45 protein-coding genes (1 of these 45 running past the window's edge) are annotated in these 57,671 nt (G+C 69.1%); 19 read left to right on the top strand and 26 right to left on the bottom strand.

The window, feature by feature from the left end; translation table 11 throughout:
- The first annotated feature begins 778 nt into the window (after window positions 1-778).
- A complete protein-coding gene (locus MKK84_RS14180; RefSeq protein WP_243920654.1) occupies window positions 779-1,717 on the top strand; it encodes a LysR family transcriptional regulator in 939 nt (312 codons plus the stop codon).
- 72 nt (window positions 1,718-1,789) lie between these two features.
- Here the strand turns inward: MKK84_RS14180 and MKK84_RS14185 are convergent, their stop codons facing one another.
- Window positions 1,790-3,280, bottom strand: coding sequence for a DUF2252 domain-containing protein (locus tag MKK84_RS14185; protein ID WP_243920656.1), 1,491 nt, complete (start codon window positions 3,278-3,280; stop codon window positions 1,790-1,792).
- 218 nt (window positions 3,281-3,498) lie between these two features.
- On the opposite strand from MKK84_RS14185, the gene MKK84_RS14190 reads away from it, so the two are divergent.
- The 6 genes from MKK84_RS14190 (at window position 3,499) to MKK84_RS14215 (ending at window position 12,359) form a co-directional block, all read left to right on the top strand.
- The gene (locus MKK84_RS14190) at window positions 3,499-5,151 is read left to right on the top strand and encodes an acetolactate synthase large subunit (RefSeq protein ID WP_243920658.1); all 1,653 of its coding nucleotides are present in this window, start codon (window positions 3,499-3,501) and stop codon (window positions 5,149-5,151) included.
- A gap of 43 nt (window positions 5,152-5,194) precedes the next feature.
- On the top strand, window positions 5,195-6,370 hold the full coding sequence (locus tag MKK84_RS14195; RefSeq protein ID WP_243920660.1) for an iron-containing alcohol dehydrogenase: 1,176 nt from the start codon (window positions 5,195-5,197) through the stop codon (window positions 6,368-6,370).
- A 245-nt stretch (window positions 6,371-6,615) separates the two neighbouring features.
- Window positions 6,616-7,446: a poly(R)-hydroxyalkanoic acid synthase subunit PhaE gene (locus MKK84_RS14200; RefSeq protein WP_243920662.1), complete on the top strand. Its 831-nt coding sequence runs from the start codon at window positions 6,616-6,618 to the stop codon at window positions 7,444-7,446.
- On the top strand, window positions 7,439-8,569 hold the full coding sequence (gene phaC / locus MKK84_RS14205) for a class III poly(R)-hydroxyalkanoic acid synthase subunit PhaC (RefSeq protein ID WP_243920664.1): 1,131 nt from the start codon (window positions 7,439-7,441) through the stop codon (window positions 8,567-8,569). Before MKK84_RS14200 ends, phaC begins: the two co-directional genes overlap by 8 nt.
- Before the next feature lie 312 nt (window positions 8,570-8,881).
- Window positions 8,882-10,894, top strand: a complete 2,013-nt coding sequence (locus MKK84_RS14210) for an acyl CoA:acetate/3-ketoacid CoA transferase (RefSeq protein ID WP_243920666.1) — start codon at window positions 8,882-8,884, stop codon at window positions 10,892-10,894.
- Window positions 10,887-12,359, top strand: coding sequence for an NAD-dependent succinate-semialdehyde dehydrogenase (locus MKK84_RS14215; RefSeq protein WP_243920668.1), 1,473 nt, complete (start codon window positions 10,887-10,889; stop codon window positions 12,357-12,359). The genes MKK84_RS14210 and MKK84_RS14215 overlap by 8 nt, the downstream gene beginning before the upstream one ends.
- Window positions 12,360-12,558: 199 nt before the next feature.
- Here the strand turns inward: MKK84_RS14215 and MKK84_RS14220 are convergent, their stop codons facing one another.
- The 4 genes from MKK84_RS14220 to MKK84_RS14235 all read right to left on the bottom strand — a co-directional run bounded on the left by MKK84_RS14220 (window position 12,559) and on the right by MKK84_RS14235 (window position 15,585).
- Complete coding sequence (locus MKK84_RS14220; protein ID WP_243920670.1) at window positions 12,559-12,849, bottom strand: hypothetical protein; 291 nt, start codon at window positions 12,847-12,849, stop codon at window positions 12,559-12,561.
- Between the two features lie 184 nt (window positions 12,850-13,033).
- Window positions 13,034-13,693, bottom strand: a complete 660-nt coding sequence (locus MKK84_RS14225) for a response regulator (RefSeq protein ID WP_243920672.1) — start codon at window positions 13,691-13,693, stop codon at window positions 13,034-13,036.
- Between the two features lie 213 nt (window positions 13,694-13,906).
- Window positions 13,907-15,373, bottom strand: coding sequence for a methyl-accepting chemotaxis protein (locus tag MKK84_RS14230; protein ID WP_243920673.1), 1,467 nt, complete (start codon window positions 15,371-15,373; stop codon window positions 13,907-13,909).
- Window positions 15,370-15,585, bottom strand: coding sequence for a hypothetical protein (locus MKK84_RS14235; protein ID WP_243920675.1), 216 nt, complete (start codon window positions 15,583-15,585; stop codon window positions 15,370-15,372). Before MKK84_RS14235 ends, MKK84_RS14230 begins: the two co-directional genes overlap by 4 nt.
- Window positions 15,586-16,250: 665 nt before the next feature.
- Between MKK84_RS14235 and MKK84_RS14240 the strand changes: the two genes are divergently transcribed.
- Entirely contained in the window at window positions 16,251-17,381 is a 1,131-nt protein-coding gene (locus MKK84_RS14240; protein ID WP_243920677.1) for a serine hydrolase domain-containing protein, read from the top strand.
- Here the strand turns inward: MKK84_RS14240 and MKK84_RS14245 are convergent.
- The 10 genes from MKK84_RS14245 to MKK84_RS14290 form a co-directional block, all read right to left on the bottom strand.
- Window positions 17,378-18,535: a M20 family metallopeptidase gene (locus MKK84_RS14245; protein ID WP_243920679.1), complete on the bottom strand. Its 1,158-nt coding sequence runs from the start codon at window positions 18,533-18,535 to the stop codon at window positions 17,378-17,380. The two genes, MKK84_RS14240 and MKK84_RS14245, sit on opposite strands and share 4 nt — an antisense overlap.
- Window positions 18,536-18,612: 77 nt before the next feature.
- Window positions 18,613-20,439, bottom strand: coding sequence for a glutamine--fructose-6-phosphate transaminase (isomerizing) (gene glmS, locus MKK84_RS14250; RefSeq protein ID WP_243920681.1), 1,827 nt, complete (start codon window positions 20,437-20,439; stop codon window positions 18,613-18,615).
- Window positions 20,440-20,597: 158 nt separating this feature from the next.
- Entirely contained in the window at window positions 20,598-21,530 is a 933-nt protein-coding gene (locus MKK84_RS14255; protein WP_243920683.1) for a bile acid:sodium symporter family protein, read from the bottom strand.
- 304 nt (window positions 21,531-21,834) lie between these two features.
- Complete coding sequence (locus MKK84_RS14260; protein ID WP_243920685.1) at window positions 21,835-22,215, bottom strand: nuclear transport factor 2 family protein; 381 nt, start codon at window positions 22,213-22,215, stop codon at window positions 21,835-21,837.
- Between the two features lie 201 nt (window positions 22,216-22,416).
- On the bottom strand, window positions 22,417-23,793 hold the full coding sequence (gene glmU / locus MKK84_RS14265; protein WP_243920687.1) for a bifunctional UDP-N-acetylglucosamine diphosphorylase/glucosamine-1-phosphate N-acetyltransferase GlmU: 1,377 nt from the start codon (window positions 23,791-23,793) through the stop codon (window positions 22,417-22,419).
- A gap of 73 nt (window positions 23,794-23,866) precedes the next feature.
- Window positions 23,867-25,438 (bottom strand): RNA polymerase factor sigma-54, encoded by a 1,572-nt coding sequence (rpoN, locus tag MKK84_RS14270; protein ID WP_243920690.1) that lies wholly within the window; start codon window positions 25,436-25,438, stop codon window positions 23,867-23,869.
- A 637-nt stretch (window positions 25,439-26,075) separates the two neighbouring features.
- Window positions 26,076-26,438, bottom strand: a complete 363-nt coding sequence (locus MKK84_RS14275; RefSeq protein ID WP_243920692.1) for a hypothetical protein — start codon at window positions 26,436-26,438, stop codon at window positions 26,076-26,078.
- Between the two features lie 4 nt (window positions 26,439-26,442).
- Window positions 26,443-26,673, bottom strand: coding sequence for a hypothetical protein (locus MKK84_RS14280; RefSeq protein WP_243920693.1), 231 nt, complete (start codon window positions 26,671-26,673; stop codon window positions 26,443-26,445).
- A 103-nt stretch (window positions 26,674-26,776) separates the two neighbouring features.
- The gene (locus tag MKK84_RS14285; protein ID WP_243920695.1) at window positions 26,777-28,363 is read right to left on the bottom strand and encodes a glucan biosynthesis protein; all 1,587 of its coding nucleotides are present in this window, start codon (window positions 28,361-28,363) and stop codon (window positions 26,777-26,779) included.
- 87 nt (window positions 28,364-28,450) lie between these two features.
- Window positions 28,451-29,116 carry an SCO family protein gene (locus MKK84_RS14290; protein WP_243920697.1) on the bottom strand — a complete coding sequence of 222 codons (666 nt, stop codon included), beginning with the start codon at window positions 29,114-29,116 and terminating at the stop codon, window positions 28,451-28,453.
- Between the two features lie 202 nt (window positions 29,117-29,318).
- Here MKK84_RS14290 and MKK84_RS14295 point away from each other — a divergent pair, with 202 nt between their 5' ends.
- Window positions 29,319-30,221: an MBL fold metallo-hydrolase gene (locus MKK84_RS14295; protein ID WP_243920699.1), complete on the top strand. Its 903-nt coding sequence runs from the start codon at window positions 29,319-29,321 to the stop codon at window positions 30,219-30,221.
- Window positions 30,222-30,252: 31 nt separating this feature from the next.
- Here MKK84_RS14295 and MKK84_RS14300 read toward each other — a convergent pair whose 3' ends face one another.
- The 11 genes from MKK84_RS14300 to MKK84_RS14350 all read right to left on the bottom strand — a co-directional run bounded on the left by MKK84_RS14300 (window position 30,253) and on the right by MKK84_RS14350 (window position 45,865).
- Entirely contained in the window at window positions 30,253-31,842 is a 1,590-nt protein-coding gene (locus MKK84_RS14300; RefSeq protein WP_243920700.1) for a putative bifunctional diguanylate cyclase/phosphodiesterase, read from the bottom strand.
- 204 nt (window positions 31,843-32,046) lie between these two features.
- Window positions 32,047-33,009, bottom strand: coding sequence for an NAD(P)/FAD-dependent oxidoreductase (locus MKK84_RS14305; RefSeq protein ID WP_243920702.1), 963 nt, complete (start codon window positions 33,007-33,009; stop codon window positions 32,047-32,049).
- 71 nt (window positions 33,010-33,080) lie between these two features.
- Complete coding sequence (locus MKK84_RS14310; RefSeq protein WP_243920704.1) at window positions 33,081-34,295, bottom strand: O-antigen ligase family protein; 1,215 nt, start codon at window positions 34,293-34,295, stop codon at window positions 33,081-33,083.
- 94 nt (window positions 34,296-34,389) lie between these two features.
- The gene (locus MKK84_RS14315; protein WP_243920706.1) at window positions 34,390-35,910 is read right to left on the bottom strand and encodes a lipopolysaccharide biosynthesis protein; all 1,521 of its coding nucleotides are present in this window, start codon (window positions 35,908-35,910) and stop codon (window positions 34,390-34,392) included.
- Window positions 35,907-37,130: a glycosyltransferase family 4 protein gene (locus MKK84_RS14320; protein WP_313899340.1), complete on the bottom strand. Its 1,224-nt coding sequence runs from the start codon at window positions 37,128-37,130 to the stop codon at window positions 35,907-35,909. The genes MKK84_RS14315 and MKK84_RS14320 overlap by 4 nt, the downstream gene beginning before the upstream one ends.
- A 110-nt stretch (window positions 37,131-37,240) precedes the next feature.
- Complete coding sequence (locus MKK84_RS14325) at window positions 37,241-38,623, bottom strand: glycosyltransferase family 4 protein (protein ID WP_243920710.1); 1,383 nt, start codon at window positions 38,621-38,623, stop codon at window positions 37,241-37,243.
- Complete coding sequence (locus tag MKK84_RS14330) at window positions 38,604-39,740, bottom strand: glycosyltransferase family 4 protein (RefSeq protein WP_243920712.1); 1,137 nt, start codon at window positions 39,738-39,740, stop codon at window positions 38,604-38,606. The genes MKK84_RS14325 and MKK84_RS14330 overlap by 20 nt, the downstream gene beginning before the upstream one ends.
- Before the next feature lie 40 nt (window positions 39,741-39,780).
- Complete coding sequence (locus MKK84_RS14335) at window positions 39,781-40,986, bottom strand: glycosyltransferase (RefSeq protein ID WP_243920714.1); 1,206 nt, start codon at window positions 40,984-40,986, stop codon at window positions 39,781-39,783.
- The gene (locus tag MKK84_RS14340; protein ID WP_243920716.1) at window positions 40,986-43,184 is read right to left on the bottom strand and encodes a GumC family protein; all 2,199 of its coding nucleotides are present in this window, start codon (window positions 43,182-43,184) and stop codon (window positions 40,986-40,988) included. Before MKK84_RS14340 ends, MKK84_RS14335 begins: the two co-directional genes overlap by 1 nt.
- A gap of 5 nt (window positions 43,185-43,189) precedes the next feature.
- On the bottom strand, window positions 43,190-44,359 hold the full coding sequence (locus MKK84_RS14345; protein ID WP_243920718.1) for a glycosyltransferase: 1,170 nt from the start codon (window positions 44,357-44,359) through the stop codon (window positions 43,190-43,192).
- 417 nt (window positions 44,360-44,776) lie between these two features.
- Window positions 44,777-45,865, bottom strand: a complete 1,089-nt coding sequence (locus MKK84_RS14350) for an acyltransferase family protein (protein ID WP_243920720.1) — start codon at window positions 45,863-45,865, stop codon at window positions 44,777-44,779.
- 375 nt (window positions 45,866-46,240) lie between these two features.
- Between MKK84_RS14350 and MKK84_RS14355 the strand changes: the two genes are divergently transcribed.
- The 10 genes from MKK84_RS14355 to MKK84_RS14400 all read left to right on the top strand — a co-directional run.
- Window positions 46,241-46,495 (top strand): acyl carrier protein, encoded by a 255-nt coding sequence (locus MKK84_RS14355; protein ID WP_243920722.1) that lies wholly within the window; start codon window positions 46,241-46,243, stop codon window positions 46,493-46,495.
- The gene (locus MKK84_RS14360) at window positions 46,492-47,655 is read left to right on the top strand and encodes an acyl-CoA dehydrogenase family protein (RefSeq protein ID WP_243920724.1); all 1,164 of its coding nucleotides are present in this window, start codon (window positions 46,492-46,494) and stop codon (window positions 47,653-47,655) included. Before MKK84_RS14355 ends, MKK84_RS14360 begins: the two co-directional genes overlap by 4 nt.
- On the top strand, window positions 47,655-48,611 hold the full coding sequence (locus tag MKK84_RS14365; protein ID WP_243920726.1) for an amino acid--[acyl-carrier-protein] ligase: 957 nt from the start codon (window positions 47,655-47,657) through the stop codon (window positions 48,609-48,611). The genes MKK84_RS14360 and MKK84_RS14365 overlap by 1 nt, the downstream gene beginning before the upstream one ends.
- A 3-nt stretch (window positions 48,612-48,614) precedes the next feature.
- Complete coding sequence (locus MKK84_RS14370) at window positions 48,615-49,586, top strand: DUF1839 family protein (protein ID WP_243920728.1); 972 nt, start codon at window positions 48,615-48,617, stop codon at window positions 49,584-49,586.
- 9 nt (window positions 49,587-49,595) lie between these two features.
- The gene (locus tag MKK84_RS14375; RefSeq protein WP_243920729.1) at window positions 49,596-52,031 is read left to right on the top strand and encodes a glycoside hydrolase family 2 protein; all 2,436 of its coding nucleotides are present in this window, start codon (window positions 49,596-49,598) and stop codon (window positions 52,029-52,031) included.
- Window positions 52,021-53,808, top strand: a complete 1,788-nt coding sequence (locus MKK84_RS14380) for an alpha/beta fold hydrolase (RefSeq protein ID WP_243920730.1) — start codon at window positions 52,021-52,023, stop codon at window positions 53,806-53,808. Before MKK84_RS14375 ends, MKK84_RS14380 begins: the two co-directional genes overlap by 11 nt.
- Window positions 53,805-55,088 carry a hypothetical protein gene (locus tag MKK84_RS14385; protein ID WP_243920732.1) on the top strand — a complete coding sequence of 428 codons (1,284 nt, stop codon included), beginning with the start codon at window positions 53,805-53,807 and terminating at the stop codon, window positions 55,086-55,088. The genes MKK84_RS14380 and MKK84_RS14385 overlap by 4 nt, the downstream gene beginning before the upstream one ends.
- Window positions 55,089-55,264: 176 nt before the next feature.
- Window positions 55,265-56,092 (top strand): alpha/beta hydrolase, encoded by an 828-nt coding sequence (locus MKK84_RS14390; RefSeq protein ID WP_243920734.1) that lies wholly within the window; start codon window positions 55,265-55,267, stop codon window positions 56,090-56,092.
- Window positions 56,093-56,257: 165 nt separating this feature from the next.
- Complete coding sequence (locus MKK84_RS14395; protein ID WP_243920737.1) at window positions 56,258-56,431, top strand: hypothetical protein; 174 nt, start codon at window positions 56,258-56,260, stop codon at window positions 56,429-56,431.
- 476 nt (window positions 56,432-56,907) lie between these two features.
- On the top strand, window positions 56,908-57,671 hold the 5' portion of the coding sequence (locus tag MKK84_RS14400) for a tyrosine-type recombinase/integrase (RefSeq protein ID WP_243920739.1). 490 nt of this gene lie beyond the right edge of the window; only the first 764 of its 1,254 coding nucleotides appear in the window; its start codon is at window positions 56,908-56,910; its stop codon lies beyond the right edge, outside the window.

Here is a 57,671-nt window from a genome sequence, read left to right on the forward strand (position 1 = left end):
GAGCCACCGACGCGGGCACCGCCCCGTCCCCGGACCCGCCCAGTCAGCCACCGGGCGGGCCCCCGAAGGACGCCCCGGGATCGCTCCCAGGCCGCCGCGGACAGGTGGCGGCTAATGAGCACAAAATAGGAACATTGTCAAGGATGGCGCGGGACCGGCCGCCGGCCCCCCCTACCCTGCAGAGGGGCTACAATGTTTGCATATCGCGGTTCGACGCGTTCGACAGCTGCAGAACAATCCGGGTCGAAGGCCAACGCGCTGCCCTCCCCCCTCTGCGGGGGAGGGTGGCCCCAAAGGGGGTTGGGAGAGGGGAGCGACGGTGCGAGACAAAGCTCAGTGCTGCGTGTGGGTCGCGCCTAATCCTGACGCCGGGCTCCCCTCTCCCGACCCCTGCTGAGGCAGGGGCCACCCTCCCTGGCAGAGACTACGATATTCACACATCGGCTGGGGGAGACGCGCTCTCCTCCCCCTTGTGGGGAGGAGCTGGAGGTGGGGGTGGCGCAGAAGGCACCGTCACGCGTGATCCTGAACCACCCCCACCCCTGACCCCTCCCCACAAGGGGGAGGGGAAACGCGCTCGTTTTTCAAGGGCTCGCTGTTCGGCAGAGAAAAGTGAATCCGTTAGCCCGCAGAGCGGGGAGGGAGACGCGCGGTGTCAGCTCTCTCCTTGATAAGAATGCGCATGCAACGCAACGCGCGCGGAAGAGAAGGACCGCAAAAGTCCAACCCGCCCTGATATTGCTATAGCTCAGCCCAACGCCGACAGACCGAATCGCCCGTGGCCATCGACCATATCGACCTCAGCCGGATCGACCTGAATCTCCTTGTCGCCCTCGACGCGCTCCTCGATGAGCGCAGCGTCACCCGGGCGGCGGCCCGGATCGGGGTCGGCCAATCGGCGATGAGTTCGAGCCTCGCCCGCCTGCGCCGCCTGTTCGACGACGAGCTTCTGACCCGCGCACCGGACGGGATGCGGCCGACGCCTCGGGCGCTCAAGATCGCCGAACCCCTGCGCGCCACTCTTCGGCAGGTTCAGGCGCTGGTCCATCGTGAGGAACGCTTCGAGCCGGCCACCGTGGATCGATCCTTCACGATCAGCCTGCCCGACAGCGTCGAGGTGCTGCTCGGGCCGCGCCTGATCGCGCAGCTCCGCCGGGAGGCGCCGGGTATCCGGCTGCTGCTGCGCTCCGTCGAGCGGTCGCGAATCCTCGACGAGCTCGATGCCGACCGGGTCGATATCGCCATCGGGTTGTTCTCGGAGGGGCAGATCCACCACAAGCAGCGGCTGCTCTACCGGGACAGCTACGTGGTGCTGTTCAACGCCGCGTTGATCGGCCTCGAGCCGCCGATCGGCCTCGACGATTACCTGCGGTTTCCCCACGTGCTGACCTCCCTGCGGGAGACGGCCCACGGGGTGGTGGATGACGCGCTCGCCCAGATCGGCCGGTCGCGGACCCTCGCCGTGACCACGCCGCGATTCCTGGTCGTGCCGTTCCTCGTGCGCGCCGCGCCGGTGATCGCCACCATGCATGCGCGGCTTGCCATCTCCTTCGCCAGTGCGCTGGAACTCAGCGTGAGCCCGGTGCCGGTCGCGCTGGAGGATGTCGCCGTCTCGATGCTCTGGCACGCCTCCTACGACCGCGATCCGGCCCATCGCTGGCTGCGGGACCTGCTGGTGCGGCTCGCCCACGAGCCACCGCCGCCCGGCATCATCTGACGCGATGCTCGAGATCCTTGTCTTCGCATCAGCGTTTTCCGAAAGCCAGCGACCACCTTTCGGGTTGATGCTCTACAGGCACGGATCCTCCGCGGCCTCCAGCCGCCCGCTCGCGATCGCGTCGCGGAACAGCGCGAAGTCGGCGGCGTTGCGCCCCGCATAGGCGCTCGCCCAGTCGGCGATCGCGGCGGCGAGATGATCGTTCTTGCCGCTGCCGCAATAGCCGGTGATCGCCGCCGCATCCCCGGTGCGGGCATGGGCACGGGCCAGCAGGGTCCCGTAGGCATACGAGAAGGTCTGAAGCGAGGCCCCCGACATCCGCGCCAGCGGAATCGCACCCTTCAGGTTCTTCATCTGGCGCACGTAGAACGGGCGGTCGGCGATGCTGGTCCAGCCGAGCAGCGGATCGCCCACCGCCTGGAGCAGGCGCTGGCCGTAGATCACCCGCTCGCCCTCGTGACCGGCGTAAGGATCGGGCATCCCCGGCAGGTACGGCGCGTGGGCCGGGCGGACCGCCTCCTTCACCTGGAGGAACAGCGCGTCCGCGTCGGAATTGCCGAACAGCAGGGCCAGATAGGCCCGGGTTCCGACGCTGCCGACACCGACGACCCGGTGGGCCACGTCGACCACATGGTAGCGATCGAGCATGAAGCGCCGTTCGCGCGGCAGGGTCTCGGCGTAGCGCTCCAAACCGGTGACGACGCTCTCCCGCGTGGCGTCGTCCACCGGGGTCAGGATCGGCGCGTCCGTCTTGAGACGCCAGCTCCCGTCGGTCCGTCGTTCCGCCACCTGCGACAGCAGGCTCCGGTTGTTCCGCCGCCGGGCCTTGTCCACCGCGTGCCGCACAACGGCCCGGCCCTCGGCATCAAGCCGCAGCCCGGAGATGTGGGGCGTGTCGACCCGCGTCGTCTGATACCAGATATCGAGGGAGCCCTGGGGCGCCAGCCGCCGCATCGTATGCTGGTAGCCGTAGACCGCCTCGATGACCGCCGCGCGGGAATCGCGCGCCGAGGCGCCGGCCTCCGCGGTCGCGATCGCGAGACCGGCGGCAAGGCGCTTCAGGTCCCATTCCCACGGGCCGATCGTCACCTCGTCGAAATCGTTGAGATCGAGGACGATGTCCTGCTGGGGCGTGCCGAACAGACCGAAATTGTCGGTGTGGGCATCGCCGTTCATCACCACGTCGATACCGCTGCGGTGCCCGCGCGACAGGTCCCAGGCCATGACATGCGCGGCCCCGCGCAGGAACGCGAAGGGCGAAGTCGCCATCCGGGCGACCCGCAACGGGATCAGATGCGGTTGGCGCCCCTCATGGGCTGCCTCGATCAGGGCGATCGGGTCGGGCCGGTCCGGATCGTCCGCGCATTCGCCCAGGGCCGCGTGGGGCACCGCATCCCGGAGCGCCTTCCCGACCTGACGGCGCTTGTCCCACGATTCGACGCCGACGCGCAGGTCGATGCGCGGGAAATCCGCGATCGGCGCCAGAACCGGACCCGTGTCCGGCTCGGTCGCCCCGGCGGCCATGTCCGCCGCTGTGTCCTGCTCGATGGCCGTCCGTTCCATGTATTCAAAATTCCCTGACCGCTCGACAACCTTGACCGTGCAGCGACGTTCCGGGGTGCGGCAAGTCTGGTGGAGATAGCATCGCGCCGCCTCTGTGACTGTTCGGGCCTGAACCGGTCTTGACCACTTCCGGTGGCGGCTCTCTAACCACCCCACGCGCCGCCAAGACATTCTTCGCCGAGCGACGCCGATACGCCGACGCACCAGCGAGACCTCGCATGCCCAAGGGTTCAGATCTCCTCGTCGCCGCCCTCGAGAACGAGGGGGTCGACCGCATCTTCGGCATCCCCGGCGAGGAGAACCTCGACGTCGTCGAGTCCCTGCGCACGTCCAAGATCGAGCTGGTGCTCACCCGCCACGAGCAGGCGGCGAGCTTCATGGCGGCCACCCATGGCCGCCTCACCGGCCGGCCGGGCGTGTGCCTCTCGACGTTGGGCCCGGGCGCCCTGAACTTCTCCACCGGCGCGGCCTACGCGCATCTCGGCGCGATGCCGATGATCATCATCACCGGCCAGAAGGGCATCCTGTCCTCGCGGCAGGCCAAGTTCCAGATCGTCGACGTGATCAGCTCGATGAAGCCGATCACCAAGATGGCCCGCCAGATCGTCTCCGCCTCGTCGATCCCCGCGATCGTGCGCGACGCCTTCCGGGTCGCCACCGAGGAGCGGCCCGGGCCGGTTCTGCTGGAACTGCCCGAGGACATCGCGGCCGAGGAGGCCGAGGCCAACATGGTGCCGCCGCACCCGATCGACATCCCGGTCGCCCACCCGACCGCGATCGACCGGGCCGCCGCCATGATCCTCAAGGCCAAGCGCCCGCTGGTGATGCTCGGCGCCGCCGCGAGCCGGCCGCGCGCCACGGGCGATCTCGGCGGCTTCGTCCGGCGCACCCAGATCCCATTCTTCACCACCCAGATGGGCAAGGGCACGGTCGCCAGCGGCACCAGCCTGTACATGGGCACCGCCGCCCTGTCCGAGCGCGATTACGTCCACGAGGCGATCGACAGGGCCGACCTGATCATCGCCATCGGCCACGACACGATCGAGAAGCCGCCCTTCTTCATGGGCCAGGCCGACCAGAAGGTGCTGCATATCGGCTACATGCCGGCCAACGTCGAGCAGGTCTATTATCCCGATGCCGAGGTGGTCGGCGATCTCGGGCCGACCCTGAAGATCCTGGCCGACCGGCTGGAGGGCAAGCTGCCGAATGCCGGCGCCCTGCTGCCGCTGCGCGAGCACATCCTGAACCACATCGCCGACCGCGCCGGCGAGGACCGCTTCCCGGTGACGCCGCAGCGGCTGGTGCGCGACGTCCGCCGGGTGATCCCGGAGGACGGGATCGTGTGCCTCGACAACGGCATGTACAAGATCTGGTTCGCCCGGAACTACCGCACCTACGTGGCCAACACGCTACTGCTCGACAACGCGCTCGCCACGATGGGCGCCGGCCTGCCCTCGGCCATGATGGCGGCGATGCTCTATCCGAACCGCCGGGTGATGGCGGTGTGCGGCGACGGCGGCTTCATGATGAATAGCCAGGAGCTGGAGACCGCGGTGCGGCTCAAGCTCAACCTCGTGGTTCTGATCCTCGACGACTCCGCCTACGGGATGATCCGTTGGAAGCAGGCGGTCGATAAGTTCGCCGATTTCGGCATGACCTTCGGCAATCCGGATTTCGTGCTCTACGCGCAGGCCTACGGCGCCAAGGGCCATCGGGTCGAAGCGGTGAACGACCTCGTGCCGACCCTGGACCGCGCCTTCGCGGAAGGCGGCGTCCACCTCGTGGCGGTGCCGATCGATTATTCCGAGAACACCCGCGTGCTGGTCGAGGAGCTGCGCGAGAAGGTGAAGGATTTCGAGCCGGCCGAGTGACCTCGGTCTCACCAACGGTCGGCCAGCAAGACAGGGCAGTGCGATGAACCCGTTCACCTTCCAGACCACGCCGAACGTGCTGTTCGAGGCCGGCGCCTCCAAGAAACTGCCGGAGATCGTTGGCAGCTTCGGGGCCAAGCGCGTGTTGCTGGTCACCGACAAGGGCGTGCGCAGCGCCGGGCTCACGAAGGCCGCCGAGGCGGCTCTGGCGGAAGCCGGCATCACGCTCGACGTCTACGAGGATGTCGTGGCCGATCCGCCCTCCACGGTGATCGAGGCGGCAGCCAAGCGCGCCCGGGAGCTCGGGACCGACTTGGTCCTGTCGATCGGCGGCGGCTCGGCGCTCGATACCGCCAAGCTCGTGGCCTATCTCGCGAAGTCGGATGAACCGCTGGATTCGATCTACGGCGTCGGTCTCGCCAAGGGCGACCGGCTGCCGCTGATCCTTGTGCCGACCACGGCCGGGACCGGCTCCGAGGTGACGCCGATCTCGATCGTGACGACACCCACCACCGAGAAAAAGGGCGTCGTCGCGCCAAAGCTCCTGCCCGACTGGGCGGTGCTCGATCCGGAGCTGACGCTGGGGCTGCCGTCCCACGTCACGGCGGCCACCGGCATCGACGCGATGGTCCACGCCATCGAGGCGTTCACCAGCAAGAACAAGAAGAACCCGATCTCGGACCAGCTCGCCAAGCAGGCTCTGGCCTTGCTGTCGGCCAACATCCGCACGGCCTGCACGGACGGCAAGGATCTGGAGGCACGCTCCGGCATGCTGCTCGGCTCGATGCTGGCCGGCATGGCCTTCGCCAACGCGCCGGTGGCGGCCGTGCACGCGCTGGCCTATCCGGTCGGGGCGATCTTCCACGTGCCGCACGGGCTCTCGAACGCGCTGGTGCTGATGGGGGTGATGCGCTTCAACCTCTCCCACGCGGAGGCGCTCTACGCCGAGCTGGCGCCGATCCTCGATCCCGCCGCCGCGAACCTGCCGCCGGCCGAGGCCGCCAAGCGCTTCGTCGACAGCCTCGACGCGATCTGCCGCGACTGCAAGGTGCCGGCCTCCCTCGCCGAGGTCGGCGTCGCCCGGCAGGATCTGGAGCGGATGGCCACCGACGCGATGAAGCAGACGCGGCTCCTCGTGAACAACCCGCGCGAGGTCACCTACGACGACGCCTTCAAGATTTACGCCGAGGCGCTGGGCGAGGCACGACCGGCGGCGTGACGCCGATTCCGCATCTGACGCTCAACCTCATCCTGAGGTGCCCGCGCCAGCGGGCCTCGAAGGAGGGTTCCAGGGACTACGTGGCTCGCTGGAGCCCTCCTTCGAGGCCTCCGCTGCGCTCCGGCACCTCAGGATGAGGGGATCGGATTGGAGATCGGCGGTTTGGATGGGTGTCCGGACGGGTCTGTGAGCTGACGACACGCTCCGCGTCATCGCGGAGTCGGAAATCCGGGGGGAACGCCAGCATGGACCAGTTCGACGCGTTCCGGGCCATGGGCGAGCTTTGGACCCGGGCCGGCGCGGGCTTCTTCACCCCCGGCACCGGGCAAGCCACCCCCGGCTTCGGCTGGCCAGGTTTTCCGACGACGGATCTGACCGGGCTCACCACGGCGCAGGCCAAGCTGACCGAGGCCTGGACCTCCGCGACCGCGCTGTCGCAGACGCTCGCAGCCTCGCTCCAGGGCGGTCCCGGCGCGCCGGATCCAACCGCCGGCGCGGTGCTCGCCAAAATCTTCGATCCGCAGGCCTGGCTCGGCGGCTCGGCCGAATTCGATTCCGCGCTGACCCGCATGTCCGAAGGCCCGCAGCTTGCCGACCTGTGGCAGACCGAGCGGCGCTACGCGGCCCTGTTCACCGCCTGGACGGCGCTTCGGCGGGCGCAGAGCGAGCATCAGGCCGTGATGCTCGACGCCTGGACCCGTGCAGCCGGCACCTTCGCCCAGGAGGCCAATGCCCGCGCCGAGCGCGGCGAGAGTTTCGCCTCCGCCCGTGAGATGATGAGCCGGTGGATCGAGACCGCCAACACGGTCCTGCTGGAGATCCAGCGCTCGGACACATTTCTCACCTCGCAGCGGGCGGTGCTGCGCGCCTCCACCGATCTCCGGCTCGCCCAGCAGGATGTGGCAGCCTTCCTGGCGGAGTTCTACGGCCAGCCGACCCGGGCCGAGCTCGACGACGTGCATAAGAGCCTGACCGAGCTGCGCCGGGAGGTCCGGGCGCTCCGCCGCGAGCGCCGGCAGGCCGGCAAGGCGTCCAAGGCGGGCGGTTCACAGGTCGGGGAGAACGCCCATGGCTGATCAGGAAAGCCCGAAGGGGCCGGCCGCTCCGCTGAATCTCACCCCCGCTGCGTTGCTGGCCGAGGTCGGCACCCTTGGGCGCCGCCTCAGCGAGGGCGCCAAGCTGTTCGCCGATGTCAGCGACGCGGATGTCGAGATCGCCACCACGCCGAAGGATCTGGTCTGGAGCCAGGACAAGGTCAGCCTCTACCGCTACCGGTCGCTCGCCGAGAGCAAGGGCTTGCCGCCGGTGCTGATCGTCTACGGGCTGATCGGCCGCTACACGATGGCCGACCTGCAAGAAGACCGCTCGCTGGTCCGCAACCTGCTCAACCTCGGCCTCGACCTCTACGTGGTCGATTGGGGCAATCCGGGGCGGGCCGACCGCTACGTCTCGATCGACGATTACGTGGATGGCTACCTCGCGGAATGCGTCGCCTGCATCCAGGAGGCGGCCGAGCGGGAGAAGGTGAACCTGCTCGGCATCTGCGAGGGCGGTGTCTTCACCACCTGCTACGCGGCGCTTTACCCCGAGACCGTCAACGCGATGGTGCTGACCATCACGCCGATCGACTTCCACGCCGATGCCCGCGATGCCCGAGCGGGTCACGGCTTCATCAACGTCTGGACGCGCTCGCTCACGTCCGAGGACATCGACCGGCTGATCGACGCGCAGGGCTCCCTGCCCGGCGCTTTCATGGGCTCGGTGTTCTCGATGATGACGCCGATGCGGACCATGACCAAGTACAACCTCGATCTGCTCGACGCCCTGGACGACAAGAAGAAGTTCTTGAATTTCTTGCGGATGGAAAAGTGGATCGCCGACCGACCGGATCATCCGGGTGAAGCTGCCAAGCAGTGGTTGAAGGATCTCTATCAGGACAACAAGCTGGTCCAGAGTGCCTTCGAGCTTGGCGGCCGGAGGGTGGATCTCAAGGCCATCACCTGCCCGGTGCTGAACGTGTTCGCGCAGGACGACCACATCATCCCGCCGGCCACCTCGCAGGCGCTGAGGGACAAGATCGGCACTGCGGATTACACCGAGATGGGTCTGCCCGGCGGCCATGTCGGGGTCTTTGTCGGCGGCAAGGCGCAGAAGTTGCTGGGCTCGGGCATCGCCGATTGGCTGGGTCAGCGGGGGTAGGATGCTCGCTGATCGGTCCTCACACAGCGCAACGCCCCTCCCCTCCCCCGCAGAGGGGGGCTACCGGATTCCCGTATCACTGCCGGACGCCACGAGTTTGAGGAATAAGCGCGTTTCTCCTCCCCCTTGCGGTGAGGGGTCAGGGGTGGGGATGGCGCAGGATCGAGCGGTCCGGTGCCTTCTGCACCACCCCCACCTCCAACTCCTCCCCGCAGGGGGGAGGAGAGCGCGTCTCGGCCAGCGATGTGTGAATGTCGTAGCCCGGAGACGAGGAAGGGAAAGGCGCACGGTCCGGCCACCGAGGATCACCCCATGGGCAGCCTGAAGAACAAGATCGTCAGCGCCGACGAGGCCGCCGCCATCCTGCAGGATGGCGACATGGTCGCGGTCTCGGGCTTCGTCGGTATCGGCACACCCGACGAGCTGATCCTGGCGCTGGCGCGCCGTTTCGAAGCCGGCAACGGCCCGCACGGGATCGGCCTGATGTTCGCCGCCGCCCCGGGCGACGGCAAGGAGCGCGGCCTCAACCGGCTGGCACTCCCGGGCCTCGTGAAGCGGGTCGTCGGCGGCCATTGGGCGCTGGTGCCGAAGCTCGGCGCCATGGCGGTCGAAGGCCAGATCGAGGCCTACAACCTGCCGCTCGGCGTCGTCTCGCATCTCTACCGCGAGATCGCGGCCCATACGCCGGGCCACATCACCAAGGTGGGCTTGCGCACCTTCGTGGATCCGCGCCTGGAGGGCGGCAAGCTGAACGCCGTCACGACAGAAAACCTCGTCGACGTGGTCGAACTCGGCGGCGAATCCTGGCTCCACTACAAGGCGTTCCCGGTGAACGTCGCGCTGATCCGCGGCACGACCGCCGATCCCGCCGGCAACATCACCATGGAGCGCGAGGCGCTGACGCTGGACAACCTCGCCGCCGCCATGGCGGCGAAGAACTCGGGCGGCTTCGTCATCGCGCAGGTGGAGCGTCTGGCCGAGGCCGGCTCGCTGAATCCGCGCGAGGTGCAGGTCCCGGGTATCCTGGTCGATTGCGTGGTGCTCAGCCAGCCGGAGAACCATCGGCAGACCTACGGCACGCCCTACAACCACGCCTTCACGGGCCGCCAGCGCGTGCCGCTCGACCGGATCCCGCCGATGGCGCTCGACGCCAGAAAAATCGTCGCCCGGCGCTGCGCGTTCGAATTGCCCCCTGGGGGCGTGGTCAATCTTGGCATCGGCATGCCGGAGGGCATCGCGGCCGTCGCCGCCGAGGAGCGGGTGCTGAAATACCTGACCCTCACCGCCGAGCCCGGCGTGATCGGCGGCCTGCCGCAGGGCGGGCTCGATTTCGGCGCCGCCCTGAACCCGGCCGCTGTGCTGCACCAGAACCAGCAATTCGATTTCTACGACGGCGGCGGCCTCGACCTCGCCTGCCTGGGGCTTGCGCAATGCGATGCCGAGGGCAACGTCAACGTCAGCCGCTTCGGCAAGCGGCTCGCAGGCGCGGGCGGCTTCATCAACATCTCGCAGAACGCGAAGAGCCTCGTGTTCGCCGGCACCTTCACGGCCGACGGGCTGAAGGTCGCGATCGAGGGCGACGGCATCCGCATCCTCACCGAGGGCCGCTCCCGGAAATTCATCGCCGCCGTCGAGCAGGTGACTTTCTCGGGCGCCTACGCGGCCGACCGCGGCCAGCCGGTGCTCTACGTGACCGAGCGTTGCGTCTTCCGGCGGACACGGGCCGGGATGGAACTCGTCGAGGTGGCACCGGGGATCGATATCGCGCGCGATATCCTCGGGCAGATGGGGTTTGCGCCGATCGTGCAGAACCCGAAGCCCATGGATCCGCGCCTGTTCCGCGAGACCGTGATGGGGCTGGAGCCCTGGCTGCTGGGCCTCTCGCTCGCGGAGCGGATCAGTTACGATCCGGAGCGCAACATCCTGTTCTCGAATCTCGAAGGTTTCCAGGTGCGGACCATCGACGATGTCGAGCTGGTACGCCGGGAATACGAGCGTGCCTGCCAGGAGATCGGCCGCAAGGTCCACCTGATCGCCAATTACGACGGGTTCGAGATCGACGCGACCGTCAGCGACGCCTACTTCTCGGCCATCGCTTATTTGGAGAATCGGTATTACGAGACCGCATCGCGCTATACGACCAGCGCGTTCTTGCGATTGAAACTCGGTGCCTCGTTGGCGAGCCGCGATCTGGCTCCCCATGTCTTCGAGACAAAAGCCGAGGCGCAGGCGAGGAATACGGCCCAGAGCGTACCTCTCAAGCCGCGACCCGGCATGTCCCAGCCCGACATGCCGCGGCCGCCGAAGGAACCGTTGGATGCCTGAACTCGAAACCCCCACCCTGAAGGATCGCGCCCTGCTGGTCGAAGCCTGCCTCGTCGGCGGCGCCTGGACCAAGGCCGGCTCCGGCAGCATCGATGTCACCAACCCCGCCACCGGCGCGGTGATCGCCCGGGTGCCGAATGCCGGCGCCGAGGAGACGCGGGCTGCGATCCAGGCGGCGCACGCGGCCTATCCGGACTGGCGCGCCAAGACCGCCAACGAGCGCGCCGTGCTGCTGCGCAAGCTCGCCGCGCTGGTCACCGAGCATCAGGAGGATCTGGCGCAGATCCTCACCGCCGAGCAGGGCAAGTCGCTGACCGAGTCCCGCGGCGAGGTCGCCATGTCGGCGGCCTACGTGCTGTGGTTCGCGGAAGAGGCGCGGCGCGTCTACGGCGACGTGATCCCCTCCCCCTGGGGCGACCGCAAGATTCTCGTCACCAAGGAGCCGGTGGGCGTGGTGGCGGCGATCACGCCGTGGAACTTCCCGTCCTCGATGATCGCCCGCAAGATCGCCCCGGCGCTGGCCGCCGGCTGCCCGATCGTGATCAAGCCGGCCTCGCAGACCCCGCTCTCGGGGCTGGCCTGGGGCGTGCTGTGCGAGCGTGCGGGCTTCCCAGCCGGCGTGGTCAGCATCCTCACCGGCTCGGCCCGGGCCATCGGTGCCGAGATGACCGGCAACCCACTGGTCAAGAAAATCACGTTCACCGGCTCCACCGAGGTCGGCAAGGTGCTCCTCGAGCAGGCCTCGCACACGGTGAAGAAGGTCTCGATGGAATTGGGTGGCAACGCGCCGTTCATCGTGTTCGACGATGCCGATATCGACCGCGCGGTGGCCGGCGCGATGCTCGCCAAGTTCCGCAATTCCGGCCAGACCTGCATCTGTACCAACCGCTTCCTGGTGCAGGACGGGATCTACGACGCCTTCGCGGAGAAGATGGCCGAGGCCGCCAACCGCCTGAAGGTCGGCAACGGCCTCGAGGACGGCGTCGCCCAGGGTCCGCTGATCGACATGGCGGCGGTGGAGAAGACCGAGGCGCATATCCGGGACGCCGTCGAGAAGGGCGGCCGGGTGATCGCGGGCGGCCACCGGCACGCGCTGGGCGGCCAGTTCTTCGAGCCAACCGTGATCTCCGGTGCGACCCCCGGGATGGATGTCGCCCGCGAGGAGACGTTCGGGCCGCTGGCGCCGCTGTTCCGCTTCCGCGACGAGGCGGAAGCGATCCGCATGGCCAACGACACTGAGTTCGGGCTTGCCTGCTACTTCTACACCCGCGACCTCGGCCGCACCTTCCGGGTCGCGGAGGCGCTGGAATACGGCATGGTCGGGATCAACGAGGGGATCATCACCACCGAGGTGGCGCCCTTCGGCGGCGTGAAGGAATCGGGTCTCGGCCGCGAGGGCTCGTATCAGGGCATCGAGGATTACCTGAACACGAAGTACCTGTGCGTGGGTGGGCTCGTGGCATGATGGTCGGGGTCCATTGAGACCCATATCCCCTCCCCTGGCGATCCCGGGCCTGCCCGGGATCGCTCAAGCTTGCGGAAAGGGGCCAGGGGTGGGGGTGGTGCAGAAGGCACCGCACCACTCGATCCTGCACCATACCCCACCTCAAACTCCGCCCCACAAGGGGGAGGAGAGCAGGTTGCGTCTAGGGTCGCTGCGCGTCTTACTTCCCGCTCGGCGCAGCGCCGCTGCCGGTCGTGCCGTTGCCCATGCTGCTGCCGGCAGGCGCGCCGGGGGTGCTCACGCGGGGGCCGCCGCTGGTGCCGGGCGCCATGCCGGCGCCGGTGGAGCCGGTCTGCTCCATCGCCCCGGTTCCGGTCCCTGTGCCGCCCACGGCGCCGGATTTGTTCACGTTGCCCTGGTTGGCGCCGCCGGTATGCGGTGCCTGTGCCAGCGCCGCGCCGGAGGTGGCGAGCACGAGCGACATGGCCAGCGCGAGGATCGTCTTCGACATGGGGTCTCCTGAGTCCGCGTAAGATGGTCCCAGGCCAACCCCAAGCCCATGAGAATGTTCAGCGGGCGAGCGTCCGGCCATCCCGTCCAAGACCGGCGTCGGGCGTCTCCGCCCGCTTCCCTCGTCCGCGGAGGGGGCCGGTTCTCCGACGGTGATCCGCACCCCGTGTCATGACCGGCGGCGTCTAGGCCGGATGCGCGTTGTGGATCTGGTCGAAATCCAGCGACGCCGTGTCGATCACGATCTGCGTCCGGCTGATCACCTCCAGCTTGCGCAGGATCTCGGAGACATGCGCCTTCACGGTCGAATCGCCGACCTGAAGCTCGTGGGCGATCTGCTTGTTGAGCTTGCCCTGCCGGATCATCATCAGAACGCGCACTTGCTGTGGGGTCAGCCGGGCGAGGCGCTCGGGGAGCGGCGCCTTCTTGGAGCGCGACGCGGGGGCGTTCGCCTCGGCGAGGCCCGGCGGCAGGAACAGCGCGCCGCTCAGGACCTCGGTGATCGCCCGGGTCAGCGTCGCCTTGTCCATCGCCTTCGGGACGAAGCCGGCAGCTCCGTGTTGCAGGGCCTCGCGCGCGATGCGCGGATCCTCGTGGCCGGACACGATCAGGATCGGGATCCGCGGAAACCGTGCGCGGATCGTGATCAGCCCGTCGAACCCGGCGGTGCCGCGCATCGACAGGTCGAGGAGCGTCAGGTCGATATTCCGGTTGGCCGTCAGCACCGTGCAGGCCGGCTCGATCCCGTCGGCCTCGTGCAGCACCGCATCCGGATGCGCGAGGCGGATCGTGGCCGCCAGGGCGTCACGGAACAGCGGGTGGTCGTCGACGATCAGAAGATGCACGGACAACGCGATCCTTCGCCCAAGATCCTCACGGGATCCGTCGAAAACTGATCGAAGCGGCCCCGGGGCGCAAGCGGGCGTTGAGACGACCACCCTCACACCGGGGCCTGAGCGGGCCGACCGGCCTGTCCACCGTCTGCTTGGTGCTCGGTCAGCGCGCCGTGGTTCACCGACACGGTCCGTTCGGGCTGAAGCGCGCCGTGCCGTGTTCGCTCAGGCTGCGCGGACCGAGGCGAGGAAGCGGCCGACCTCCTGCCCGAGCGTGTCGAACTCGACCGACAACTCAGAAGCCGAAGCCAGAAGGCCGCCTGCGGTCGTTCCCGTCGTCTCGACGGCTTCGGCCACGGCCGTGACGGTCGAACTCACCGCGCTGGCGCCGGCCGCCGCCTCCGCGACCGTGCGGACGATGCGTTCGGCGGCAGCGCCCTGGTCGCGCACGGAGGCCGTGATTTGCCTGGCGAGGGTGTTCATGTCGCGGATGTGCACGGTGATTCCGTTCACCGCGGAGACGGCCCGCTGCGTGGAGGTCTGGATCCGGCCGACCTGCGATGCGATGTCCTTGGTGGCCTTGGCGGTCTGGCTGGCGAGTTCCTTCACCTCGGCCGCCACCACCGCGAAGCCGCGGCCGGCCTCTCCGGCCCGGGCTGCCTCGATCGTGGCGTTCAGCGCCAGCAGGTTGGTCTGGGCGGCCACCGTCGAGATCAGCGCCACCACGTCGCCGATCCGTTCCGCGGCCGCGCTCAGCTCCTGAACGAGGGGCACCGCCTCGGCCGCCTGCGCGGCGGTCCGGCTGGCGAGATCGGCGGAGCCGCTCACCTGCCGCTCGATCTCGCCGAGCGACGCGCCGAGCTGCGCCGTCGCCTCGGCCGCCGTCTCGGCCGTGCGCGCCGCGTCCCCGGCCGAGGAGGCCACGTCCGACGACCGGCGCGCCGAATCGGAGGCTGTCTCCGACATGTCGGCCGCTGCCGTGCGCAGGCCCGCTGCGGCGCTGGACACATGATCGAGGATACCGCCCACGGTCGTCTCGAAGGTCCGAGCCAGGTGCTCGGTCGCGTTCCGCCGTGTGACATCCAGCTCGGCCCGGGCCTCCGCGGCTTCCTGCTCCAGGACGCTGGTGCGAGCCAGCTGCGCCTGGGCCTCCATCTCCGATTGGCCGAGCGCCCGGAACGAGTCGACCGTCGTGCGGCAGACCCAGATCAGGACGGCGGCTTCAACCACCACGATCACCGCGTGCAGCGCGACGCAGCCGATATCGGTCGCGGCATCCGGGAAGACCAAGGCCGGAACAGCCAGATCGAGGGCGAGGTGATGCACCGCGGTCGCCACGGTCGCCGCCAGGATCACGCGCCAGTCGCACCAGCCGACCAGCACGGCGAGACAGGCGAAGAAGTACATGTGCAGATCGACCTGCCAGCGATGCCCGGCGAAGACGATCAGGAAGATCGCCGCCATGCCGATCAGGGCGAGTCCGCTGACGATGCGCGTGGCCCGGCCAGTCGGATCCCGCCACCAGAGCATCGTCGCCGTTCCGGCCAGGACCATGACGGCGGCGATCGAGCCCAGCGTCGGCAGGCCGCTATTCAGCGCGGCCTCGGCCCCTGCGACGACGAGCACGTGCACCCACAGGATCGCGATGAGGGAACGGCCGAACTTGAGCCGGAGCGTATTGAGGTGGTTCATCGTGCTGAGCGTCCGAAATCAGGATCCGAATTGCGGGTGACGGCGTGGGACCGGTCGGCGCGACCGCAGCCGCGGGCCGAGCTGCCGTCGAGGACGAGCCGGGCCCCCGCCGCATAGAGGCGAAGGACGAAACCGGAGTCATCAGCGCGGGCGATCACGACATCCCGCTGACCATCGACAATCAGGATCGACCCGCCCGCCTCGGCCACCATGCGGACCACCGCATCGGAGCCGGATCCCGCGCGGCCGAAAAGCACCACGGTATCGGACCGGGGGGCGGCCAGGAGTACCAGGGGGGTAATCAGGGCGACGGCGCCTCCGAGTGCCCCGAGCACAGTCTGGGATCGTATCCAACCCCGTCTTCTCCGGGATTCGGAGTTTGCTACTGCCGACATGGACCTTCGCATCTCCAATCGAACTTCAGACATTGCATTTTTTGTTTTTAGGGCGTGAAATGAGCCATTTTGTTTCTTCGATAGTAGTCTATGATTGAATTTATTTAAAATTATGAACACTAAATGCATTTTGCAAGGAATGTATCCGACGTAGTTCGTACGATGATTTTCTTTATTGCCGATTTTACCGGCCAGCTGCGAGAAATATAACTCGCAACTTATAAATATGACGCGACTGTACGGTGGTAAATATATTGAATTACTGTCCGTATTGATCGGTATTCTAGTTTTATTCAATGCCACTTTGTCCTGTCGCGGGGCTGGATTGCGTCTCATCAGGCCAACGGTTCCGGCGGCAGGTTGCGTGCGGCAGGCTCATTCGTACCGCGCGGCGCAAGGCATGCTTTCCTCTCGGTCTGCGCCGTGAGACGCCGGGGACCGACGGCGCTGCGCTCATCGCGCCCGAAGAGTGGAGATCGTGTGTGAAGCAGGACATGGTGCCGTCATGGCCGGGGCAATCGTGGGATCGGGCCGATCCCGCTGCAGCCGGTCTCGATCCCGTGCGCCTTGCGGAGGCGGTGGCCTATGCCGAGGCGCACGAGAGCGCGTGGCCGCACAGCCTGTATTATCCGGATGGGCGCTATGTCGGGATCGTCGAGTGGAACGAGACCGGACCGTGGAGCGCGATCGTGGGCCCGGTGCAGGAGCGGGGCGGCCCGGCGGGCGTGATCCTGAAGGGCGGCCGCCGGGTGGCGGCCTGGGGCGACACCGGTCGTCCGGACATGACCTTTTCGGTCGCCAAGAGCTACCTGGCGGTTCTGGCCGGCCTCGCTCACGATGACGGGCTGATCCCCGACGTGGATGCCCCGGTCCGCGACAGCGTGCCGGACCCGCTCCTCGACGGCCCGCATAACGGCGCGATCACGTGGCGCCACCTGCTGCAGCAATCGAGCGAGTGGCAGGGAACGCTGTTCGAAAAGTCCGATCAGGTCGACCACTTCCGCCAGATCGGCCCGGGGGCGGACAACAGCCGCAAGGGTGAGAAGCGAGCGCCGAACCCGCCCGGCACCCACTACGAGTACAACGACGTGCGGGTGAACCTGCTGTCCTACTGCCTGATGCGGTTGTTCGGCCGCGCCCTGCCGGAGGTGCTGCGCGCGCGGATCATGGACCCGATCGGTGCGTCCTCCGACTGGGCGTGGCACGGCTACGACACGGCCTGGGTCACGGTCGACGGCAATCGGATCCAGTCCGTCCCCGGCGGCGGCCATTGGGGTGGCGGCCTGTTCATCGGCGCCGACGACCACGCCCGGTTCGGGCTGCTCATCGCCCGCGGCGGCGTGTGGAACGGCCGCCGGCTCCTGTCGGAGCGTTGGATCCGCGCCATGCTGACCCCGTCGCTGACCCTCGAGAGCTACGGCTATCTCTGGTGGCTCAACCGCGGCCCCGCCGCCAGGCCGCAGCTGTCCGCCAACGCGTTCAGCGCACTGGGAGCCGGCAACAACGTGATCTGGTGCGATCCGGACCGCGACCTCGTGGCGGTGCTGCGCTGGATCGATAAGAGCGCCGTCGACGGGTTCCTGCTGCGTCTCGCGGCGGCCCTGCGGGATTAGCCGCTCAGCGCCGCGATGGTCTCGGCCATCGCGCGCGCCCTCGGCACGAGGCTGCCCACCTCCAGGTACTCCTCGGGCGAATGCGCCTTGCCGCCGACCGGGCCCACGGCGCAGAGGGTCGGGCAGCCGACGCTGGCGGTGAAGCCGGAATCGGCGCAGCCGCCCGCGAACTCGCCTTCGATCGGCCGGCCGAGCCCCGCGCTGACCTTGGCATAGGTCTCGAACAGCGCCCGGGAGGCCGCATCCTGCACCAGCGGCAGGAACTCGCCCTTGATGGTCAGCTGCGCCGTGGTGTCCGGCACCGTGGAGGCCGCCACGATCGCGGCGATCCGGTCCATGGCCTCGGTGCGGTCGGGCGGGGTGACATAGCGCAGGTCGATCTCGCAGGTCGCCCGGGGCGCCACGGTGTTGACCGACTGGCCTCCGGCGACGAGCCCGACATTCACCGTGATGCCGCGCGCGAGATCTGTGATGGCGTGGAACGCCACGGTCTTGTGGGCCAGTTCGAGAATGGCGCTGCGCCCCTCCGCATAGTTGCCGCCGGAATGGGCGGCCTTGCCCAGCACTTCGAGCTGCATGAACACGCCGCCCTTGCGGCCGGTGACGACGTTGCCGGTCGGCCGCCCCGGCTCGGAATTGAGCACCGCCCGGGCGCCGCGGGCGGTGTCCTCGATGATCGGCCGGCAGGCCGGCGAGCCGATCTCCTCGTCGCTGGTGAACAGGCCGACCAGCGGCACCGGCGCGCCGCCGGCCCGGTGATAGGCCGCCAGCACGAAGGCGTTCATCACGAGGCCGGCCTTCATGTCGGCGACGCCCGGCCCGTAGGCGCGGCCTTCGGCGACGTGGAACGGCCGGCGCGCCACCTCGCCCTTCGGGAAGACCGTGTCGCGATGGCCCATCAGCACCACCGGCCGGTTGCCGCCACCGGAACCCGCGACCTCGGCTTTGAGCGCGTCGCCGTAGCCCGCCACCGGGATCGTGGTGACCGGGATGCCCTCGCCGGCCAGGAACGCCGCGATGCGGGCGCCGACCGCATCCACGCCCGGCTTGTCGTATGATCCGGAATCGTGATTCACGAGGTCTTCGAGGAGCGACAACATCGCCCCCTCCTGCTCATCGAGCCAGCGGAAGGCGGCGGACGCGCGATCGGTCATGGAGGTCCTCATTCCGGGATCGACGCGACCGCCCGCAAAGGCTGCGCCGCGCCGAATGGGCATGCGCCGAGGCGCGGCTATTCCACCGTCACCGACTTGGCCAGATTGCGCGGCTGATCCACGTCTTTCCCCATGAACACGGCCGTGTGGTAGGCGAGCAGCTGGATCGGCACCGCGTAGACGATCGGTGCCACCGTGGCGTCGAGCGCCGGCATGGTGAAGGTCGCCAGCGTTTCGAGGCCGTGCTCGGCCGCGCCCTTGGCGTCGCCGATCAGCACGATCCGGCCGCCGCGGGCGGCGACCTCCTGCATGTTCGACATCGTCTTCTCGAACACCGCATCGTGCGGCGCGATCACGATCACCGGCACGCTCTCGTCGATCAGGGCGATCGGCCCGTGCTTCAGCTCGCCCGCCGCGTAGCCCTCGGCGTGGATGTAGCTGATCTCCTTGAGCTTCAGCGCGCCTTCCAGCGCCATTGGGTAGCTGGTGCCGCGGCCGAGATAGAGCACGTCCCGCGCCTTCGCGACCTCGCGGGCGAGACCTTCGATTGCGCTCTCCTGGGTCAGCGCCTCCGCCATCAGGCCCGGCGCCTTGATCAGGGCGTCGACCAAGCGCCGCTCGCCCTCTGCGTCGAGGGTGCCGCGCGCGCGCCCGGCCGCGATGGCGAGGCAGAGCAGGACCGTGAGCTGGCACGAGAACGCCTTGGTGGAGGCGACGCCGATCTCCGGTCCGGCCAGCGTCGGCATCACCACGGAGGATTCCCGCGCGATGGTCGAGGTCGGCACGTTGACCACGCTCAGCGTGTGCTGGCCCTGGGATTTTGCGTAGCGCAACGAGGCCAGGGTGTCGGCGGTCTCGCCCGATTGCGAGATGACCAGCGTCAGCCCGTCCCGTTCCAGGGGCGCCTCGCGGTAGCGGGCCTCCGACGCAACGTCGATCTCGACCGGCAGCCGCGCCACCTGCTCGAACCAGTACCGGGCGACGAGGCCCGCATAATAGGCGGTGCCGCAGGCGGTGATGTAGACGCGGCTGAGCTTGGCGAAGTCGAAGGGCAGCGGCTCGGGCAGCATCACCCGGCCGTTCGCCATATCGACGTAATGCGCGAGCGTGCGGCCCACCACTTCGGGCTGCTCATGGATCTCCTTGGCCATGAAGTGGCGATACTCGCCCTTGTCGATCCGGTAGGCCTGGGTGGCGATCTTCTGGCGCGGGCGCTCGACCGTGGCGCCCGACGCGTCGCGGATCTCGGCGCCGTTCCGGGTGAGGATCGCCCAGTCGCCTTCGTCGAGATACGTGATGGCGTCGGTGAACGGGGCGAGCGCCAGCGCATCTGAGCCGAGATAGGTCTCGCCCTCGCCGAAGCCGATCGCGAGCGGCGCGCCGTGGCGGGCGCCGATCAGCAGATTTTCCTCGCCGGCGAAGATGAAGCCCAGCGCGAAGGCGCCGCGCAGCCGCGGCAGGGCGGCTGCCACCGCCTCGACGGGTGCCATCCGCCGGTCCATGTTGCGGCTGACGAGCTGGGCGACGACCTCGGTGTCGGTTTCGGTCTCGAAGACGATGCCGTCGGCCTCAAGCTCCTGCTTCAGCTCGCGAAAGTTCTCGATGATGCCGTTGTGCACGACCGCCAGCCGCTTGGTGGCGTGCGGATGGGCATTGGTCTCGTTCGGCCGGCCGTGGGTGGCCCAGCGGGTGTGGCCGATGCCGATCGTGCCGGCGAGCGGCTCCTGGACGAGCCGCGCCTCCAGGTTGACGAGCTTGCCCGAGGCCCGCCGCCGCTCCAGGCGGCCATGCTCCAGGGTGGCGATGCCGGCGGAATCGTAGCCGCGGTATTCGAGCCGCCGCAGGGCCTCGATCACCTGCCCCGCCACCGCGTCGCGTCCGACGATGCCGACGATGCCGCACATGGGATGTCTCTCGCTTTGACGTCCGGATGGCCGCGCGCGGACGCGCCGCGCAAGGTCCGGGCCGTTCGCTCAGGCCATAGCCGAGCGTGGCTTGTACCGGATCATGGCCGGGCAGGGCCAGCCCCGGCCGAATTGATGCTGTCGCGGCAGCGGTCCCGCTATGGGGGCGTCGTCCCGCGTTTGGTGATGGTCGGATTCCGGCTCGACCAGTAGCCGGCCAGCACCGAGCCCGACAGGTTGTGCCACACGGAGAAGACCGCCCCCGGCAGGGCGGCCAGCGGTGAGAAATACAGCTTGCCCAAAGCCGCCGCGAGGCCGGAATTCTGCATGCCGACCTCCAGAGCCAGCGTGCGGCAGGTGCCCTCATCGAAGCCGAGCAGGCGCCCGCTCCAGTAGCCGCAGAGCAAGCCGGCGCCGTTGTGCAACACTACCGCCAGCAGCACGAGCGGCCCGACCGCGGCGATGCTCGCCCGGCTGCCGGCAACGACGGCGCCGATGATCAGCAGGATGGCGACCATCGACACGACGGGCAGAGCGCGCTCGAGGCGCCCGACGAGGCGCGGCGCGAGCCGGTTGAGCGCCAGCCCCAGCGCCACCGGTGCCGCCACGATCTCCACGAGGCTGGCCAGCAGCCCCGCCACATCGACCGGCACGGCGGCGTCGAGGTAGAGGCGCACCAGGAGCGGCGTCGCCACGAGGCCCACCAGCGTCGAGGCCGTGGCGATGGTCACCGACAGGGCGACATCCCCGCCGGCGATGTAGACCATCAGGGTGGAGCTCGTGCCGCTGGCGACGCTGCCGACCAGTACCATGCCGGTCGTCAGCTCCGTGCCCATGCCGAGGGCGTGGGCGATGGCCCAGGCGGCGGCGGGCATCACGAGGTAGTGGACGACGACACCGGCCGCGACCGGCGCGGGCCGGGCCAGGATACGGCCGAAATCCGCGGGCGTCAGCGTCACGCCCAGGGCGAACATGATCACGGCCAGCAGGGCGGCGACGTGCGGGAGCACCGGGAGGAACACGTCCGGCACGACGTAGGCGGTCGCCGCGGCCAGGATGGCGCAGACGGGAAACAAGCGGTTGAGCAGCATCGTGCGGGCCGGATCCGGAAAGGCGGCGGCCGTGTCCCAGCTGGGCCGTTGCGCGTCAAGCTTGGGCGTCCCCGCGGGCGTCGCTGTTGGATCCAAGCGTCTTCCTACCGGAGCGGCGGCGATCTCACTTCAACTAACCGGAGGTGGCTTTGGGTATGTGCCGGCGACCGTTCTTGCGGCTGGTGTAGGTCCGATGCTGAATGGCTGCTTGGGGTGGATATCTGCTGGTCTGCTATCGGCTGTTGAACCCTGAAAGCGGACTCTCGCTTCTCGGCGGTTCGCGTTGCCAGTCCGGGGCTCGAAGTCAGACAATCCGTTCAACCCATTGCGAACGCGACGGTCCCGGGGCGAATGGGTCGCCGAAATATTGCGTTTCCCGAACGACTTTCCCGTCGCGAAACTCCATAATGCTCACGGTGTAGGACGGCTTACCGTCATACGTGAGTACGTACTCCGTCACCCATAGATCGCCAGAGCCGACAATCCGTCGCACATCAAATCGCTTCTTGTTTGGTTGCGCCGCACGGGAGGCCTGGATCTTGTGCCGCCCGCTGATGCGCTCGCCAAATTGAGGATATTCAAGCACTGCGTCGTCACAATAGATCTGATGCTCTGCCTTGAAATCGTAAGCGTCCGAGGCTGCCCAGTGCCGGTCGAGAGCGCGTCTGATCTCCTGATCGTTCATGGAAGACATCCCGCGCCTATTCAGCTTAACCGTCGATTCGAGCGGACGGGTGTGAAAGCACGCGCATTCCACCGTTGAAACCGAAGCGCTACCCACGACTGCTTTGGAGCATTAGGCAAGCCACGACCAACGTCAATTATGGGTCGCACTCGGTCATCGCAGAATCGAGCTGTTTAAGCGCGGGCCCCGGATCCCCAAGACTCAACGCCCCCCGCGCAACGCCTTCTCGGCGAGCAGCGCCGCCCGCTTCAGCTTGGCCCAGCCGGGCTTCACCACCTGCCGGCCGCGGGCGACCGCCATGGCGTCTGCCGGCACGTCGTCGGTGATGACCGAGCCGGACGCCACGTAGGCCCCCTCCCCCACGGTCACCGGCGCCACCAGCGCGGAGTTCGAGCCGATGAACGCATGGGCGCCGATCGTGGTGCGGTGCTTGAGCACCCCGTCGTAATTGCAGGTGATCGTGCCGGCGCCGATATTGGCCTTCGCGCCGACCTCGGCGTCGCCGAGATAGGTCAGGTGCGCGGCCTTGGCGCCGGCCCCCATCCGGGCATTCTTCAGCTCGACGAAGTTGCCGAGTTCGGCGCCGGTCTCCAGCACCGCATGGCCACGGAGGCGCACGAACGGTCCGATCCGGACACCCGCCTTCAGCTCGGTCTCGGTGAGATGGGCGAAGGCCCGCACGGTGCAGCCGTCGCCGATCCGCACGCCTGGCCCGAACACCACGTTGGGCTCCACCATCACGTCGCGCCCGAGCATCGTGTCGTAGCTCAGGAAAACCGTCTCCGGGGCGATCAGGGTGGCGCCGCCCAGCATGGCGTTGCGCCGGAGCCGGCCCTGGATCGCCGCTTCGGCGACGCTGAGCTGCACCCGGTCGTTGACGCCCTGCGCTTCCGCCTCGTCCACCGGCACGACGGTGACAGACAGGCCGTCCGCCACCGCGAGCGCCACGGCGTCCGGCAGGTAGTATTCTCCGGCGGCGTTGTCGTTGCCGATGCGGGTGAGCAGCGACAGGGCATGAAGCCCGGACAGCGCCATCAGCCCCGCATTGCACAGGGTGACGGCCCGCTCGGCCGCGCTCGCATCCTTCTCCTCGCGGATCGCCAGGACACGGCTGCCCTCGGTCAGCACGCGCCCGTACCCGGTGGGCGACGGGCTCTCGAAGGCGAGCACCGCGATGGCCGCACCCTCGGCCAGCGGCGCGCGCAGTCTCAACAAGGTCTCGGCGGTGACGAGCGGCGTATCGCCGAACGCGATGACCACGTCGTCGTCCGGGTCGGCGAGCACGTCGCGGGCGGCCAGCACGGCGTGGGCGGTGCCCAGACGCTCGGCCTGCGGGAAGATCTGTGCGCCGGGGGCGGCCTTCGCGATCTCGGCGGCGACGTCGTCGCGTCCGGGCTCGGCCACCACGGCGATCCGCCCGGCGCCCGCCGCCTGTACGGCGGCCAGGACGTGGCCGAGCATGCTCCGCCCGGCGATCCGGTGCAGCACCTTCGGCAGATCCGAACGCATCCGCGTGCCTTTCCCGGCCGCGAGCACGATGGCGGTGAGGCTGCGCGGGGGCGTTCCGGTCGGATTCATCGCGGGTCCAGGCGTCGTCAGGGCGCGCCACGGATGGGCCGGACCGGCGCGCCGCGCAAGCCCAGCCGTTTGTTCAGCGCAGGGCCAGGGCGGCGTGGTGGCCCGAGCCGTGGGCGAAATGCTCGCGGCGGCGTTCGATCGAACTCGGGATCCGAAGGGATTCCCGATACTTGGCCACGGTTCGCCGGGCGATGTCGACGCCCTCGCCGCGCAGCTTCTGCACGAGCGCATCGTCGGACAGCACGTCGTTCGGCGTCTCGCCATCAACCAGTTGCTTGATCCGGTGGCGCACGGCCTCCGACGAATGGGCCGCCGCGCCGGCGGCTCCCGGGATCGCCGCGGTGAAAAAGTATTTCATCTCCAGCGTGCCGCGGCTGGTGCCGATCGCCTTGTTGGAGGTGACCCGCGAGACGGTCGATTCGTGCATGCCGATCGCCTCCGCCACCGTCTTCAGGTTCAGCGGACGCAGATGGGTCACGCCGTACATGAAGAAGCCGTCCTGCTGGCGCACGATCTCGGTGGCGACCTTCAGGATCGTGCGGGCGCGCTGCTCCAGGGAGCGGGTGAGCCAGTTGGCGTTCTGCAGAGCCTCCGACAGGAAGGCCTTGTCGCCATCGGCGGTCGCGCCGCGCACCACCCAGGCGTAATAGCTCTGGTTGACCAGCACCCGCGGCAGGGCCTCGCTGTTCAGCTCGACCAACCAGGAGCCGTCCGGCGCCGCGCGCACGAACACGTCGGGGATCAGCACCTCCGCGGCGTGCGAGCCGAAGGCCCGGCCGGGCTTCGGATCGAGCCGGCGGATCTCGCCCAGCATGTCGACGAGATCCTCGTCGTCCACGCCGCAGAGGCGGCGCAGCCCGGCGAAATCGCGCTTGGCCACGAGGTCGAGGCGCGAGACCAGCGCCTGCATGGCCGGGTCGAACCGGTCGCGCTCGCGCAGCTGGATCGTAAGACATTCGGCGAGGTCGCGGGCGGCGACACCGGGCGGATCGAACGCCTGCACCAGGGTCAGGACGCGCGCCACGGTCTCGGGGTCGGCGCCCAGGCGCTCGGCCACCCCCTCGACCGTTTCGCGCAGGTATCCCGCCTCGTCCACCGCATCGATCAGGAAGCCGCCGATCAGCCGCTCCATGGGATTGCGCGTGGCGAGATCGAGCTGGCCGGCGAGGTGATCCCGCAGGGAGGTCTCCGCCGTGAGGGTGGCCTCGAAATCGGGGGCTTCCGCGTCGAAGCTGCCGCCGCTGCTGCCGTAGGGTGGCGGCGTGAGCGAGAGCATGTCGCCGCCGCCGATCTCCCGCGCCTGGACCGGCACGTCGTCGGGGAAGACGTTGTCGAGGCGCGTGTCGAAATCGCCCTCGATCTCGCCGCGGCTGGGATTAAGCTCGTTCGACAGCCACGAGTCGGGCTCGGCGCCCTCGAAACCGTCGCCGGCTCCGTCTTCCGCGTAGGCGGGTTCGGCTGCTTCGCTGGTTCCGGTCGGCTCGGGCTCGGCCCGTTCGAGGAGGGGGTTTCGTTCCAGTTCGGCCTCGACATAGGCGGCGAGGTCGAGCTGCGAGAGTTGGAGAAGCTTGATCGCTTGCAGGAGCTGCGGCGTCATCACCAGGGCCTGGCCCTGACGCACTTCCAGCCGTTGCACCAAACTCATACGAGGCCCCGATGCCCTTCCAGCGCGGTTAGCCGGCCACCGCCGAGTGTGTGGCGGCATGAATCTTGCTTGAGTTAGTTTCCCATCTGTAGACCGATCGCGGCCGAACGTCAAAGCGTGTGCGGGGCCGTGCGCTGCCGCCGGGAGCCGCGGGGCTCGGTGCGTGGCGGAACAGACTCACCCACCAGCGTCACCGGCAACCTAGAGGGTCTCGTTTAAGGAAGTTTTGCGCGGTTCATCCCTCGTCGACCGGCCGGTTCCGCTCAGGTTATCCCCACTTGATTGCAGCGGAAATTGTCTGAGGACGGATGCATTCACCGCGCGACACGCGATCCGCTGCACGCGTGAACCGACTGTTGCCGCGGATCGCGGACGTCAGCCCTCGGCGGCAGGTCTCGTCGGGCGAGAGTTCTCTCGGGCTATTTGTGCGCCGTGCGGATCGCAGGGAGAAACGATCAACCGTCCCGTCAGCTCGGTGCTGGTCGAGATCGCACGATTTATCCCGCATCCGGGCTCGGTCGATGTCGCTCGCGGCATCCACATGCCCGCCCACCGTCACTGCGGGCAATCGCCCTGAAGGCCATGGGCGGGGCCTACGCTTCCGTGGCGGCCGGGCACTGCCGACTGATTGGGCCGCTCACCAACCGCAGTTCGGAACCGGCGGCTGCGCCTTTGCCAAAGCCGATTTCTCGATCTGCACCATGGCGCCCCAGGCGTATTTCTGGGCGTGGGGCGTGACGTTGGTGAACAGGCAGCCGAGCTGGAAATGGGTCGCGCCCATCTCGCCCGAGAAGGCCATGCAGTCCACGAAGGCCCAGGTCGTGGGAACCGGAATCATCGAGCGCCAGCGCGGCATGGCCACCGGCGAGCAGACTTTCACGGCGCCGGTTGACGCGTCCGCGTTGAGGGAGTCCCCGGGCGCCTGGGCCGCCGCGGGCCCAAGGGTCAGGGCGAGCGGAAGCAGCGCAGCACAGGCGCGGAGATGGCCGTATCGCATCATCGGGTCAGTGCATCGTCCGCCAAAGGGTCGCGAGGATCGCGAAGCCGACGAGGTTATAGAGGATCGCCCACAGCCAGACACCCAGGACCGCACGGCTCGGCTGCCGCGGCTTCTGCCTCCCGAGGTGCAGGCGGTTGCGATCCTCGGGCGTCGGCCAGATCGCGTTCTTGGGCGCCCGGAGCAGGCGCGTCAGCGTCTCGGGCAGGTGCGGGCCGGGCGGTCGCTCGCCGTTCATGACGGCCTCGGATGCGGCGATGGGCGGACCGCGGTCGCGGCCTGTGCCGGGCTTCTACAGGGGGCGGCCCCGGCGCGGCAATGCAGCCCGCACCGCCGGTCGGCTAAAGAACCGTCCCCGGGGCCTCCGGATCGTAGCGGTAGGCCCAGGTCTCGGAGAGCAGCCTCTCGCCGGACTTCAGCCGCAGCCGCATCTCGACCGGCTCCGGCCCCTCGGCATAGACCTTGAAGAAGACCCGCCAGGGGCTCGGCTTGCCGTAGGGCGCCCAGGTGGCGCCGACCTCCTCGGCGCTGCCGCGCGAGAGCGTCAGCGCGACCATGGCCTTTTCCGGATCAAGCCCCCCCAGGGCCGCGCCCTCGAATTCGAGTACGAATTGCCGCGCGAGGTTGGGCCGGCCCGGGCGGCGGTCGGACTCGGCGAGCCATGAAGCCTTCATCGCCCGCGTGGCGACGCAGCGGGCGAGATCGGTCGAGACCGGTTCCTGCACGGTCCAGCGCAGGCGGTAGGCGTAGCTCCGCTCGTCCCCGGCCTTCGGCGGATCGGCCGGGACCCACATCGCGCCAATGTTGTCGTCGGTCTCTTGGTGGGTCGGGATCTCAACGAGCTGGACGCTGCCCTGTCCCCAATCGCCCTGCGGCTCGACCCAGATGTCCGGCCGGTTCTCCTCGAACCCGTCGTCGATGTAGTGGTCGAACACCCGGTCGCGCTGGAGCAGGCCGAAGCCCCTGGGCGACCGGTCCGCGAAGGCGCTGACGCTGAGCTTCGGCGGGTTGTTGAGCGGGCGCCAGATCAGCTCTCCGGCCCCGGTCTGCATCAGCAGCCCGTCGGAATCGTGCACCTCCGGCCGCCAGTCGCTGGCGACGAACCGGCTGATCCCCTCCGAGTACCAGAGCATCGAGGTCAGCGGCGCCACGCCGAACCGCTCGACGCTCCGGCGCATGTAGAGCGTGCAGGCGACGTCGATGACGACGTGGGGCTCCTTGCGGGCGACGAACTGGTAGGCGCCGGTCAGGCTCTGCCCCTCGAGCAGCGCCAGCACCGTGACAGCCCCGTCGGCGGCCGGGCTGACGTAGAACCGTGTGAAGACCGGGAACTCCTCGGTCTTGCCCGGAGCGGGCGCCGTATCGATGGCGATACCCCGGGCCGAGGCGCCGTACTGCGCCCCGTCGCCTGCGGCGCGGTAGTAAGACGCGCCCAGGAAAGCCAGCCAGTCACCGTCATCGCCGGGCTGACCGGCCGGGAACTTCTGGTAGCGGAAGCCCGCGAAGCCGGCGCCGTCCGGCACGTCCTTGCCGGGGTTGCCGGGCGGGTAGCTGAACAGGTCGTGGCTGTAGAGCACCGGGCGGGCCTGACCGCCTTCGAGCGCGTAGACCTGCACCGGGTGCCGGAAGAAGTTTCCGAGGTGGAAGAAGGTCACCGGATAGGCGCTGTCGGCGTAGAGCGCGTGGGCCGGCGGGTAACGGATCTCCTGCAGCGGCCCGTACGTGAGGGCGTCGAGCGCCTTCGAGGCGGACGCCTCCGGCGGCGGGGTGTAGGGCCGGTCGCGCAGGCTGCGGGCGAGAGCCTTCAGGCGCTCGAGATCCATCGGCTCGGGCGGGCCCAGCCGCGGTCCGGCAGCGGCGAGCGCGGGCTTCGGGAACGGCGCGAGGGCCAGGAGCCCGAGGGCGGTCAGGACGCGACGCGTGATCAAGCGAGAGCCTTGGGATTCGGCCGGGCCACGGGGGCGATGCCGCCCTCTAGCCAGCGCGACGCGGCGGCGCAATTTCCCTGATGCAGCTCAGCTCCGCGGCCCGCAGGTGCCCGTGGGGCCGTCCGTCGACCAGAGTTCGGCGCCGCCACCGGGGGCACACTGCCCGGGCAGCGCCAGGGTGATCAGCTTGGACAGTGCCCGATTCTCGTCCTCGCCGTAGCCGATCTCCCCGACCATGCGGCCGGCCTTGTCGAACAACGCGACGGTGGCGGAGTGCTCCATCGTGTAATCGCCGTCCTTCGTCGGCACGCGCCGGTAGGCGACGTGGTAGGCATCGGCCATGCGGGCAACCTGATCCGGCGTGCCGACGAAGCCGCGAATGCGGGAATCGAACGAGACCAGATAGTCCCGCAGCGACTCGGGCGTGTCGCGCTCCGGGTCCAGGGTGACGAACACCACGTTGAGCCGGTCCGCGTCCCGGCCCATCCGGCCGAGCGCCCCCGACAGGGTGGCGAGCGTGGTCGGGCACACCTCCGGACAATGGGTGAAGCCGAAGAACAGGGCGGTCGGCTTGCCGAGGAGGTCGGCCTGGTTCACCGGACGGCCGTCGAGATCCGCCATGGCGAAGGCGCCGCCGACCCTGCGCGGATGGCTGAACCGCGAGCCCTGCTGGGCGACGATCGCCCCGGTTCCGACGGCGACGAGGCCGATCAAAGTGGCGGAAGCGATGAGGGCGATCGGGCTCGGTGCCATGCTGTGACCTACGACGGCGCGTCGATGCCTGTCATATGGGGTCGCCGTCGATCGGCGCGATGCTGCGCGGGGTCGCAACTGGGGGAACACGTCGGGGAACAGCGATAGAGGCGGCCGGTTGCCCGGTCGAGAGCCGGCGCGGCCGCTCTGCCGGCCGCCGCCTGCAGTTCTCCCCTTCCCCTACGAGGCAGGAGCCGCCGCCATGGCCCAGCAAATCCCCGTTGACCCGGAAGCCAGGGCCGATGATCCGCGGCGCGACGCCGAGCGGGACGATGAAACGCACGCGATCACCGGCGACGTCGCCTATCGCCGCCTCGTCCTCGTGAACGTTGTGTTCGTCGGCGATCCCGGCGCGGGGGATCGTGGCTGGGTACTGGTCGACGCCGGCGTGATGGGTGGCAAGCGCGCCATCCTGTCGGCGGCCGAGGCACGCTTCGGCGCCGGCGCGCGCCCTGCCGCCGTCGTGCTGACCCACGGCCATTTCGATCATGTCGGCGTGTTGGAGGATCTGGCCGCCGAATGGGACGTCCCGGTCTACGCGCACACGCTGGAACAGCCCTATCTCGACGGCAGCGCCTCCTATCCGACGCCCGATCCGAGCGTCGGCGGCGGGCTGCTCGGCCGCCTCTCGCCGCTCTACCCGACCTCGCCGGTGGACGTGTCCGGACGCTTGAAACTCCTGCCGGAGGATGGCTCGGTCCCGCCCCTGCCAGGCTGGCGCTGGCTCCACACGCCGGGCCATGCACCGGGGCATATCTCGCTCTGGCGCGCGGCGGATCGCACGCTGATCGCGGGCGATGCCTTCGTGACGGTGGCCCAGGAATCGGCCTACGCGGTGGCGCTTCAGGAGCCGGAGCTGCACGGCCCGCCGATGTACCTGACCATCGACTGGGACGCGGCGCGCAACTCCGTGCGGACGCTGGCCGCCCTCGAACCCGAGCGGGTGATCACCGGCCACGGCCGCCCTCTTCAGGGACCGGAGATGCGCCGCGCCCTGAATGCCTTGGCGGCGGATTTCGACCGCGTGGCGGTCCCGAAGCACGGGCGCTTCGTCGAGGCGCCCCTGCGCGCCGGGGACGGCTCGGCCTACAGGGACGAGCGGTGAGCGCGTCCCCGTAAGTCGCCCGGCCCCGCGCTCAGGACGCCCGCGCCAGTTCCTCGACTTCGGGCGGCACGTAGGACGCCTCGTTGGCCGGGCACAGGATGTCGTCCATCTCGGATTTCGGCATCGCGCGACCGAACAGGTAGCCCTGGCCGAAATGGCAGCCCTGGTCGGAGAGCCAGTCCAGGCTCGCATCGGTCTCGATGCCCTCCGCCGTCGTGGTGAGGCCGAGGCTGGTCCCGAGCTTGATGATGGCGTCGACGAGCTTGGCGCGCTCGTCGCTCATCGTGATGGCGTCGACGTAGCTCCGGTCGATCTTCAGCTTGTCGAACTTCAGTTCGCGCAGGTGGTAGAGGCTCGAATAGCCGGTGCCGAAATCGTCCAGCGCGATGCGCACGCCGAGCTGCCGCAGCGACAGGAGTGTCGCGCGCGTCGCCTCCAGATCCTGAATCAGGGCGCTCTCCGTGATCTCGACTTCTAGCCGCTGCGGCGGGAAGCCGGTCTCGGTCAGGATCGCCAGGATGCGCTGGGCCAGCCACGCGTCCTGGAACTGGTGAGGCGCGATGTTGACCGCCAGGACAAGGTGGGACGGCCAAGCTCGGGCGTCGAGGCAGGCGCGGCGGATCAGGTTGTAGCTGAGATCGGCGATCATCCCGGTCTCCTCGGCGACCGAGATGAATTCCGAGGGCGCGATCAGGCCGCGGACTGGATGGCGCCAGCGGGCCAGCACCTCGACGCCGACGATGTCCTTACCGGGCAGCGAGACGACGGGCTGGTAGAAGGGCTCGATCGCCCCCGTCTCGATCGCGACGCGCAGCTCCGCCTCGGTCCGGGCGCGGGCGCGCAGTTCCTCGTCCATGGTGCTGCGGAAGAAGCGGTAATTGCCGCGTCCGTCCTTCTTGCCCTGATACATGGCGAGATCGGCTGCATGCAGCACCGCGTCGGAATCCGCATGCTCCGGGGCCACGATGGCGACCCCGACCGTGGCGCCGACCTTGAGGTCGTTCTGATTCCACGAGACCGGCTCGGAGATGGCGGTGATCACCGCCTGGGCGAGGCGCGTCAGGCCTTCGCTGCCGTGCTCGACGGGGACCAGCATCGCGAACTCGTCGCCGCCGAGCCGGGCCGCCACGCCGCCGGCCGGAAGGAGCTGATTCAGACGCTCGGCCACGGCGCACAGGACGGCGTTGCCGGCGGCATGGCTATAGAGGTCGTTGACCGGCTTGAACCGGTCGAGATCGATCAGCAGGACGGCCGCGGACGGCTCGGCGCTGACCGTGGCATGCGCCCGTGCGACCGCGTCGATGAACCGGCGCCGGTTGGCCAGACCCGTAAGCCCGTCATGCCGGGCGATCGCCTCGGCCTGCGCGGCCGACGCGTCGCGCTCCAGCATCAAACGGCGCAGCAGGATCGACTTGCGAACGGCCGCGCCACACATGGCCACGCCCATGCAGGCAGCCAGCATCAGGAGATCGTTGAGCTGATAGTCGGAGATGAGGCTGCTGAGGGAGTCGAAGGTCCCGAGGTTGACGCCGACGAACCAGATGCCCGCGCCGATGATCAGCAGGCACAGTGTCTCGTACAGCTCGCCCCGGCCCCACGCGTTCGACGTTTCGCTCGGCATGTTTTGCGCCCAATCTCCGACGCAATACAAGGGCACTAAAAGTGCTAAAAGGCTGTGAATCCAGTCCTCACTAAGTCGTGCCTGCCAATTAACGAAGGTCGGCATTGCCATTGATCACCGCGTCAACGGATCTCTAAGGAGGCTCTGGGGATCGCGCGATGGCCTGCCATTTCCATCGCGCTCGACCCGACAGTCCGGTGCCGATCAGGCCGATCGGCCGGCGACCTCCTCCGTCGGCAGCGCGCAGCGATTGTGGATATCGGTGGCGGCCACGGCTCCATGCGCCATGGCAACCACAATCTGATCGAGGCCGCGCACCACCCCGCCCGCCGCATAGAGGCCCGGCACGCTCGTGCAGTTGTGGGGATCCACCACGAGGGCCCCGGTCCTGTCATGCTCGGCGCCGAGATCGACCGCGAGCTTGGAGCGCAGCCGAAGTCCCAGGGCCGAATACACCACCGCGAACCGGTGCTGCGCGCCGTCGGCCGTACAGAGCACGGTGATGCGGCCGTCCTCCACGTCGAGCCGCATCACCGGCTCCTCGACGATCGCGATGCCGTGGCGCTCAGCCCGCGCCCGGTCGGGTGCGTCGAGCGGATGGCCGAGGGTGAGCAGCGTCACGTCCGGCGTGTAGGTACGGGCCAGAAACTCCGCCTCGCCGAGGCCCCTGGCGCCGTGTCCGATCACCGCGATGCGCTGGTTCCATGCCTCGTAGCCGTCGCAGATCGGGCAGTAGCGCACCAGCCCGCGCCGGATCGCATCCGGCAGGTCGGGGAAGTCCGGCTCCACATCCTCAGCCCCGGTGGCAAGAAGGATGTGCCGGGCCCCGATCGAGCAGGGGTAATTCCCACCCGGAGGATGGATCTCGGCGCGGAAGCCACCTTCAACCCGGACGAGTTGCGTGACGTCGCCGGCCACCATCCGCCCACCGTAGCGGGCGACATGGGCGCGCTGTCGCTGCAGGATATCGGAGCCCGAGATGCCGTCGGCGAACAGCGGCACGTTGTGGCTCATCGAGATCCAGCCGGCGCGGGACCGCCCCGCATCGACCAGAAGCGCCGACCGACCGTAGCGCGCGAGGTAGAGGGCGCCGGTCAAGCCGCCCGGGCCCCCACCGACGACAAGGCAATCGAGGGGCTGAACTTGCGGAGAACCAGATAGCAGCATGGCTCATCCGATCCTCTGGACGCTTCACGAGCGGGGAACCCGCCCCGGCCCGGCCCAGATCCGCGCCGGCCCTAAGGGTTTGCTGGCTCCGGCGAGCGGGCAAGCGAGGCCAGGATGAACGCCATGAAGAACAGGAAGTATTGATTGACCGAGAGTTCCTCGAACATCATCGACGGGATGAGGAACAGGGCGCTGTAGAACAGGAAGGGTCCGAACCGCCCCGGCGCCGACAGGATCCGCACCAGTCCGGCGATCAGCAGCAGGGCGACGGCGACACCGTTCTGGAGGGCCAGCGAGACGAATCCGTTATGCGGCGTCACGAGGCCGGTCAGGGCCTTCAGCTCCTCCCGGCGGGCGATCTCGCCGACGCCGAACGGATAGGCGACGACGAGGCGCAGGGCCGTGATGCCGGAGAGGAACCGCTCGTCGAAATTTTCCGACACGTTGTGATCGTCGGCGAACCGCTTCTCGATCGCCTGCGCCAACGCGTTGGGCAGCGGGATCTCCCCCGTCAGCGACCATCCGACCAAGAGGATCGCCAGCACGCCGAGCACGCCCAGGACCATTGAGGCCTTGAGGTTGCGCCGCATCAGCAGGGCGAAGACGATGAGCGGCATGAACAGGCCGGCCCGGTTGTTGGTCAGCGGGAAGCTCGCCATCAGGGCGACGAAGTACAGGACGTAGATCGCCTTGAGCCGGTAGCGCAGGCTCAGGATCAGCGCCGCGACGCCGCCCAGCGCGAAGACGTGGCCGGTCTCGTTGCCTGAGGCCCAGAGGCCGCCCTGCTTGTCCTCGACGAACAGCTTCAATTCCTCGTCGAGGCCGTCGGTCGGCACGGCGAGGCCGAAGCGTTCCAGCGGCACCCCCGAGGATGCCAGCAGCAGGATCGCCAGGGACGCCAGCAGGCCCGCGAGCAGGCCGGCGCAGAAGGCGTCCTCGACGCGATGATCTTGAAACAGGACCAGCAGGATGAAGGCCTGCACGACGTAGAGCAGCAGGATGAGCGTCAGATAGACGTCGCCCGCCTGCTTGTGCGCCTTGAGGAGCATCGAGACGCCGACGAGGGCGAGGACCGCGCCGAGGGGCGCGATGCTGCGCAGGGCCTCCGTGATGACGGGCCGGCGCAGCCCCAGCCAGGGGATGAGCAGGAACGGCAACAGGTCGGACAGCCGCTGGAACGGCAGTCCGAAGCTCGACGTCAGCACGTTGAACTGCAGTGCCGCCCCGAGCAGGAAGACGGCGGCGCGCTGCGACCCGGCGGTGACCGCCGGGATCGTCGCTGCCATCGGTGCCGCCTGTCCCGCCATGGTGCCGATCCGTTCAGAGCGCGCCGATCCCCGGCCGCCACATTCGCGCACAAAGGTTGGCGGAGGGTGGAGATCAGGTGGTCCGGCGCAGGAAGAAGCCGAGGGCGGAGCTCACCGTGTCGCGCATGAAGACCTGGGCGAGGCCGGCATAGGCCAGGATGCCGATACCGACCGCGGCGAACAGGCCGAGCCGGTCGCCCAGTGCGGCGTGGATCGGATCCTGGATCAGCAGCACGAGGGCTGCCATCGCGGCGGAGCAGGCGGTGACCGGCAGGAGTGCCCGGACAAGCTGCCGGTTGCTCACCGGCACGATTCGGCCCACCACCGACACGATCGCCGGCGTGAACAGATAGGCGCGCGCCACGTGCCCGGCGACGAGGGCAACGAGGCCGAGCGGCGCTGTCACCACGGCGGCCAACGCACCGAGGCCGAACTGCGCGCCGGCCAGTCTGAGCGCCGTGCCGTTGCGCCCGAGCGCCGTGAAGATCATCCACAGCATCGAGGTCGCGACGAATTCGGGTGCCAGGAGTGCCAGGATCCGCAGCACCGGGGCCGCGTCGTGCCACTGGTCGCCGAACAGGAACGGGATCAGCGTCGGCGCGACCGCTGCCATGCCGAGGAAGGCCGGCACCGCCACGAAGCACGATGCCACCGTGAAGGTCTGGAAGGCGGCCGCCAGTTCGTCCGGCCGGTCCTGCAGCCGGGCATAGGTGGTCAGGCCGACGGTCGTGAGCGGGATCACCGCCACTTGGCTCACGAGGTCGATGCAGCGCCACGCGAGGCGCAGGTAACCGATATCGGCGGCCGACAGGAAATAGGCCGCGATGACCTCCTGGCTGCGGATCGAGAGGACGAGCAGCAGGTAGGTGCAGAACACCCGCGAGCCGAACGCGATCTGGCTCCGGGCCGCGGCGAGGTCGACGTGGCGCGACGGAACCCAGCGTGACGCGGCCCAGGTCAGCAGCGTCGTGGCGGTGGTTGCAACGAGGCGTTGCACCACAAGGCTCCAGACGCCGTAGCCGGCATACGCCATCGCCAGGGCGACCGCCCCGCCGGCGAGGTTGGCGCCGAGCGCCCGCAGGGCGAGCTTGCGGAAGCCGAAGCTGCGCTGCAGGCGTGCCTCGTGGATCGCCCCCGCGGCGGTGATCACGAAGCAGATCGAGAGCGCGGATAGGACCGGGCGCAGCTCCGGCATATCGAAGATCCAGGCGATCGGGCCAGCGGAGGCCGCCAGCGCGATCGCGCAAAGGAACCCGGTGCCGAGCATCACCCAGAACGCGGTGGCGGCGAAGGTCTCGTCGAGATCGGCCCGTTGCACGACCGCGTCCGGCAGGCCGCAGCGCGCCACGATCTGCAGGATGTCGATGAACACGACTGCGATCGCCACCATCCCGAACTCGGCCGGGGCGATCAGCCGCGCGAGTACGAGGAACACGCCGAAGCTCAGCACGACGTTGCCCACGGAGGCGAGCGCCACCCAGCGCGCCGCCGCGAAGGACCGTCCGGTCACCTCCGCGCCCGTCGGGCCCGGCATGAAATCGGAGGCATCGGCCGCTGCGGCGGCCTCGGTGAGCGTCGGCGTGCCGGCGGTCACGAGCGGGTCGCCCGCCGCTCGGCCACGAGCTCGGCGTAGAGGTCGATGTACTTCTCGGCGACGCGCTCCGAGGTGGATTCCTGGATCACGTGCTGGAAGCTGCGCTCGTCCGGCAGGTCACCCCGGCCGCGGGCGATCACGGCCGACAGGCGCGCGGCGAGGTCGGCCTCGTCGCCGGGCGTGAACAGCCAATCGGCATTGTCCTCGCCGATCAGCTCGGGGATCCCGCCCGAGGCCGCGCCGATCACCGGCACGCCCATCGTGTAGGCCTCGTAGATCGTCCGCGGCGACGGCTCCGCCCAGAACGAGGGCACGACGAGCACGTCGATCTCGCTGAGGAAGTCGGCGGGCTTGGCCCAGCCGACGAACTCCACCGGCAGGCCCTCGGCCTGTGCCTTGAAGCGCTCGATCGAGTCGTCCATCGCGTGCCCGGCCACGAGACAGCGCCAGTTGCCGGGACCGATCCGCTTGAAGGCGTCGATCAGCGTGCCGACGCCCTTCTCGGTGTTGATGCGGCCGAGATAGCCGAAGGTCATCGGCTTGCCGGCCCGGTCGATCGTGCGGCGCGCCTCCGGATCACCCTCCGGGACGGTGCAGGAGTAGAAAATGACCCGGCGGCGTTCCGGCGCCAGATGCGTGAACAGGCCGTGATTGATGTGGGTCTTCAGGATCTCGGTCCCGACGCTGACGACCGCGTCCACCGACCGGTTGGTGATCTGCTTGCCGGCATTGACCACCTTGCAGCCGAGGTGCCAGCGATCGCAGGGCTTGCCGTTCTTGAACATGGCGGCGTTGCCGCAGATCAGATCGTACTCGCAGACCGTGTGGACGATCGGGATCCCGCGCTTGGCCGCCTCGCGCCAGACCAGGGTCGAGACGTCGAGCAGCGAGTGCGTGTTGACGATATCGGGGCGGAAATCGTCGAGGACCCGGCCGAACTCGGCCGCGATGGCAAAATTCCACTGCTGCTTGAGCTTGGCCCAGGCACGGCCGAACCGGCTCGCCTTGGGCCAATCCTCGAGCCAGAAATCGTTGTGGTGCGCCATGCGGTAGACGGTGACGCCGCCGCGAACGCTTTTCGGCTCCGGCTCCCGGGCGATGCAGGCCGCCGCCACCGTGTGGCCGGCCGCGACCAGCTCCTCGGCGAGGTGCTCCACCGAGCGCTCGGCGCCGCCCACGATGTAGGGCGGGTAGAGGGCGCTGAGGTGCAGGATCCGCAGCGGGCCGGTCGCGGCGCGCAGGGAAGCGGCGTCCGGCGCCTGTTCCCGGGCGGTCGGGGCCGGGGCCTCGGGCAGCGCCCGGGCATAGGCTTGGGAGAGGGTCGGGGTGATCATGGGCGGCACTCGCTGAGCTGCGGGCGCTCCGCGCGAGCGGGGCTACCGGATTCGCGTTTCCCCTCCCCCTTGTGGGGAGGGGTCAGGGGTGGGGGTGATTCAGAAGGCAACGCTGCGCTCGATCCAGCACCACCCCCAACTCCCACTCCTCCCCGCAGGGGGGAGGTGAGTACGTCGCGGGTCGGGGAGGAAAGCGTTTCCCGGGTCGCCGCGTACAGATCGACGTAGGCGGATGCCACCGCGGCGGGGTCGGTCCCGGCGCGGATCGCATCGGCCCGGGCCAGGCCCTCCGCGAGGCGGCGCGGTTCGGCGACGATCCGCGCCATGGCGGCTGCGAGCGCGGCCTCATCCCCGGGCGGGACCAGCCAGGGACCGGGTCCGATCTGCTCGCCGATGCCGCCGATGGCGGTGCCGATCACCGGGACGCCGCGCCCGTAGGCTTCCGCCACGGTGCGGCCGAACGGCTCGGGCCAGATCGGCGGGACCACCAGGCAGTCGATGCCGTCGAGGAAGGCGTCGCGCTCGGCGAAGCCCGCGAACGAGACGGGCAGCCCCCCGATCAGCGCTCGGTAGCGGTCGAGGCCGTCCGCAGCGCGGCCGGCGACCGTCAGGCTCCAGCCCTGCGGCGGCAGCCTCCGGCAGGCCGCGAGCAACACGTCGACGCCCTTGGAGGCCTCGATCCGGCCGAGATAGCCGAACCGCACCGGCTCGCCAGGGGGCCGCGTCCGCCGCACCGCGGGGGGGCTCGACGGAATCGGATTCCAGATCACCCGGCGCAGGTCGTCCGGCACCGCACCGAAGAAGCCGGCCGCGAGATGCCGCGCCAGGAGGTCGGTTCCGACGGCGGCCACGGCCGATATCGCGCGCTGGCAGCGTCGATGCGGCTCCGCGTAGAGCCGGCATTTCAGGTGCTGGCCGGCGCAGGCCTTTCCGTGGCGCGCCATTGCGCCGTTGGTGCAGAGGCTGGTGAAGTCGTGCAGCGTGTGCACCACCGGAACGCCGAGCTTGGCCAGCATCGGCCAAAGCGTCGGCGGCAGCTCGGAGATCGAGTGCGTGTTCACGACGTCCGGTTCGAACGCGCGGACCGCCGCGGCCATCCGGGCCAGGGTCGTCGGGTTCCACTGGGTTGCCAGCTTGTAGCGCAGGCGGTCGAGGCGCGCGTGATCCGGCCAGTCGAGGATGTGGAACGGCGTGCCGTACCCGGTCCGGTAGACCGTGACGCCGTCCTGAACGACCGGCGCTTCTTCCTGCCGGGCCGTGCAGGCGACCGCGACGGCGTGGCCGAGGTCCGCCTGTGTCCGGGCCAGGGTCTCCACCATCAGCTCGGCGCCGCCGACCTGCTCGGGCGGGTAGAGCGAGCTAAGGTGCAGGATGCGCATGGGGCACCTCCTGCGTGGCTCTGTCGCGCGCGGTGTCGCGGAGCGCGTCCAGCATCAGGGCCTCGTAGCGACGGGCCGTCTCGGCCCAATCGTAACGGCGCGCGTTGTCGTGCCCGCGGGCGATCAGCGCGCCGCGCAGGCCCGGCTCGTCGAGGAGGCGGCGCAGGCAGGCGGCGAGCGCGCCGGCGTCGTCGGGGTCGAAGGTCAGCGCGCCCGCGCCCGCGATCTCCGGCGTCGCGGACCGGTCCGAGCAGACGACCGGGCAGCCCAGCGCCTGCGCTTCGAGGACCGGCAGGCAGAACCCCTCCGAGAAGGACGGCACGCACAGGCACAGAGCGTTCCGATAGAGCGATGCCAGCCGCCCTTCGCCGATCCGCGAGAGCCGGGTCAGCTGGACCGGGGCGCCGTCGAGCGCCGTGGCGATCGCCTCGTCCGGATCCTCGCCGACGTGGACGATGCCGATCTCCGGACGGCCGAGGGCGGCGACCGCACGTGCGAGCGTGGAAAAGTTCTTGTTGTACATGGCGTTGCCGACCGCCAGCACGTACGGCCCCGCCGGCAGTTCGGGGGACGGATCCGCCGCGTCGGGGTCGATCATCGCGGCCGAATGGACGGTCTGGGTCCGGTCCCGGACGAACGGGTAGAAGCGGCAGAGGTCGGTCTTTGTAGAATCCGAGACCGTGATCACCCGCGCGCTGTTGGCCAGGACGAAGCGGAAGATCGGATCGGTGGTCAGGGCTTCCCGCGAACGGCTCCGGCCCGGCATCGTCCGGAAGTAGAGATCGTGGACGACGCTGACCCGGGCGCGACCGCCGAACGCCGCGCCGTAGGGATCGGCATTCAGCACGAGGTCGATGTTCAGGGCGCGGCACAGCTTCGGCACGGCCAGGGCCTGCCGCATGACGTCGAACAGCATGACGCGGGGCCGCGGCACGGTCACGACCTCGATCCGGTCGCGGATTTCGTTTGGGAGCTGGTCCCGGGTCCAGGGCGAGCGCAGCACGACCGCGAAGGCGCCCCGGTCGAGCAACCCGGCGATCACCCGGAAGGCCACGAGGGCGACGCCCGAGGGACGTCCGCCGAACTGGGTCGGCATGTTCACGAGGACGCGCGGCATGGCGGTTCCGGCAACTCCGTTCGTGGATGAGATTGGCCCGTCAGGCGCGGGCGGTGACGTCGAAGATGAGGTTGGACAGGGCCTGCTGCATGCCGGCCGCGCCGTAGCGGGTGAGCGCGCGGTCCCGGGCGAGGCGGGTGCGCGGGGCGAAAGCGTCCGGATCGGCGAAGAGCTCGGTGAGCGCCGTCGCCAGACGGTCGGGCCGGCGCGGCGGCACGAGGGTGCCGGCCGCGCCCCCGTCGAGGATCTCCGCCGAGGCACCCGCGTCGGTGGCGATCACCGGCACGCCGGCCAGCATCGCCTCCACGAGCGTCCGGCCGAACGGCTCGGGATCGACCGACGGGTGCACCACCGCGTCGACCGCCTGCATCAGCCGGGGGACGTCGGCGCGCTGGCCGAGGAACAGCACCCGGTCGGCCACGCCAAGCTTCCCCGCCTGCGCGCGCAATCCGGCCGCGTATTCATCCTCGCCGAACAGGGCCGTGCCGACCACGATGCAGCGCAGGTCCGGAAGGCGCGCCAGCGCCTCGATCACCACGTCCTGCCCCTTCCAGGGCGCCAGACGGCTGAACACCCCGATCAGGGGGCCAGTCGGCAGGCCAAGTTCCGCCCGCAGGGCTACCGGAGATCGGGCAACGAGCTCGAGATCGAGCCCGTTCGGCACGACGGTCACGCGGGACGCGCGTCCGCCGGCTGCGATGAACGCCTCCGCGGCGGCGCGCGAGGGCACGACGACGCGGGCGGCGCACAGGTTGGCGAGCCGCGCCTGCACGATCCGCTGGGTTCGGCCGAAATGGGTGCCGTCGAGGATGTCGTGCAGGTGCCAGATGATCGGCCGCCCGACGAGACGCGCCGGGATCGCCGAGAGCAGGAACGCCTTCTGCGAGTTGGCGTAGACGACGTCGCAGGCGCGGGCCGTGCGGGCAAGCTCCAGGGCGAGGCCGGCGAGACGCCCGAGCTTCGGCAACGCCCGCAGGACCGAGGCGTCCCGGCGCAGGCCCGACAGGCCTGTCCCCCGCCGGGCGAGGCGGATCTCGATCCCCGCGCCGCGCAGGGCCTCGGCCAGCGCGCCGTCCTCGAACAGGAACGCCGTGGAGCCGGCCCAGGGGCGCACGACATCGCGCAGGACGAGTTCGGCCCCGGACATCGTTCCCGTGTGGGACACGAACAGGACCCGGGGCCGGGCCTGCTGCCCGGCCTCTGCGCCCTGGACGGACAGTCCGTCGATCGACAGTGCACCGGCCATCACGCGGCCTCGGCGGTGCGCGGCTGGGGCAGACGCAACACGTCATAGGTCGGCTGACGGCCCGACTTGACCATGGTCATCGCGATCCCGAGCACGTTGCCGCCGGCCTGCCGGAGATTCGTGACGGTCTCGACGATGTCCGAGATCTGCGAGCGGCCGTAGCGGGCGCAGCACAGCACGCCGTCCACGTGGCGGGCGAGCATCGAGGCGTCCATCAGCAGGCTGGTCGGCGGGCTATCGAGCAGCACGAGGTCGTAGCGGCGCGTCCAGCGCAGGAAGTCGACCATACGCTCGCTCATCAGCAGGTCGGTCGAGTCCGAGGTCGGCATCCCCGCCGGGATCACGTCGTACCGGCCCGTCGCGACCACGGCCTCGGCGGCCGTGACCTCGCCCCGCAGCACCCCGACGAGACCTGGCCCACGCCCGAGCCCGAGCGAGGCATCGAAGTTCGGCCGGCGCAGGTCGCACTCGATCACGAGCACCCGCCGTCCGCTCGCGGCACCGATTGCGGCGAGCGCGAAGGCCGTGAAGGATTTTCCTTCGCGCGGCTTTGCCGAGGTGACCAGGACGAGTCGGGATGCGCTGCCGCCCGCCAGGACGAGATGCGCGTGCAGATTGCGCAGCACCGTCTGCATCACCGGATTGGAGCGGGCCCGCTCCAGCGCTTCGGGCAGAGCGAGTTCCCGGCGCCGGTCGGACAGGCGGCCGACGAGACCGGGGGCGTCGAGGGTCGGCAGCTGGGCGAAGACCGGGGCACCGGTGCCCGCCATGAGCTGCCCGGGATTGCGGACCCGCTGGTCGGTGTAGTCGCGCAGGAGGGCCGCCGCCGCTGCGAGCACGCCCGCGAGCACGAGGCCGCCGGCGAGGAACGGCACGGGCTTCGGCGAGAACGGCTCCTGCGGCAGCTCGGCGAGGCTCACGAGCCGGGTGCTGCCGGTCAGGATGCGGCGCTCGGTCTCCAGCTCACCGGCGCGCTTCACGAGGTCGGCGTACCGGTTGCGCTGGATCTCCGCGTTGCGCACCATTCCTTCGATCGAGGCCTCGTCGTCCATGGCCGCGGCGGCCTCGGTCTTGGCGGTCTCGAGCTGGGCGCGCAGCGACTGTGCCAGGGCGTTCGAGGCCTCGTAGGACTTGCGCAGCCCCTGGGCGACGTTCTTGATCTCCTGATCGATCCGCTCACGCAGGTTCGCGCGTTCGGTCGTCAGGGCCCGGATGGCCGGGTGGTTGGCGCCCAGCAGCGTGCTCTGGTTGGCAAGCTGTGCGGAGACGCCGCTCAGCTGCTGCTTCAGGGACACGATGGTCGGGCTCGACAGCACCGCCGGGGCGGTCTCGGCGCCGCGTAAATTCCGGTTCTCGATCTCGCCCAGGCGCGCGGCGGCATCGGCCTTGGCGGCCTCGGCGGTCGAGAGCTGCTGGCTGATGCTGGTCAGGCGCTCGGCGCTGATCGGCGCGTTGGTGCCCTTCAGGAGACCCTTGCGGCGGCGGAACGTCTGGATCCGGGTCTCGTCGGCGCGGATCGAGGCGTCGAGCTGGCTGATCTCCGTGTGCAGCCAGTCGGAGGCCGCCTTGCGGCTGGAAGCCTGGGCTTCGCGCTGGTCGTCGAGGAAGGCGTCGATCAGCCCATTGGTCATCGCCTGCGCCACCTCGGGCAGCGGCGAGCGATAGCCGATCGTGATGATCCGGGAGCGGCCGGAACTGATCACGGTGTAGCGCTTCTGCAGATACTCGACCAAGGCGTTGCGGTCGGCGGTGAGCTTCGTGCAGGCCGCCTCCTTCTTCTCGGAGATCGGCCCCGGCTTTCCGCCGCTGGCGGCATGGCGGCATTCGGCCAGGACGGAGGCGGTGAGGCCCCCGTCGATGGCGAGCCGCAGCAGCCGCGGCGAGCGGATCACCAGGATCTGGCTCTCGATATCGGCCGGATCGCCGATCTTCTGGATCCAGGCCATGGAGGCGTTGTGGGCGCCGGGCTCCGCCTCGGCGACGATCACCGAGCCGGTCGCCACGTATTGCGGCGCGATCATCTTCAGCGCGGTCACGGCGAGGCCGAGGATCACGACGATGACGGTCGCGAAGAGGTAGCGGCGGCGCCAGATCCGAAGGAGCGGCGCGGCGAGCGGGCCACCCCGCGTCTGCTCCTGCGCGGCGGCGCGCATCGGGGGGCGTTCATTCAGATCGACGGTGACGAGCGACATGGACATCGGCGTCAGCTCACAGCTTCCAGGCGCGGAAGGATGCGCATCGGCGGCTCGCAGGCCGCCCGGTGGAGGGCCATCTGCTCATCCACGAAGCGGGAGAACCGCACCCGGAACAGCTCGGCCGAGAACTGATCGGCCTGCGCCCGGCAGGCCTCGCGGGTGAAGTTATTTTCCTGCTGGATGAATCCGCGCACGCAGTCCGCGATCGCGTCCGGGTCCGACCTGTCGAAGAACATCCCGGACCGCTGGGGACCGCGCGCCTGCACGGTCTCGCGCGCGCCGCCGCGCCCGAGGGCCAGCACCGGCGTGCCCTCCGAGGAGGCTTCCAGCACGATGATCCCGAAATCCTCTTCGGCCGCGAAGATGAAGGCGCGGGCGGTGGCCATGAGCCGGCGCAGGCCCTGGTCGGACACGAAGCCCGTGAAGGAGACGTTGGGGCCGGCGATCGCCTGCAGCCGCGCGGCGTCCGGGCCGCTGCCGGCCACCACGAGGTGGAGGTCCGGAAGATCCGCAAAGGCGCGGATCACCGCCTCCACGTTCTTGTAGGGAACGAGGCGGCTCGCCACGAGGAAGTGGTTGCCGCGCGGCCCATCGAAGCGGTCGCTCGACAGGGTGATCGGCGGATGGATCACCTCGGCCTGGCGGCCGTAGACCTTCTGGATGCGCCGGGCCACGAAGGCCGAATTGGCCACGATCGCGTTGGGCCCGGCGGCCGTGCGGACGTCCCACAGGCGCATCCGGTGCAGGACCATGCGGGCGAGCGCGCCCTTGAGGCCGGTGTCGCAGCCGCTCTCGCGCAGATAGGTGTGCTGCAGATCCCAGGCGTAGCGCATGGGCGAGTGGATGTACGAGACATGGAGCTGATCGGGCCCGGTCAGGACACCCTTCGCCACGGCGTAGCTCGATGAGATGATCAGATCGTAGTCCGACAGATCGAACTGCTCGATCGCGATCGGCATCAGCGGCAGGTAGGCCCGGTGCCGTGTGCGTGCGAGCGGCAGGCGCTGCAGGAAGCTCGTCTGCGCGTGATCGTAGCCGATCCGTGCCCGGTCCGCCGCCGGCAGGAAGTCGAACAGCGTGAAGACGTCGGCGTCCGGGTAGATCCTGAGCAGTTGCTCGAGAACGCGCTCTGCCCCGCCGACGACGTAGAGCCAGTCGTGAACGATTGCGACCCGCATCCGAGATTCCTTGTCGACGCACCGTGACGCGCACCGGACGACAGTTCGCCTGCCGACGTCACGTGAGCCCGTGAGCTGCCTCACGTATGAAACCTTAGATGAGGCGCCGGCTTTAAAGAAGGAATGAATACGGCTTGCGCTAGGTCGATTATTGCTTATCTCGACATAACGGATCGACAACAAACTTAATTTTAACGTTCTGGTATGGTTAAGTTATTGGTAAAAACTCGCCTCTACTCGGAATCTGCAGATTGTGATCCGTGTCGTGGCAAAGCGAAGTCCCGATGAGACATTACCCGCGCTGAAAGCCGCCGGGTGCGGTCGATACGCCGTGTCGTCTGTACTTCCGCGTCCGGCCGCACCGCTGATGCGTCCCGGAGGATGTGCGGCGGGCGGCGCGACGGGGCGGCGGTGCTGTCAGCGCGTCAGAGCGCTCTGCAGAGGCGCCGGCACCGGTCGCCGGTCGAAGCGACGCCGGAGGGCGGTGTTCATCGGGGCCTCGACGTGGCGGAACAGGACCGACCCGAGGGCGGCCGAGGCCGCGAAGGCGAGCACGAAGATCAGTCCGGCGCGCAAGAATCCGCCGACGGCAAGGAGCGCGACGACTTTCGAGGCCGTGTGGAGCATCAGGTTATGGATGAGATAGAACGAGTAACTGGCGTTACCCTGCGAGAGCAGCCAGCGTGAGCGCAGGGTGATGCCGCCCTGCTCCAGCAGCAGCATCGCGCCGACGACGAGGCTGGCAGCCGTTCCCCAAATCAGGGGCCGGAGGAACCCCGTCATCTCCGGCGACACCCCGAGATTGTAGGCCACGGCCTGCCCTCCGAGTATGAGCAGCCCAGCCGCCCCGAAGGCAGCGCCTGCCACGCGCCGGACCGGGAAGCCCGGGGGCAGGCTGCCGAGGCGCAGATACGCGTAGCCGAGGCCGATGCCGGCGGCGAATTCGAGCACGATCGGCTTCGTGTAATAGGCCCAGTACAGGCCGGGCACCGGCAGGAGCCCGAGGAGCGTCAGGCTCAGGAACAGCCCGACGGCCGCTAGGGCGCGCCATCCGCGGGTCGGGACCAGCAGCAGCCCGGCGAACACCATGTAAAAGAACATCTCGTAGTTGAGCGTCCAGCCGACGGAGTTCAATGGCTCGATGTAGCCACCCCGGGAGAACGGCAAGAAGAGCATCGACTGGATCAGGTATTCCGGCTGCAAGTCCATGATGCCGATCGGTCTGAGGCCAACCAGCGCCATCAGGGCGAGAGCCAGGGTGACGAGCCAGTAGACCGGGACGACCCGCGCAATCCGCCGCGTCAGGAACGTGCCGACGCTCGCCTCACCCTCGCTGGTGCTCACGAACATGATGAAACCGGACAGGACGAAAAACACGTCGACGCCGGCGGCACCGAACGCCAGCAGGTCCGGCCTCGGCAGGACTGGGCCGGCGTACAGGCCGAAATGGGTCATGAAGACGAGGTAGGCCGCGAGGGCGCGCAGGATCTGTAAATTGTAGAGCATGGCTCGCTGGCTGCTCGCGGAACATCGTCTGCCCGTGCGGGCGCAACGACGCGCCACCATGCCGGATCCGGAGCCGCCGAGTCACGGAGTGTTCGGATTCTTGCTGAACAAGCCGCCTTCGCAAGCCGGAATACGTACCCCAAATCAGTCTTGTCCACATGTCCAAGCTGAGACACTGGTGGATTCGGCTTGGAAATTGGTTGGAAAGGCTGGTGCGGTCAGTATGACTTGAGCGGTTCCACCGGGAACCTCTTCTTAAGGCCACGCTTCTGCCAGCCACACGGCCGGTGGAAATTTACTATTAATCAGTAGAATATTTGACGCCTCATGGGGCGGATCAATAGTATGTCGTTCACTTCATTAAGGAGTTCCGCCTTGACCATCGCTCAAGATATTCGCGAAATCCTGGGCTCGAACGAAGCCTTCGCCGGGAAGGTCGATCAGCTCTCGGACGACGACAGCCTGTTCGACATGGGCCTCGACTCGTTCGGTTCGGTTCAGCTGATGCTGGCGCTTGAGGAGCGCTTCAACGTCGAGTTTCCTGACGAGCTGCTGAACCGCAAATCCTTCTCGTCGATCCGCGCGATCAGCGAAGCCGTCTCCACCCTGGTCAAGCAGGAAGCCGCATGAGCACGCTCGCCACGCGTGCAGAGCGGGCGGCGGCGGTGGCGGCTCGCCACGCCGATGACGTCGACCGCGAGGGCCGCTTCCCCGCAGAGGCGGTCGCCGCCCTGAAGGCCGAGCGCCTTCTGGGCCTCCAGATTCCGGGGCAGTTCGGCGGTGAAGGCGCCGGGCTTGTGCAGATCGCGGAGGTCTGCAGCACGCTCGGCCATGCCTGCAGCGCGGCCGCGATGGTCTTCGCGATGCACCACATCAAGGTGTCGAGCCTCGTGACCCACGCGCTCGACAGCGCGTGGCATTGCCGGTTGATGGAGCGGATCGCCCGCGAGCAATTGCTGGTCGCCTCCTCGACCACCGAGGCGGGTATCGGCGGAGACCTGCGCAACTCCCTGTGCGCGGTCGAGACCACCGGCGAGACCTTCTCGCTCGGCAAGGACGCCTCGGTGATCTCCTACGGGGCGCAGGCCGACCTGATCCTCGCCACCGCCCGGCGCCACCCGGAGGCCCTGACCTCCGACCAGGTTCTGGTCGCGCTGATGGCCGATCAGATCACGCTCGCCCGCACCAGCCAGTGGGACACGCTGGGCATGCGCGGCACCTGCAGCGATGGCTTCCGCCTGGAAGCTCGCGACGTGCCGGTCGAGCAGATCCTGCCCAAACCCTTCGCCGAGATCGCCGCCGTTTCGATGCTGGCCGCGTCGCACCTGCTCTGGAGCAGCGTCTGGTACGGTATCACCACCTACGCGGTCGATCGTGCCCGGGTGTTCGTTCAGGCCGAGGCGCGCCGCTCTCCCGGCAAGGTGCCGCCCACGGCCCTGCGGCTCGCCGAGGTGGTCAATGCGCACCAGGCCATGCGCGGCACCGTCGTGGCGGCCCTGCGCCGGTTCGAGGATGCGCACGGCGACGCCGATACGATCGGGTCGCTGGGCTTCAGCGTGATGCTCAACAACCTGAAAGTCACCGTCTCCGACATGGCGGTCGACATCGTGCGCCGGGCCCTCTCGATCGTCGGGCTCTCCGGCTACAAGAACGACACGCCCTACAGCCTCGGCCGACCGCTGCGCGACGTCCTCTCGGCGCCGCTGATGATCGGCAATGACCGCATCCTCGCCAACACCGCCAAGCTTCTGCTCGTGCAGAAGGGCAGCGGCCAGCTCATGAGCGCGTGATGGACTCGATCTCTTCTCCCCAGGGCGACCTCATCCTCGACGACGAGCCGGAGGGCGGCCCGACCTTCCTCGACCGCCTGTTCGATCACGGCCTGCTGATCCGCACCGGCGTCGACGGCCTCTACGGCCGCAGCGGCGCCTTCGAAAGCGTCGTCGAGGCGCTCGACCGGCTGATTTCCCGCCTCGGCGCTGCGGACGGCGCCGAGGTGATGCGCTTCCCGCCCGGCATGAGCCGGCCGGCCTTCGAGCGGAGCGGCTATCTCAAGGGCTTCCCGAACCTCGCCGGCACGATTCACAGCTTCTGCGGTGACGGCGCGGGCCATGCCGAGATCCTGGCCTGTGTCGAGGAGGGCCGCGACTGGACCGGCCAGCAGGAGGCCACCGACGTCGTCCTGACGCCCGCCGCCTGCTACCCGCTCTACCCGGTGGCCGCTGCCCGCGGGGCGCTGCCCGCCGAGGGGCGCCTGTTCGACCTGCAATCCTACTGCTTCCGGCGCGAGCCTTCGCTGGAGCCGACCCGGATGCAGCTGTTCCGGATGCGCGAATACGTGCGCATGGGCAGCCCCGAGCAGGTGCTAGCCTTCCGCGAATCCTGGCTGGAGCGCGGCACCGCCATGATGCGGGACCTCGGTCTGCCGCTGGAGATCGACGTCGCCAACGATCCGTTCTTCGGGCGCGCCGGCCGGATGCTCGCCAACAATCAACGGTCGCAGGGGCTCAAGTTCGAGTTGAACGTGCCGGTCAACAGCGTCGAGAAGCCGACCGCCTGCCTGAGCTTCAACTACCACCAGGACCATTTCGGCAGCACCTGGGAACTGCAGCAGGCGGATGGCAGCGTCGCCCACACGGCCTGCGTCGGCTTCGGCCTAGAGCGGATCACCCTGGCGCTGCTGCGGCACCACGGGCTCGACCTCGCCGCATGGCCCGAGGCCGTGCGCACGTCGCTCTGGGGCTGAGCCGTGACCGCCGCTTTGCGCCTGCCGTCGGGGCTCGGAATCACGGCCCCTTATAGCCCGCACCCGCTTCACGACGGGGAGCGGGACTGGCCGGAGACGAATTGCTACGTCGATCTCTGGATCGAGCTGCTTCATGGCCGCGGCCTCGTCCCGGAGGCGATGTTGGGCTTCACGCTCCGGCAGGATTTCGAGGGCGACCAGTTCACCTTCTTCAAGCCGCCGCCCGCGGATATCGAGCGGCTCTACGGCCTGGAAGTGCTGGAACTCGCGGTCTATGCGGGCCTCGAAGCGCACGCGCTGATGCAGATGGCGGCGGCCCGGCCGGTACTGGTCGAGGTCGACGCGATCTACCTGCCCGACACGCACGGCACCACCTACGGGCGCGACCACGGCAAAACGACGATCGGCATCCTGGCGCTCGACCCGGCGGCCGGGGAACTCGACTACCTGCACAATGCCGGCCGCTTCCGCCTCTCGGGCGCGGATTACGCCGGCATCTTCGGCCCCGCTACGCTGCCGCCCTACGCGGAGTTCGTGAAGACGGTCGCCCCGCCCCTGCCAACATCCGAACTTCCGGGCGTCGCGCGGGAGCTGCTTGCCAAGCACCGGGCACGAGCCCCGCAGCGGAACCCGGTTCTTGCGTTTCGCGACGCGCTGGCTGCCACGGCCGAGGGGCTGGTGGTTCAGCCACTCAGCGTGTTCCACGCCTACGCGTTCAACACGACCCGTCAGCTCGGTGCCAATTTCGAGATGCTGGCGAGCCACCTCATCTGGCTCGACGCCAACGGCTCCGGTGGCTTCGCGCCCGCCGCCGAGGCCGCCACCGAGCTGAGCCGCGAGGCGAAGGCGTTCCAGTTCCAGCTTGCCCGCGCCTTCCACCGCCGCAAGGCGGATGGGTTGGCCCAGCGCCTCGACAAGGCGGCGGCGACTTACGCGCGGGTCTTTGCGTCCCTGGACGACGCGCTCGGCCGCTAGGGGCAGGCGATGGCCCTCATCCGCAACGTCGATGGTCGGGCGCCCGAGGCGCTGCCCGGCTCCTGGCGACTCGCCGTGACTCCGCCCGGCGCCTGCGCCGGGCCCGGTGATCTCGATAGCGTGACCGACTGGATCCCTGGCGAGGTTCCCGGGACTGCCGCCTCTGCCCTGCGCGCGGCCGGGCGCTGGTCTGAGATGGCGCCGACGCCGATCCATGACCAGGACGTCTGGTACCGCACGGAAGTCTTCGGCCCTGGCCGGTACCGCCTGCGGTTCGAGGGTTTGGCGACGCTCGCCGAGATCTGGCTCGACGGCGTGCCGGTCCTCACCACCCGCTCGATGTTCGAGCCTTACGCGGTCGAGGTCGATCTCGCCGCCCGATCCGACCTCGCGCTCTGTTTCCGGTCGCTGCGTGCGGAACTCGACCGTCCGGCCAAGCACGGGCGCTGGCGGCCGCGGATGATCACGCCGGGATCGCTGCGCCATGTGCGCACCAGCGCGCTCGGCTTCATGCCGGGTTGGGCCCCGGAGATCGACCATGTCGGGCCCTATCGGCCGATCACCATCGAGGCGCTGCGCCCCGGCGCCGTTTCGGCCGATCTCCGGGCTACCCTCGACGGCGAGATTGGTTGCCTGACGGTGCTGCTGACCACCGACGGGCGGGCCGAGGCGGTCACGCTCCGGTGCGACGGGCGTGAGACGACGCTGACCGAGAGGGAGACCGGCCTGTTCGCCGGCGAGCTTGTGCTGCCGGGGATCGCGCCCTGGGGGCCGCACACGCACGGCACGCCGAACCTTCACGCAGTCTCCGCCTGCATCGATGGAGAGACCGTCGATCTCGGCCGGGTGGGCTTCCGGTCGCTGGCGCTGACACGGCCCTTCGCGGAGGGGCTTTCGCTCGCGGTCAACGGGGTGCCGGTCTTCTGCCGGGGTGCCCTCTGGATGCCGCCGGATCTCATCGGGCTCGGCCCGGACGGCACCCGGACGCTGCTTACGCTGGCCCGCGAGGCTGGCATGAACATGCTGCGCGTGCCGGGCACGACGCTCTATCCGGCGACCGATTTCTTCGACCTCTGCGACGAACTCGGGATCCTGGTCTGGCAGGACCTGATGCTCGCCAATTTCGATTACCCGCATGACGATCCGGGCTTCTCCGCCGCGCTGCACCGGGAGGTCACCGCGTTCCTCGACAGGACCCAGACGGCACCGTCGCTCTGCGTGCTGTGCGGTGGCAGCGAGGTCTGGCAGCAGGCCGCCATGCTGGGCGCGCCGCGCGCGATCTGGGCCGACGCCTTCTGCGAGACGACACTCCCCGCGCTCGCTGCAGCCCAGCGCCCCGACATCGTGGTCGTACCGAACTCGCCCTCCGGTGGGGCCCTCCCCTTCGCGCCGCGCGGCGGCTGCACCCATTATTTCGGTGTCGGCGCCTATTGCCGGCCGCTCGACGATGCCCGCCGGTCCGAGGTCGGCTTCGCTAGCGAATGCCTCGCCTTCTCCAACCCGCCGGAGCCCGGCACGCCGGGGCCTGCGGGTCCGTCGGATCCGGGCTGGGCCGCCGGTATTCCCCGAGATCGGGGTGCGGACTGGGACTTCGAGACCGTGCGCGACCATTATGTCGGCCACTTGTTCGGCGTCGATCCCGCCGCCCTGCGCACCGACAATCCGGAGCGCTACCTCGATCTCGGCCGGGTGGCCGTGGCCGAGGTGATGGAGGCGACCTTCGCCGAGTGGCGTCGCCCGCATTCGCCGACTACCGGCGGTCTCGTCCTGATGCTGCGCGACCTCCAGCCTGGTGCCGGCTGGGGCGTGATCGACTGGACGCGGCGTCCCAAATCCGCGTGGTACGCCCTGAAGCGCGCCTTCCGCCCCGTGCAGATCGTCATCACCGACGAAGGGCTGGACGGCCTGCACCTCCACGTCCTCAACGAGACCGCGCAGCCCCGTAGCCTGACGGTGACGCTGACGTTTGCCGATCGTAACGGCCGCGTTGCGGCCCGCGCCGAGCGGGTTGTGACTGCCGGCGCCCGCGAGACGCTGACGCTCAGTTCGGCCGAGTTGCTGGGTCGCTTCTTCGACGCCACCGACAGCTATCGGTTCGGCCCCCGGGTCCACGATGTCGCCCATGCGCGCCTGACCGATGCGGACGGGTGCACCATCGCCGAAGCGTTTCACTTTCCGGGGCCACGCCCGGTCACGCAGGACGCCATCGGCCTCACCGCCGAGCCGGTGATGACGGAGGCGGGACCGGCCCTGCGAATCGCCACGGAGCGGCTCGCCTTCGGCGTGCAAGTCCGCGCCCCCGGCGCACGACCGACCGACAGCGGTTTCCATCTGGCGCCCGGGACGTCGCGGATCATCGCCTTTCCGGATTGTGCCCAGCTTCCCCGCGGAACCGTACGGGCCATCAACGGCACCGAGAGCGTGGAGTTCGGCCATGACGCCTGAGGCCCAGCCCATGTCGGTCCCCGCCCCGGTTCGATACGATCCGGCGCCGGTGACCTTCGAAGGTCTGTTCGGCTGGTTCCATCCGGCGGCCGGTCGGCGCGGCGTGGTCCTCTGCGGCGCGTATGGATTCGAGCAGATGGCGGCCCATCGCCCCTGGCGGGTGCTGGCCGAGCAACTGGCCGAGGCGGGCTGCCCGACCCTGCGTTTCGACTATCCGGGCGAGGGCGATTCCGCGGATCCCGACGCGACCGGTTTGGACGCCTGCGTGGCCGCCATCCGCCACGCCATCCGGTACCTGCGCGAGACGGCCGGTGTCACCGAAATCGTGCTTGTCGGCCTCCGCCTGGGCGCAACCTTCGCGGCGCTCGCCGCGGAGGCTGAGCCCGTGGACCGCCTCGTCCTCCTGGCGCCGGTCACGACGGGTCGCGCCTACCTGCGCGAGATGCGGCTCCGGGCGCAGACGATCGGCCGGCTGCCCGATGGATCGGTACCACCCGCGGAGCCGGACAACCTGACCGTCGGTGGCTTCCGCATGGAGGCGCCGTTTCAGGCCGCGCTTTCCGGGCTGAACCTCACCCGGATCGCGTCGCCGCCCGCGCCCCACGTTCTGATTCTCGGTACCGATCCGGGGGCGCTGGCTGCGCGCTTCGGCGCCATCGGCTGCGCCGTGGAGACGGGACCCTTCGCGGGCCTCGCGCATCTCGTGGGCGATCCAATCTTCGCGAAGGTTCCGGAGGCGGATTTCGCCCGCATCACCGCATTCGCAACCGAGGGGGCTGCGTCAGCGGCGGTAGGCGCGACAGCCCCGCCTTCGGCATGTCTCGCCGGCCCGGGCTGGACCGAGGAGCCGGTTCGGTTCGCGCAGGGCCTGTTCGGCATCGCCTGCGCGTCGGACCGGCCGGACCCCGGTGCGCCGACTATCCTGTTCGTGTCCACCGGCATGACCGTGCGGTCCGGCTGGGGACGACAGACCACCCGGCTCGCCCGAAGGCTCGCCGGCGAGGGCATCGCCTCGTTCCGGTTCGACGTCGCCGGCATCGGCGACAGTGTCGAACGGCCGGACGGAAACCGACCCCTCTTTGCGCCGGATGGATTCGCGGATGTCCTGCGGGCGGTCGATCAGGTTGCCGGACGTGGCCCGATCGTGCTCGCCGGCGGGTGCAGCGGCGCCCTTTCGGCCTTCCACGCGCTGTACCGGGATCCGCGGATCGACGGGGCGCTCCTGATCAATCCCTACTGCTTCGACTGGGATCCGGAGCAGAGCATCGACAGCGTCATCCGCCAGACCTACGGCAGCGCCTCGACCTACGCGACGCTCCTGAAGCAGGGCGATACCTGGCGCCGGCTGATCCGCGGTCAGATCCGGGTCCGGGCGATTGGCGGCGTCCTGGCCCGCCGCGGTGTCGACGCGGCGCTGCGGCGGATCCGCCGGGCGTTCGGTCCGCGGGTCCCCGGCGGATCGGTCGCGCGCCGCCTTGCCGCGATCCGGCGCCGCGGTGCCGAGATCCGCCTGCTCTACAGCGCGGGCGATCCTGGCTTGGCCGCCTTGCACCGTCACATCGGCCGCAACCCCGACCGGGTCGCGCGGCGCCTCGGGGCGCCGGTGTCGATCGTGCCCGGGGCGGACCACAACCTCGGCTCCGCCGAGGCCCAGGCCGCCCTCGAACAGGTTCTGCGCGACCTCCTGCGCGCGGCCCGGCGCAGTCCCGCGGCGACGGCGAACCGGCCGGCGCCGACAGTTTCCGAATGGCTCCAGACCGTAACCGGCCGCGCATGAGCGCCCTCACCCGCCGGTCCGCCCTGGCGCTCGCCGCGGGCGCCCTCGTGGCCAACCGTGCAGAGGCCGCCGCGCCGCCGCATCGTTGCGAAGATCTGATCGATTCGATCGGCGTGAACGTCCATCTCGGCCATGGTGGCACACCTTACGTCGAGCGCTTCGAGGCCTGCGCTGCCGCCCTCGACACCCTCGGCGTTCGGCACCTGCGCGACGATATCGTCCTCACCGGCGGCGAGCCAGCCGGTCAGTTCGCGCGCATCGCCGCCCTCGCCGGCCGCGGCTACCGCTTCAGCCTCGTCTTCTACGACGGTCTGACGCCAGGGCCCCGCGTGCCCCCGGAAAAATTCGCCGCCATCGCCCGCTGGGCCGGCGGCGGACTCATCATCGCGGAGGGCGGCAACGAGCCGCCGATCGCCGGGCAGCGCGACCTTCCGCGTCTGTCGGCCGACCATCAGGCGGCCTTGTTCCGGGCGGTCCGGGCGGACGCGCGCGACCCCGCCGTCCAGGTCGCCGGACCGAGCTACATCCAGAGCAACGTCGCAGCGGCCCAGAACCTCGCCACGCTGGTCGATCTCGGCAACATCCACGCCTATCCGGGCGCCGAGCACCCGGAGACCGGCGGCGGCGGCAGCCTCGCCCGCTTCGTCGCGGCGGCCCGGCCGGTGTTCGGATCGGCGCCGGTGATCGCCACCGAGAACGGCTATCACACGGCGCTCGCAACCAGCAGCGCCCACCTACCGGTATCCGAGGGCATGCGGGCGCGCTATCTCCCCCGCCTGCTCCTGTGGAGCTACCTGCAGGGCGTGCGGCGGACCTATCTGTACGAACTGATCGCCAGCTTCGACCACGGCGATGGCGATCCCGAGAGTCGCTTCGGCCTCCTGGCCTATGACGGCCAGCCGACGCCTGCTTTTACGGCCGTGCGCAACCTCATCCGATTGTTCAGCGGCGGCGGCACTGGGGGCGCGCGCTTTCTGGGCGACGTCGCAATCACCCAAGCCGGCACGACGTCAGATCTGGTCTCGGCGCGATTCGTCCGGCGGGACGGGGCCCTGCTCGTGCCACTCTGGCAAGGAATCGACGGCTGGGACCGGCGCAGCCTCGCCGCCCGCCCCGATGCGCCGCCGAGAGCGGTGGATCTCCTCCTCGCGCAGCAACCTCGGAGCGTGCGCCTGCACCGCTTCGCGGATGACGGATCGGTCGGCGTGAGCATGCTCTCCGCCGAGCGGCGCATGACGGTCCAGGTGACCGACCGGCTCGGCGTGCTGGAAATCACGTAGGCTCTCCCTACGGACAGATTTATCCGCACCGCCGTCCTACATGACACGGATCGGGAAGCGGGATCACTGACGGTGTCCGGGGCGGAAGGCGCAGGCCGCCGACGGATGCGAGCCCGGATACTTGCTGCCCCCGCGGTCCCGCGCTGGTCGTGACCACCCTCGCAACGGATCGACCGATGCTCGCCACGCTCTTCGACAAGCTCGTCGGCGCAACCCTGGTGGTCCTGAATCTGCTCGCTCCGGTCGAGGTCCACGTCGACACGGACCGCGCCTATGCGCCCGGCAATGAGCATCAGGCGGACATCTACCGGCCGAACGGCTCGGGGCCGAGCCCGGTGCTGGTCTTCCTCTACGGCGGCGGATGGCGCAGCGGCTCGAAGGAGGACGTCGCCTATGTCGGCGCGGCTTTCGCGCGGCGCGGCTTCGTCGTGGTCATCCCGGAATACCGCCATTTCCCGACCGCGAGCCTGTCGGACATCTTGGCCGACAACGCCGCCGCGGTCGCGTGGGCGATCGGCCACGCCTCCGAATTCGGCGGCGATCCGCACCGTGTCGTGGTGGCGGGCCATTCCTCCGGCGCGTGGGCGGCGGCCATGCTGGGTCTTGACGCGACGTGGCTGGAGCGGGCCGGGTCCAGTCCCGAAGACCTCGCTGGGATCGTCGGACTGGCTGGACCCTACGCGACCTCGGCACTGACCGATCCCCTGGACAAGCAGGTCTTCACCGGGGCCGACCCCGCGATGCAGCCGATCAACCACGCCGCCGCCGGCCGGCACCCGGCGCTTCTGCTGCTGAGCGGCGCGGAGGACCAGGACGTGCGACCCACCGGGACCATCGCGCTCGCGGATCGGCTGCAAGCAAGCGAGGAGCCTCCGCAGACGCACATCTATCCGGGTCTCGGCCACGGCCAGATCGTGCGGTCGTTGAGTTTTCCGTTCAGCGTGCAGGCCACGACTGCGGAAGACATCGCGCGGTTCGCCGCGGGGGCTCATACCGGGCCGTAGTGCCCCGATTGGGTCGTATTCGCTCGGTTGCGCTCACGCAGCCTTAAGCGTGACGAACGTTTGCCACAGCTTGGCCGTTCTCATTGCCGGCGGTTGTGCTTTCGCCGTGGCAGCCCTCGCGCATCCGCTCAGATACGGTGCTGGCGTCTCCTCGAGGCGCCCATCATGCTGATCCCCGCGTTCACCCTCCGCCGCTGCCTGTTGCTCGGGCTCCTGCTCGTTTGCCTCGTCAAACTTGCGGATGACATCGCGCGATATGAACTGCGGCAGGCGGCCGGTGCAGTCACACTGACCGCTGCCGCAATCGGCGCGGACACTGCCACTCTCGCTAACGAGTAGCCGGCCGCCGACGCGGTCCGCCAGCGTCCACGCTGACGTCCAGGCGCGCGCCGCGCCGCCGTACAGCGCCGCCGCGATGGCTCGGACTCACGGATTTTTACCCGTAGAGGCCGCTCGAGCGCAGGATTCTAAAATTGACTGGTCGAGACGTGGCGCTCGGCTGATGCATCCGATCCGCCGAGCGAAGCCCGGTTCCGCGGTGATCGAGACAGGTTGTCAGCGGAGTGACGAGCTGCCTTCGAACCCGCAGCAAGAAATGGTCGGAGTGGCCGGACTCGAACCGACGACCCCCTGTCCCCCAGCCTCCCAAACCGGCCATTCAGGGGGAGCCAACAAGTCTCATGGGGCTTCACATCTCATTGTCGTAGCGTATCTTTCCGCGTCAGGCGTTCGCGCTGGGGTTCACGACGTTTCGGAACGTTGAACCCCAGCCGCACCCCAGAGCTCCGCGGAGACTAGTGCACGAGATGCCGGTGGTGAACCTTACCCATAACTACGTGACCAGCCTCGCGGCGAAGCCACCCGAAGCTCGCATGGAGGTCTGGGACCAGAAAACCCCTGGCCTCTGTCTGCGGATCGGGACGAACGGATCGGGCACTTGGTCCTTCCGGTACCGGCCGAAGATCGGCGGTGGGTACCAGAGGGTGACCCTGGGCCGTCTCGCCGATCTCACCCTTGCCGATGCGCGCGAGCGAGCAGCTCGCCACCGTGTGACGGTCGCTGACGGTGGAGATCCGCAAAGGGAACTGAAGGCACGCAAGTCCGCAGCCGACAGCATCCTGACTTTCGAGGCGTTGGCGAACCGCTACATCGAGGAATATGCGAAGCCGCGAAAATCATCGTGGAAGAACGATGAGGGGTACCTGAGGAGAGCCTGCTGCGCTTGGGGCAAGCGTGCGGCCGTCAGCATCACCCGCCGGGACGCGATCACCTTCCTCGACGGGATCAAGAAAGCTGCGCCGGTCAGCGCCAACCGCACACAAACGGTGCTGGTAACGTTCTTCAACTGGAGCGTCGAGGAAGGCCATCTTGAGGTCAATCCGATCGCGGGCCTCCGCAAGCGCTCGGTCGAGACGGCGAAGGACCGGGTTCTATCGGACTGGGAACTTCGGGTCCTCTGGACCGCCCTCGCCCAGAGCGAGGGCATGTCTCGTGATGTAGCCGATGCTCTCCGCTTCCTGCTGCTGACGGGGCAGCGGCCTGGCGAGGTCGCCGGCATCCTGCAGTCCGAGCTCTGCGA

This window comes from Methylobacterium sp. E-065, from assembly GCF_022829605.1.
Classification (GTDB): domain Bacteria; phylum Pseudomonadota; class Alphaproteobacteria; order Rhizobiales; family Beijerinckiaceae; genus Methylobacterium.

Excerpts from the sequence above, each read along its gene's own strand:
- MKK84_RS14185 (WP_243920656.1), bottom strand. The coding sequence starts at position 3,280 with ATGGAACGGACGGCCATCGAGCAGGACACAGCGGCGGACATGGCCGCC.
- MKK84_RS14190 (WP_243920658.1), top strand. The coding sequence starts at position 3,499 with ATGCCCAAGGGTTCAGATCTCCTCGTCGCCGCCCTCGAGAACGAGGGG.
- MKK84_RS14195 (WP_243920660.1), top strand. The coding sequence starts at position 5,195 with ATGAACCCGTTCACCTTCCAGACCACGCCGAACGTGCTGTTCGAGGCC.
- MKK84_RS14200 (WP_243920662.1), top strand. The coding sequence starts at position 6,616 with ATGGACCAGTTCGACGCGTTCCGGGCCATGGGCGAGCTTTGGACCCGG.
- phaC (WP_243920664.1), top strand. The coding sequence starts at position 7,439 with ATGGCTGATCAGGAAAGCCCGAAGGGGCCGGCCGCTCCGCTGAATCTC.
- MKK84_RS14210 (WP_243920666.1), top strand. The coding sequence starts at position 8,882 with ATGGGCAGCCTGAAGAACAAGATCGTCAGCGCCGACGAGGCCGCCGCC.
- MKK84_RS14215 (WP_243920668.1), top strand. The coding sequence starts at position 10,887 with ATGCCTGAACTCGAAACCCCCACCCTGAAGGATCGCGCCCTGCTGGTC.
- MKK84_RS14220 (WP_243920670.1), bottom strand. The coding sequence starts at position 12,849 with ATGTCGAAGACGATCCTCGCGCTGGCCATGTCGCTCGTGCTCGCCACC.
- MKK84_RS14230 (WP_243920673.1), bottom strand. The coding sequence starts at position 15,373 with ATGAACCACCTCAATACGCTCCGGCTCAAGTTCGGCCGTTCCCTCATC.
- MKK84_RS14235 (WP_243920675.1), bottom strand. The coding sequence starts at position 15,585 with ATGGTGGCCGAGGCGGGCGGGTCGATCCTGATTGTCGATGGTCAGCGG.
- MKK84_RS14245 (WP_243920679.1), bottom strand. The coding sequence starts at position 18,535 with ATGACCGATCGCGCGTCCGCCGCCTTCCGCTGGCTCGATGAGCAGGAG.
- glmS (WP_243920681.1), bottom strand. The coding sequence starts at position 20,439 with ATGTGCGGCATCGTCGGCATCGTCGGACGCGACGCGGTGGCGGGGCAG.
- MKK84_RS14255 (WP_243920683.1), bottom strand. The coding sequence starts at position 21,530 with ATGCTGCTCAACCGCTTGTTTCCCGTCTGCGCCATCCTGGCCGCGGCG.
- MKK84_RS14260 (WP_243920685.1), bottom strand. The coding sequence starts at position 22,215 with ATGAACGATCAGGAGATCAGACGCGCTCTCGACCGGCACTGGGCAGCC.
- glmU (WP_243920687.1), bottom strand. The coding sequence starts at position 23,793 with ATGAATCCGACCGGAACGCCCCCGCGCAGCCTCACCGCCATCGTGCTC.
- rpoN (WP_243920690.1), bottom strand. The coding sequence starts at position 25,438 with ATGAGTTTGGTGCAACGGCTGGAAGTGCGTCAGGGCCAGGCCCTGGTG.
- MKK84_RS14275 (WP_243920692.1), bottom strand. The coding sequence starts at position 26,438 with ATGATGCGATACGGCCATCTCCGCGCCTGTGCTGCGCTGCTTCCGCTC.
- MKK84_RS14280 (WP_243920693.1), bottom strand. The coding sequence starts at position 26,673 with ATGAACGGCGAGCGACCGCCCGGCCCGCACCTGCCCGAGACGCTGACG.
- MKK84_RS14290 (WP_243920697.1), bottom strand. The coding sequence starts at position 29,116 with ATGGCACCGAGCCCGATCGCCCTCATCGCTTCCGCCACTTTGATCGGC.
- MKK84_RS14295 (WP_243920699.1), top strand. The coding sequence starts at position 29,319 with ATGGCCCAGCAAATCCCCGTTGACCCGGAAGCCAGGGCCGATGATCCG.
- MKK84_RS14300 (WP_243920700.1), bottom strand. The coding sequence starts at position 31,842 with ATGCCGAGCGAAACGTCGAACGCGTGGGGCCGGGGCGAGCTGTACGAG.
- MKK84_RS14305 (WP_243920702.1), bottom strand. The coding sequence starts at position 33,009 with ATGCTGCTATCTGGTTCTCCGCAAGTTCAGCCCCTCGATTGCCTTGTC.
- MKK84_RS14310 (WP_243920704.1), bottom strand. The coding sequence starts at position 34,295 with ATGGCAGCGACGATCCCGGCGGTCACCGCCGGGTCGCAGCGCGCCGCC.
- MKK84_RS14325 (WP_243920710.1), bottom strand. The coding sequence starts at position 38,623 with ATGCGCATCCTGCACCTTAGCTCGCTCTACCCGCCCGAGCAGGTCGGC.
- MKK84_RS14330 (WP_243920712.1), bottom strand. The coding sequence starts at position 39,740 with ATGCCGCGCGTCCTCGTGAACATGCCGACCCAGTTCGGCGGACGTCCC.
- MKK84_RS14335 (WP_243920714.1), bottom strand. The coding sequence starts at position 40,986 with ATGGCCGGTGCACTGTCGATCGACGGACTGTCCGTCCAGGGCGCAGAG.
- MKK84_RS14340 (WP_243920716.1), bottom strand. The coding sequence starts at position 43,184 with ATGTCCATGTCGCTCGTCACCGTCGATCTGAATGAACGCCCCCCGATG.
- MKK84_RS14345 (WP_243920718.1), bottom strand. The coding sequence starts at position 44,359 with ATGCGGGTCGCAATCGTTCACGACTGGCTCTACGTCGTCGGCGGGGCA.
- MKK84_RS14350 (WP_243920720.1), bottom strand. The coding sequence starts at position 45,865 with ATGCTCTACAATTTACAGATCCTGCGCGCCCTCGCGGCCTACCTCGTC.
- MKK84_RS14360 (WP_243920724.1), top strand. The coding sequence starts at position 46,492 with ATGAGCACGCTCGCCACGCGTGCAGAGCGGGCGGCGGCGGTGGCGGCT.
- MKK84_RS14365 (WP_243920726.1), top strand. The coding sequence starts at position 47,655 with ATGGACTCGATCTCTTCTCCCCAGGGCGACCTCATCCTCGACGACGAG.
- MKK84_RS14375 (WP_243920729.1), top strand. The coding sequence starts at position 49,596 with ATGGCCCTCATCCGCAACGTCGATGGTCGGGCGCCCGAGGCGCTGCCC.
- MKK84_RS14380 (WP_243920730.1), top strand. The coding sequence starts at position 52,021 with ATGACGCCTGAGGCCCAGCCCATGTCGGTCCCCGCCCCGGTTCGATAC.
- MKK84_RS14385 (WP_243920732.1), top strand. The coding sequence starts at position 53,805 with ATGAGCGCCCTCACCCGCCGGTCCGCCCTGGCGCTCGCCGCGGGCGCC.
- MKK84_RS14390 (WP_243920734.1), top strand. The coding sequence starts at position 55,265 with ATGCTCGCCACGCTCTTCGACAAGCTCGTCGGCGCAACCCTGGTGGTC.
- MKK84_RS14395 (WP_243920737.1), top strand. The coding sequence starts at position 56,258 with ATGCTGATCCCCGCGTTCACCCTCCGCCGCTGCCTGTTGCTCGGGCTC.